The sequence below is a fragment of the Streptomyces sp. NPDC087844 genome (assembly GCF_044742785.1).
GTDB lineage: Bacteria > Actinomycetota > Actinomycetes > Streptomycetales > Streptomycetaceae > Streptomyces.
Genome location: NZ_JBIUVD010000033.1, coordinates 1 through 57671, shown reverse-complemented (window position 1 = coordinate 57671; position 57671 = coordinate 1). Strand labels below are relative to the sequence as shown.

General features: G+C 68.7%; 47 protein-coding genes, 1 tRNA gene and 3 pseudogenes (1 of these 51 running past the window's edge). 22 read left to right on the top strand and 29 right to left on the bottom strand.

What is annotated here, in order from left to right:
* Positions 1-507, top strand: partial view of a penicillin-binding transpeptidase domain-containing protein gene (locus tag ACIOKD_RS39345; RefSeq protein WP_402093098.1) — the 3' portion only. Its footprint begins 1200 nt before the window's first position; only the last 507 of its 1707 coding nucleotides appear in the window; its start codon lies off the left edge, out of view; its stop codon occupies positions 505-507.
* Positions 508-589: 82 nt separating this feature from the next.
* On the opposite strand, the gene ACIOKD_RS39340 is transcribed toward ACIOKD_RS39345, so the two are convergent.
* Entirely contained in the window at positions 590-937 is a 348-nt protein-coding gene (locus ACIOKD_RS39340; RefSeq protein ID WP_402093096.1) for an SsgA family sporulation/cell division regulator, read from the bottom strand.
* A 105-nt stretch (positions 938-1042) separates the two neighbouring features.
* Between ACIOKD_RS39340 and ACIOKD_RS39335 the strand changes: the two are divergent.
* The 4 genes and pseudogenes from ACIOKD_RS39335 to ACIOKD_RS39320 all read left to right on the top strand — a co-directional run bounded on the left by ACIOKD_RS39335 (position 1043) and on the right by ACIOKD_RS39320 (position 5060).
* A pseudogene (locus ACIOKD_RS39335) lies at positions 1043-2279 on the top strand (energy-coupling factor ABC transporter permease).
* Between the two features lies 1 nt (position 2280).
* On the top strand, positions 2281-3042 hold the full coding sequence (gene cbiQ / locus ACIOKD_RS39330) for a cobalt ECF transporter T component CbiQ (protein ID WP_402093095.1): 762 nt from the start codon (positions 2281-2283) through the stop codon (positions 3040-3042).
* Positions 3030-3839, top strand: coding sequence for an energy-coupling factor ABC transporter ATP-binding protein (locus ACIOKD_RS39325; RefSeq protein WP_402093094.1), 810 nt, complete (start codon positions 3030-3032; stop codon positions 3837-3839). The genes cbiQ and ACIOKD_RS39325 overlap by 13 nt, the downstream gene beginning before the upstream one ends.
* Before the next feature lie 54 nt (positions 3840-3893).
* On the top strand, positions 3894-5060 hold the full coding sequence (locus tag ACIOKD_RS39320) for a serine hydrolase domain-containing protein (protein ID WP_402093124.1): 1167 nt from the start codon (positions 3894-3896) through the stop codon (positions 5058-5060).
* A 16-nt stretch (positions 5061-5076) separates the two neighbouring features.
* Here ACIOKD_RS39320 and ACIOKD_RS39315 read toward each other — a convergent pair.
* The 3 genes and pseudogenes from ACIOKD_RS39315 to ACIOKD_RS39305 form a co-directional block, all read right to left on the bottom strand.
* Positions 5077-5190 (bottom strand): annotated as a pseudogene (locus ACIOKD_RS39315) (DUF397 domain-containing protein); the annotation flags it as partial.
* A 381-nt stretch (positions 5191-5571) separates the two neighbouring features.
* Positions 5572-6585 (bottom strand): helix-turn-helix domain-containing protein, encoded by a 1014-nt coding sequence (locus tag ACIOKD_RS39310; protein ID WP_402093092.1) that lies wholly within the window; start codon positions 6583-6585, stop codon positions 5572-5574.
* Between the two features lie 215 nt (positions 6586-6800).
* Positions 6801-6923 (bottom strand): annotated as a pseudogene (locus ACIOKD_RS39305) (EamA family transporter); the annotation flags it as partial.
* Positions 6924-6949: 26 nt separating this feature from the next.
* Here ACIOKD_RS39305 and ACIOKD_RS39300 point away from each other — a divergent pair.
* Positions 6950-8398: a recombinase family protein gene (locus ACIOKD_RS39300; protein ID WP_402093091.1), complete on the top strand. Its 1449-nt coding sequence runs from the start codon at positions 6950-6952 to the stop codon at positions 8396-8398.
* Between the two features lie 73 nt (positions 8399-8471).
* Positions 8472-9014, top strand: coding sequence for a hypothetical protein (locus ACIOKD_RS39295; RefSeq protein WP_402093089.1), 543 nt, complete (start codon positions 8472-8474; stop codon positions 9012-9014).
* Positions 9015-9181: 167 nt separating this feature from the next.
* Here the strand turns inward: ACIOKD_RS39295 and ACIOKD_RS39290 are convergent, their stop codons facing one another.
* The 4 genes from ACIOKD_RS39290 to ACIOKD_RS39275 form a co-directional block, all read right to left on the bottom strand.
* Entirely contained in the window at positions 9182-10531 is a 1350-nt protein-coding gene (locus ACIOKD_RS39290) for a replication initiator (protein ID WP_402093122.1), read from the bottom strand.
* A 315-nt stretch (positions 10532-10846) separates the two neighbouring features.
* Positions 10847-11044, bottom strand: a complete 198-nt coding sequence (locus ACIOKD_RS39285) for a hypothetical protein (protein WP_402093087.1) — start codon at positions 11042-11044, stop codon at positions 10847-10849.
* On the bottom strand, positions 11041-12345 hold the full coding sequence (locus ACIOKD_RS39280) for an FtsK/SpoIIIE domain-containing protein (RefSeq protein WP_402093086.1): 1305 nt from the start codon (positions 12343-12345) through the stop codon (positions 11041-11043). Before ACIOKD_RS39280 ends, ACIOKD_RS39285 begins: the two co-directional genes overlap by 4 nt.
* Positions 12345-12686, bottom strand: coding sequence for a hypothetical protein (locus ACIOKD_RS39275; RefSeq protein ID WP_402093085.1), 342 nt, complete (start codon positions 12684-12686; stop codon positions 12345-12347). Before ACIOKD_RS39275 ends, ACIOKD_RS39280 begins: the two co-directional genes overlap by 1 nt.
* Before the next feature lie 163 nt (positions 12687-12849).
* Between ACIOKD_RS39275 and ACIOKD_RS39270 the strand changes: the two genes are divergently transcribed.
* Positions 12850-13629: a GntR family transcriptional regulator gene (locus ACIOKD_RS39270; RefSeq protein WP_402093084.1), complete on the top strand. Its 780-nt coding sequence runs from the start codon at positions 12850-12852 to the stop codon at positions 13627-13629.
* 410 nt (positions 13630-14039) lie between these two features.
* Here the strand turns inward: ACIOKD_RS39270 and ACIOKD_RS39265 are convergent, their stop codons facing one another.
* Positions 14040-14336, bottom strand: a complete 297-nt coding sequence (locus ACIOKD_RS39265; RefSeq protein WP_402093120.1) for a hypothetical protein — start codon at positions 14334-14336, stop codon at positions 14040-14042.
* Between the two features lie 328 nt (positions 14337-14664).
* Complete coding sequence (locus ACIOKD_RS39260) at positions 14665-15222, bottom strand: ATP-binding protein (RefSeq protein ID WP_402093083.1); 558 nt, start codon at positions 15220-15222, stop codon at positions 14665-14667.
* A gap of 212 nt (positions 15223-15434) precedes the next feature.
* Between ACIOKD_RS39260 and ACIOKD_RS39255 the strand changes: the two genes are divergently transcribed.
* Positions 15435-16808 (top strand): sporulation protein, encoded by a 1374-nt coding sequence (locus ACIOKD_RS39255; RefSeq protein WP_402093082.1) that lies wholly within the window; start codon positions 15435-15437, stop codon positions 16806-16808.
* Positions 16809-16811: 3 nt separating this feature from the next.
* Here the strand turns inward: ACIOKD_RS39255 and ACIOKD_RS39250 are convergent, their stop codons facing one another.
* Positions 16812-17726: a phosphotransferase enzyme family protein gene (locus tag ACIOKD_RS39250; protein WP_402093081.1), complete on the bottom strand. Its 915-nt coding sequence runs from the start codon at positions 17724-17726 to the stop codon at positions 16812-16814.
* A gap of 217 nt (positions 17727-17943) precedes the next feature.
* Between ACIOKD_RS39250 and ACIOKD_RS39245 the strand changes: the two genes are divergently transcribed.
* Positions 17944-18786: a hypothetical protein gene (locus tag ACIOKD_RS39245; protein ID WP_402093080.1), complete on the top strand. Its 843-nt coding sequence runs from the start codon at positions 17944-17946 to the stop codon at positions 18784-18786.
* A 2-nt stretch (positions 18787-18788) separates the two neighbouring features.
* Positions 18789-22277, top strand: a complete 3489-nt coding sequence (locus tag ACIOKD_RS39240) for a hypothetical protein (RefSeq protein ID WP_402093079.1) — start codon at positions 18789-18791, stop codon at positions 22275-22277.
* A gap of 297 nt (positions 22278-22574) precedes the next feature.
* Here the strand turns inward: ACIOKD_RS39240 and ACIOKD_RS39235 are convergent, their stop codons facing one another.
* The 3 genes from ACIOKD_RS39235 to ACIOKD_RS39225 form a co-directional block, all read right to left on the bottom strand.
* Positions 22575-23390, bottom strand: coding sequence for an EamA family transporter (locus ACIOKD_RS39235; protein WP_402093078.1), 816 nt, complete (start codon positions 23388-23390; stop codon positions 22575-22577).
* Entirely contained in the window at positions 23387-23947 is a 561-nt protein-coding gene (locus ACIOKD_RS39230) for a YbaK/EbsC family protein (protein ID WP_402093076.1), read from the bottom strand. The genes ACIOKD_RS39235 and ACIOKD_RS39230 overlap by 4 nt, the downstream gene beginning before the upstream one ends.
* Positions 23948-24066: 119 nt before the next feature.
* Positions 24067-24657, bottom strand: a complete 591-nt coding sequence (locus tag ACIOKD_RS39225; RefSeq protein ID WP_402093074.1) for a TetR/AcrR family transcriptional regulator — start codon at positions 24655-24657, stop codon at positions 24067-24069.
* Between the two features lie 287 nt (positions 24658-24944).
* Here ACIOKD_RS39225 and ACIOKD_RS39220 point away from each other — a divergent pair, with 287 nt between their 5' ends.
* Positions 24945-28313, top strand: a complete 3369-nt coding sequence (locus ACIOKD_RS39220; protein WP_402093119.1) for a S41 family peptidase — start codon at positions 24945-24947, stop codon at positions 28311-28313.
* 241 nt (positions 28314-28554) lie between these two features.
* Here the strand turns inward: ACIOKD_RS39220 and ACIOKD_RS39215 are convergent, their stop codons facing one another.
* The 4 genes from ACIOKD_RS39215 to ACIOKD_RS39200 all read right to left on the bottom strand — a co-directional run bounded on the left by ACIOKD_RS39215 (position 28555) and on the right by ACIOKD_RS39200 (position 32296).
* The gene (locus ACIOKD_RS39215; protein WP_402093072.1) at positions 28555-28782 is read right to left on the bottom strand and encodes a hypothetical protein; all 228 of its coding nucleotides are present in this window, start codon (positions 28780-28782) and stop codon (positions 28555-28557) included.
* 81 nt (positions 28783-28863) lie between these two features.
* A complete protein-coding gene (locus tag ACIOKD_RS39210) occupies positions 28864-29754 on the bottom strand; it encodes an SDR family oxidoreductase (RefSeq protein ID WP_402093071.1) in 891 nt (296 codons plus the stop codon).
* Positions 29751-30677 (bottom strand): alpha/beta fold hydrolase, encoded by a 927-nt coding sequence (locus ACIOKD_RS39205; RefSeq protein WP_402093070.1) that lies wholly within the window; start codon positions 30675-30677, stop codon positions 29751-29753. Before ACIOKD_RS39205 ends, ACIOKD_RS39210 begins: the two co-directional genes overlap by 4 nt.
* On the bottom strand, positions 30674-32296 hold the full coding sequence (locus ACIOKD_RS39200; RefSeq protein WP_402093069.1) for a flavin-containing monooxygenase: 1623 nt from the start codon (positions 32294-32296) through the stop codon (positions 30674-30676). Before ACIOKD_RS39200 ends, ACIOKD_RS39205 begins: the two co-directional genes overlap by 4 nt.
* 188 nt (positions 32297-32484) lie before the next feature.
* Between ACIOKD_RS39200 and ACIOKD_RS39195 the strand changes: the two genes are divergently transcribed.
* Positions 32485-33129: a MerR family transcriptional regulator gene (locus tag ACIOKD_RS39195; RefSeq protein ID WP_402093118.1), complete on the top strand. Its 645-nt coding sequence runs from the start codon at positions 32485-32487 to the stop codon at positions 33127-33129.
* 295 nt (positions 33130-33424) lie between these two features.
* Here ACIOKD_RS39195 and ACIOKD_RS39190 read toward each other — a convergent pair whose 3' ends face one another.
* Entirely contained in the window at positions 33425-36697 is a 3273-nt protein-coding gene (locus tag ACIOKD_RS39190) for an AfsR/SARP family transcriptional regulator (RefSeq protein WP_402093068.1), read from the bottom strand.
* Between the two features lie 295 nt (positions 36698-36992).
* Here ACIOKD_RS39190 and ACIOKD_RS39185 point away from each other — a divergent pair, with 295 nt between their 5' ends.
* Complete coding sequence (locus tag ACIOKD_RS39185; RefSeq protein WP_402093067.1) at positions 36993-38261, top strand: hypothetical protein; 1269 nt, start codon at positions 36993-36995, stop codon at positions 38259-38261.
* A complete protein-coding gene (locus ACIOKD_RS39180) occupies positions 38258-38989 on the top strand; it encodes a hypothetical protein (protein WP_402093065.1) in 732 nt (243 codons plus the stop codon). The genes ACIOKD_RS39185 and ACIOKD_RS39180 overlap by 4 nt, the downstream gene beginning before the upstream one ends.
* Here ACIOKD_RS39180 and ACIOKD_RS39175 read toward each other — a convergent pair.
* Together ACIOKD_RS39175 and ACIOKD_RS39170 are read right to left on the bottom strand one after the other, a co-directional pair.
* Positions 38890-41277, bottom strand: a complete 2388-nt coding sequence (locus ACIOKD_RS39175; protein ID WP_402093064.1) for a tetratricopeptide repeat protein — start codon at positions 41275-41277, stop codon at positions 38890-38892. The two genes, ACIOKD_RS39180 and ACIOKD_RS39175, sit on opposite strands and share 100 nt — an antisense overlap.
* A gap of 97 nt (positions 41278-41374) precedes the next feature.
* Positions 41375-42250 (bottom strand): exodeoxyribonuclease III, encoded by an 876-nt coding sequence (locus ACIOKD_RS39170; protein WP_402093063.1) that lies wholly within the window; start codon positions 42248-42250, stop codon positions 41375-41377.
* Between the two features lie 80 nt (positions 42251-42330).
* Between ACIOKD_RS39170 and ACIOKD_RS39165 the strand changes: the two genes are divergently transcribed.
* A complete protein-coding gene (locus ACIOKD_RS39165) occupies positions 42331-42807 on the top strand; it encodes a GNAT family N-acetyltransferase (RefSeq protein WP_402093061.1) in 477 nt (158 codons plus the stop codon).
* Positions 42808-42819: 12 nt separating this feature from the next.
* Positions 42820-43128, top strand: coding sequence for a hypothetical protein (locus ACIOKD_RS39160; protein WP_402093060.1), 309 nt, complete (start codon positions 42820-42822; stop codon positions 43126-43128).
* A gap of 87 nt (positions 43129-43215) precedes the next feature.
* Here ACIOKD_RS39160 and ACIOKD_RS39155 read toward each other — a convergent pair.
* From ACIOKD_RS39155 to galU, 7 genes are all read right to left on the bottom strand, one after another.
* Positions 43216-43289 (bottom strand) — tRNA-Ala (locus ACIOKD_RS39155).
* Positions 43290-43397: 108 nt separating this feature from the next.
* Positions 43398-44813, bottom strand: coding sequence for a gephyrin-like molybdotransferase receptor GlpR (gene glpR / locus ACIOKD_RS39150; protein ID WP_402093059.1), 1416 nt, complete (start codon positions 44811-44813; stop codon positions 43398-43400).
* A gap of 178 nt (positions 44814-44991) precedes the next feature.
* Entirely contained in the window at positions 44992-45621 is a 630-nt protein-coding gene (locus ACIOKD_RS39145; protein ID WP_402093057.1) for a GNAT family N-acetyltransferase, read from the bottom strand.
* A 26-nt stretch (positions 45622-45647) separates the two neighbouring features.
* Positions 45648-46253 carry a molybdenum cofactor biosynthesis protein B gene (locus tag ACIOKD_RS39140; RefSeq protein ID WP_402093056.1) on the bottom strand — a complete coding sequence of 202 codons (606 nt, stop codon included), beginning with the start codon at positions 46251-46253 and terminating at the stop codon, positions 45648-45650.
* Entirely contained in the window at positions 46250-46729 is a 480-nt protein-coding gene (moaC, locus tag ACIOKD_RS39135) for a cyclic pyranopterin monophosphate synthase MoaC (RefSeq protein WP_189774961.1), read from the bottom strand. Before moaC ends, ACIOKD_RS39140 begins: the two co-directional genes overlap by 4 nt.
* A 73-nt stretch (positions 46730-46802) precedes the next feature.
* Positions 46803-48125, bottom strand: a complete 1323-nt coding sequence (glp, locus tag ACIOKD_RS39130; RefSeq protein WP_402093055.1) for a gephyrin-like molybdotransferase Glp — start codon at positions 48123-48125, stop codon at positions 46803-46805.
* A gap of 4 nt (positions 48126-48129) precedes the next feature.
* On the bottom strand, positions 48130-49032 hold the full coding sequence (galU, locus tag ACIOKD_RS39125) for a UTP--glucose-1-phosphate uridylyltransferase GalU (protein ID WP_402093054.1): 903 nt from the start codon (positions 49030-49032) through the stop codon (positions 48130-48132).
* Between the two features lie 94 nt (positions 49033-49126).
* Here galU and ACIOKD_RS39120 point away from each other — a divergent pair, with 94 nt between their 5' ends.
* On the top strand, positions 49127-49750 hold the full coding sequence (locus ACIOKD_RS39120; RefSeq protein WP_402093053.1) for a 5-formyltetrahydrofolate cyclo-ligase: 624 nt from the start codon (positions 49127-49129) through the stop codon (positions 49748-49750).
* 83 nt (positions 49751-49833) lie between these two features.
* Here ACIOKD_RS39120 and ACIOKD_RS39115 read toward each other — a convergent pair whose 3' ends face one another.
* Complete coding sequence (locus ACIOKD_RS39115) at positions 49834-52644, bottom strand: penicillin acylase family protein (protein WP_402093050.1); 2811 nt, start codon at positions 52642-52644, stop codon at positions 49834-49836.
* Between the two features lie 285 nt (positions 52645-52929).
* Between ACIOKD_RS39115 and ACIOKD_RS39110 the strand changes: the two genes are divergently transcribed.
* The 4 genes from ACIOKD_RS39110 to ACIOKD_RS39095 all read left to right on the top strand — a co-directional run bounded on the left by ACIOKD_RS39110 (position 52930) and on the right by ACIOKD_RS39095 (position 57428).
* Positions 52930-54417: a potassium/proton antiporter gene (locus ACIOKD_RS39110; protein WP_402093049.1), complete on the top strand. Its 1488-nt coding sequence runs from the start codon at positions 52930-52932 to the stop codon at positions 54415-54417.
* A 348-nt stretch (positions 54418-54765) separates the two neighbouring features.
* Complete coding sequence (locus ACIOKD_RS39105) at positions 54766-56070, top strand: MFS transporter (RefSeq protein ID WP_402093116.1); 1305 nt, start codon at positions 54766-54768, stop codon at positions 56068-56070.
* Positions 56071-56140: 70 nt separating this feature from the next.
* Positions 56141-56488 (top strand): FmdB family zinc ribbon protein, encoded by a 348-nt coding sequence (locus ACIOKD_RS39100; protein ID WP_402093048.1) that lies wholly within the window; start codon positions 56141-56143, stop codon positions 56486-56488.
* 97 nt (positions 56489-56585) lie between these two features.
* Entirely contained in the window at positions 56586-57428 is an 843-nt protein-coding gene (locus tag ACIOKD_RS39095) for an S-methyl-5'-thioadenosine phosphorylase (RefSeq protein ID WP_402093047.1), read from the top strand.
* Positions 57429-57671 lie beyond the last annotated feature (243 nt).

Below are 57671 nucleotides of genomic sequence, written 5' to 3'. Positions count from 1 at the left end.
GCCCAGCAGGTGTTCGGCCTCGGTATGGACAACTGGGCGATCGGGGTGCCGACCTTCGACGGCTCGGTGCCGGTGCAGTCGCAGGCCCAGAAGGCGGCCTCGCTGATCGGGCAGGGCGGGGTGCGGATGAACCCGCTGAACATGGCGTCGGTCGTCGCCACGGCCAAGACGGGCACGTTCCGCCAGCCCTATCTGGTGCCTGTGACGGTCGACGACCGGACGCTCGCGAAGGGATCCCGCTCGCTGTCGGCCGACACCCAGGCCCAGCTCAAGGAACTCCTCCAGTACACGGCCGCGGCAGGTACGGCGGCCGAGGCCATGGCCGGGCTCGGCCCCGACTTCGGGGCCAAGACCGGTTCCGCGGAGGTCGACAACCAGAAGAAGCCCAATGGCTGGTTCACGGCCTGGAAGGGCGATCTGGCCGCCGCGGGCGTGGTCCAGCAGGGCGGCCACGGCGGCGAGACGGCCGGTCCTATCGTGGCGGCGCTGCTGAAGGCGGGCAGCTGACCCGGACCGGACCGGAACAGGCCGGATCAGGCCAGACCGGCCGCGGCTGCACACGGCCGCGGCTCCAGTGCCGCAACAGGCACTAGCTCTGGCTGGACACCGGTGTGGCCATATACGTCCGGCGCAGGAAGCGGATCAGGGTCTTCGTCTCGAACTGCACGACCGCCACTCCTCTCGCCGAGTGGAACTCCATGACGGCCTGGACCCGGCCGCAGGGCCAGATGCGTACGTCCCCGGCGGCGGCCGGCGCCCGTAGCCCCTGTTCGAGCAGGTCGCGGGCGAAAACCCACTCGTGGTGGCCGGGCAGCATGATGTGCACCTGTTGAGGGTCGGCCTCGGGGTCGTATCGAAGGGCCACCGGCACGGCGGGCGGATCCTGCGCCTCGTCCGTCACGATGTGGGCGCGCGCGTACTGCTCAACGGCGGACATCGATCGCTCCCTCTTTGAACTGATCCTTCTCTAATGTCGCATATTTTCCGATATGCGCTCCTAGATGAGCCGTAGTCGTATTCGAGGTCACCTCGCTCTTGCAAGCTGTTCGCATTAAGCCACTATCATCGAACGGTTATCACCAGTCGGCCTGCCCCCGGAAGCGGAGCCCTCCATGCACGTGCCCGACGGATTCATCAACGCGCCCGTCTCCGCCGCCGCCGGAGTCGTGGCCGCCACGGCTGTCGCGGTGAGCCTGCGCGGCGCCCGCCGTGAGCTCGCGGGCGCCTCCCGGTCGAGCGAAGACGTCAGCGGGGGAGAACGCACGGCCCCGCTCGCGGGGCTGGTCGCCGCGTTCATCTTCGCCGTGCAGATGCTGAACTTCCCGGTCGCGGCCGGGACCAGCGGACATCTGCTCGGAGGCGCGCTCGCCGCGATACTCGTGGGCCCCTTCACCGGGGTCCTCTGCGTGTCGGTCGTGCTCCTCATGCAGGGCATCCTCTTCGCGGACGGCGGCCTCACCGCGCTGGGCGTGAACATCACGAACATGGCGGTGGTCACCACGGTCGTGGCCTACGCCGTCTTCCGCGGCCTCGTAAAACTCCTGCCCAGGAAGCGTCGGTCCATTACCGTCTCGGCGTTCGTCGCCGCTGTGATCTCCGTCCCCGCCGCCGCCGTGGCCTTCACCCTCATCTACGCGATCGGGGGCACCACGGACGTCCCGATCGGGCAGGTCTTCACCGCCATGGTCGGCGTCCACGTCCTCATCGGCATCGGTGAGGCCGCGATCACCGCACTCACGGTCGGCGCCGTCATCGCCGTACGCCCGGACCTTGTGTACGGGGCCCGCGGCCTGACCGCGCCCCTGAAACTGCGGGTCAACGGCGAACTGGTCGACACGCCCGGCACGACTCCGGCCGCCGAGCCCGTCCCGGTCTCCCTGGCCGCCTCGCGGTCCCACCGCAAGGTGTGGCTGGCCGGGCTCGCCACCTCCCTCGTCCTGGCCGGCTTCGTCAGCTTCTACGCCTCGGCGAGCCCCGACGGCCTGGAGAAGGTGGCCTCCGACAAGGGCATCGACGCCAAGGCCGAGGACCACGCCGCCGCCGACTCGCCGCTCGCCGACTACGGCGTCGAGGGCCTCACCGACAGCCGGCTCTCCGGCGGGCTCGCGGGCGTGATCGGCGTGGGCGTCACGATCGTCGCGGGCACGGGCGTCTTCTGGGCCGTACGCAGGCGCCGTACGCCCGAGACCTCACCCTCGTCACCCTCGTCGACGCAGCCCCCGTCCTCGCAGCCCCCGTCCTCGCAACCTCCCTCCTCGCAGCTCGGCGAGTCCGTCTGACATGGGGGCAGGCCACGCGCACAAGCTCTACCGGCACGGACACTCGCCCGTGCACGGACTGCCGCCGCACACCAAGCTCGCCGCCGCCTTCGCCTTCGTACTGGTCGTCGTCTCGACCCCGCGCGAGGCGATGTGGGCCTTCGGGCTGTACGCGCTGCTGCTGGCCGGCGTGGCGTACGCGGCCCGCGTCCCCGCCGGCTTCGTACTGAAGCGGCTGCTGATCGAGGTGCCGTTCGTGGCCTTCGCCGTGCTGATGCCGTTCGTGGCGCAGGGCGAGCGGGTGGACGTGCTCGGTCTGTCCCTGAGCGTGAACGGGCTGTGGGGCGCCTGGAACGTGCTGGCCAAGGGCACCCTCGGCGTCGCCGCGTCCGTACTGCTCGCCTCGACGACCGAGCTGCGCGAACTCCTCCTGGGCCTCCAGCGGCTCCGGCTGCCGCCCCTTCTCGTACAGATCGCGTCCTTCATGATCCGGTACGGGGACATCATCGCGGCCGAGATGCGGCGGATGAGAATCGCACGGGAGTCGCGCGGCTTCGAGGCCCGTGGCGTCCGCTCCTGGGGCGTCCTCGCCAAGTCCGCCGGCGCACTGTTCATCCGCTCCTACGAGCGCGGGGAGCGGGTGCACCTCGCCATGGTCAGCCGGGGGTACACCGGTTCGATGCCGGTCATCGACGAGGTGACCGCCTCGCGCGCGCAGTGGTCGTACGCCTTCGCCCTGCCGTGCGCCGCACTCGTCGTATGTCTGCTGGGATGGACCCTGTGACCTCCTCCTCTTCTTCTCCGCCGCCGCCGCCGTCCGTTCCGCTGCCCCTGGCCCCCTCGCTTGAGGTGGCCGGGCTGGCCTTCGCCTACCCCGACGGGCATCAGGCGCTCTTCGGCGTGGACTTCGCCGTCGGCCGGGGTGAGCGGGTGGCCCTGCTCGGTCCGAACGGCGCCGGCAAGACGACCCTCGTGCTCCACCTCAACGGCATCCTGACCGGCGGCGCCGGGACGGTCACGGTCGCCGGGCTGCCCGTCGGCAAGAAGCACATGGCGGAGATCCGGCGGAAGGTCGGCATCGTCTTCCAGGACCCGGACGACCAGCTCTTCATGCCGAGCGTGCGCGAGGACGTGGCCTTCGGGCCCGCCTCCGCCGGCCTGAAGGGACCCGAGCTGGAGGCACGGGTGCGCACCGCGCTGGAGCGGGTCGGCATGGCGGCCTTCGCCGACCGCCCGCCGCACCACCTCTCCTTCGGCCAGCGGCGCCGGGTGGCCGTCGCGACCGTGCTGGCGATGGAACCGGAGATCCTCGTCCTCGACGAGCCGTCGTCCAACCTCGACCCCGCCTCACGGCGTGAACTCGCCGACATCCTGCGCTCGTTGGACGTGACCGTGCTGATGGTCACGCACGACCTCCCCTACGCCCTCGAACTGTGCCCCCGCGCCCTGATCCTCAGCGACGGCGTGATCGCGGCGGACGGCAGGACCGGCGAGCTGCTCTCGGACGACGAGCTGATGCGGAAGCACCGCCTGGAACTGCCGTTCGGCTTCGATCCCCGCTCGGTGACAATGGGGGCGTGACGCGCGCGGCGCGGCCTGAGCGGCGAGTGGTACGTGGTGAGGGGTACGGACGTGGTGAAGGTGCACGGCACGGTGGCCGAGGGCTTCGAGCCGGTCAGGGCGGCGTTCGTACGGAACTTCGAGACGCTCGGGGACCGGGGCGCGGCGGTGACGGTGTACCGCGACGGCCGGAAGGTCGTCGACCTGTGGGCGGGCACGAAGGACATCGACGGTACGGAGCCGTGGGCGCGCGGTACCGCGCAGATCGTGCGGTCGGCGACGAAGGGGGTCGCCGCGGCGGCCCTGCTGCTCCTGCACCAGCGCGGGCAGCTCGACCTGGACGCTCCGGTGGGCGAGTACTGGCCGGAGTTCAAGGCGGCGGGCAAGGAGCGGGTGCTGGTCCGGCACGTGCTCTCGCACGGGGCCGGGCTGCCGGTCCTGGACACCCCGCTGACCCCTCTGGAGTCGCTGAACCCGCTGCGGGGCGCCGAGGCGGTCGCCCGTCAGGCCCCGGTGTGGGAACCCGGCGCGGACCACGGCTACCACGCGCTGACGTACGGCTGGCTGACCGGTGAGCTGCTGCGGCGCGTCACGGGCGCCGGCATCGGCGACTGGATCGCGCGGGAGATCGCGGGGCCGGTGGGCGCGGGCCTGTGGGTCGGGCTGCCGGAGCGTGAGGCGTCCCGGGTCGGCCGGGTGGGCCGCGTCGAGACGCCGGCCGACGACGGGGGCCTGCGGGCGCGTCCGAAGCGCTCGGTGGTGGAGGCCTACGACGACCCGGCCTCGCTCACCCGGCGGGCCTTCGCCGCGATCACCCCGTTCCCGGACCAGAACGACCCCGCGTACCGGGCGGCCGTGCTCCCCGCGACGAACGGCATCGCGACGGCGGACGGGCTGGCCCGTTTCTACGCGTCCCTGATCGGCGAAGTGGACGGCGGTGTCCGCCTGTTCACCCCGGCGACGCTGGCCGCGGCCCGCACGGAGGAGTCGGCGGGCCCGGACCGCGTCCTGGTCATCAACACCCGCTTCGGCCTCGGTTACATGCTCCACGGCTCGGCGTCCCCGTTCCTGGCCCCCGGTTCCTTCGGCCACCCGGGCCGAGGCGGCTCCCTGGGCTTCGCCGACCCGGAGTCGGGCATCGCGTTCGGCTACGTGACGAACGGCTTCCGGAAGACGGTGACGGCGGATCCGCGGGCGCAAGGGTTGGTGCGGGCGGTGCGGGGGGCGGTGCGGGCGTCGTAGGCAACCTCGTCGGCGTCTTCGAGTCGCGGATGAAGGTGTGCGTAGGAAAGGTCGTGACCTCGACGCAGTCGTCTCCCTCGCCTCCGCCGGAGTAGGACCACCGCCAAGGCCGTACGGCATACGGTGCCACCGCAATCCCTCTGCCAGGTTCAGAACTCGGTCGAGAAGTCGGTCGAGGACTCGGTCGAGGACGTGCTCGATGACCTGCTTGAGGGAGGGAGAGGGCTCGCACTGGTCAGGGCCTGTGCCGACGAGTGGGGGCCGACAGCCGCTCCACAGCAACGGCGGCAGCGGGGAGTACGTGTGGTGCGAGCAGGCCGCCGCCGTCCGAGCCGCAACCCGCCCCTCGGCGCGCCTCGCGACCGGCGTGCCGGAGGCGACCAGGACACCCCCGCGATCCTGGCACGCCTCCGGCCCAGCCATCCCGAAGCCCCCCTCGGGCCCGCTCGTATCGCGGTGATCACAAGGATGCTCGGCGCGCGCCCGTCTGTCGTTGGCCGTCGGTCCGCAGCTACTTGGCCGAGCGTCCACAGCCCTGTGCGTCCGTGCCGGGGCCGGCGGTCGACAGTGCCCGTCTGCGGAACTCGCCCGGCGGGAGGCCGTAGGCGGTGCGGAAGGCGCGCGTGAACTCCGGGGCGCGGGGGAAGCCCCAGCGGGCCGCGACGGCGTGGACCGGTGTCCCTCTCAGGGCCGGGTCGGTGAGATCCCGGCGGGCTTTCGCCAGTCGCCGGTCGCGGACGTACGCCGCCACGGAGACGTTCTCGGCCTGGAAGAGTCGGTAGAGGTAGCTGCGCGAGATGTGGTGCGCGGCGGCGATGCGGGCCGGGGTCAGGTCCGGGTCCGCCAGATGCCGGTTGACGAACGCCTGCACGCTCAGGACCAGCGTCCGGTCGTGCGTCTCGGGCGGCAGCCGCAGGTCGTCGTCCACGGCGTGCGCGAAGACCGCGGTGACCAGATCGGCGACGACCGTGCCGAGACGGGGCGCGTCCGAGGGCCGGTACGGGTTGGTGTCCGCCGCCAGTTGGACGAGGAACTGGGCGAGCAGCGCACCCGTCCCCTCGCGACCCGATATCCGGCGCCCGATCGCCTGGTCGGCGTGGCCCGTCGGCAGAGCCACCAGCGTCCTCGGTATCTCGACCCCGACGATGGTGACCGGGTCGGGGCCGGTGGTTATCTCGTACGACCGCGAGGAGCAGTTGATGTGGAAGTCGCGTATCCCGTACGCGGCCTGCTGTCTGCCCCAGGCGGCTTCGCCCTCGCCCCGCAGCAGGAGGGAGAGGTGGAAGGCCTCGGGGTCGGACTGGCGGACGAGTTTCGGGGTGCGGCGGAAGACGAGGTGGTCGAAGGTCGCCGGCCACACCGTCACGTCCCCGAGCCCGATCACGCGCTGGTGCCCGCGGTAGTCGGCGGCGCGGTCGCTGGCCAGTTCCATGGGGGCGTGCGTGTGGCCCAACTGCTGTGTCCACGCCTCGAACCGGTCGGCCACCGGCAGATCCAGGGTCCGCAGGACCGATTCGTGCAGCACGCAGGTAGTGAACCACATGGGTTCCGCTGCCACGGGGGCGAGCCTTTGACGGCGCCTCTGCCCCGGGCGACGGTCGAGCGTCGGCTGCGGGCCCGGTGGGGCTGGTCGCGCAGTTCCCCGCGCCCCTTGAAGGACCGCCGGTCGCACCCCCCGTCGACTGCCGACCCAGTGGATGCTGAGCGCGCAGTTCCCCGCGCCCCTTAAGGGGGTGGGGCCTAGCCCCCGTGCAGCATCAGGCCTATGCCCAGTACCAGCAGCCCCGCCGCCGCGATCCTCGGCGCCCCGAACCGTTCCTTGAAGAAGACGGCTCCGATGGCCGCGCCGACGATGATGGATGTCATACCGGGCTCGTACCGTATTGGGTATGAGCCGACCCAAGTTAGGCAAGGCCACCATCACACCGGGCGAGCCCGCAGCGATCTACTGCCGTATCTCCCACACCCGGGACGAGGATCAAACCGGGGTGGACCGGCAGGAACGCATCTGCCGGGACGTCGCCGAACGGCTGCAACTCCGCGTCGAGTCGACCCACATCTACGTGGACAACAACCGCTCGGCATGGCAGCGCAACCGCAAGCGGCCAGGGTGGGAGGAGATGCTGAAGGCGATGTCGGACGACGAGATCCGGCACGTCATCGTCTACCACCCCGACCGTCTCATGCGGCAGCCCAAGGATCTCGAAGAGCTGCTCTCCATAGCCGACGACAAGCGCATCCTGCTGCACGGCGAGGCGAACCGACGCGATCTGTCGGACCCCGACGACCGTTTCATCCTCCGCATCGAGGTGGCCCACGCGTGCCGCTCCTCCGACGACTCGTCACGCCGGCTCAAGGACGCCCTCAAGGACAAGGCCCGCGAGGGCGCCCCGCACGTGGGCAACCGGCCGTACGGCTACACCCGCGACGGCCGCGCGATCGTCGAGGAGGAAGCGGAGATCGTCCGAGAGGTCTACCGCAGGTATCTGGACGGCGAGTCGCCGAACCACCTGGCTCAAGATCTCGTCGCACGCGCCATCCCCACGTCCAAGGGCAAGGCCTGGAACCCCGAGAACGTCCGCCATCTCCTGTCGTCCCACTTCGTCGCCGGTCTGCGCTTCCACCTGGGCGAGGAAGTGGCAGCAGGGACATGGCCCGCCATCATCGACCGAGGGCAGTGGGACGAGGTTCAGCGACTCAGGGAGTACCGCGCCCAGGCACACCAGGACACGAAGAAGCGTCCGATTCGGAACTACATACTGCGTGGGATCGCCACCTGCGCCTGCGGAGCACGCATGGGTGGAACGAACGGCAGCCGGTACGCCTTCTACCGGTGCAACCGCGCTGACAACACCGACCAGCAGAAGTGCAACCGTGCCGTCTCGGCCGGGCCGCTCGAAGCGTTCGTCCGGGATGTGGCCATCAAGGTTCTGACCAAGCTGGACACCACCGGCTACGCGCCCGCCACGACCACACGTCCCGAGACCGACGTCATCGCGGACGAGAAGGACCGCGAGAAGTTGCGCGAGCTCAAGGAACTGTGGCTCAGCGATGACGACTTCACGACCGCCGACTTCCAGGGCATGCGCGGGCCCATCGTGAAGCGGATGAAGGAGCGCCAGCGGAGGACCGTCAAACGGCCGGTCGCCGTGCTGGAGGGAATCGCCGGCCCGGACGCCGAGGCGAACTGGCAGCGTCTGGAAGCGGCGGAGGACTACGCGCGTATGAACGCGATCTATCGGTTTCTGTTCGCCGCCGTGATCATTGGCCCACCGACGCGCAAGGGCCCGGGGTTCGACACCAGCCGGGTGGAGGTCGAGCCGAATCCGCTGGACTGAGCCCCTTGCCGGTCTCCTCGATGCACTGGCCACAGGACTTCCGCAATAAGTTGGCCGTTGCCATGATCTAGCTATGACTGGTGACAGCTCAGCCGCATATCAGGAGCGCTACGGCTGGGATCTCAAGACCACGGGGCTCGTGGCGCTCTGCGCCGTATTCACCGCTGCCCTGTTGCTCCCGGACATTCCGCTGTTCGCGCGAATACTGGGTCTGCCCTTGTTCGGCGGGGGCGGGTTGCTCTTGGCGTACTCGGCACTGAGCCGGAAGGTTGCGTTCCGAGTGGACGAGACGGGTGTACTCCTCGGCGGAAGCCCAGCCCGTTACAAGGCCACCACTGCCCACGTGCCCTGGGGAGACGTTGAGGGTTTCGTACTGTGGCGACAGGCCACGGGCAGCGCTTCCTTGCCCTACGTCGGAGTCACTCGGCGGAAAGGCTCTCCGGCCCTGCCCGGCGACGGCCCGAAAGCCCGCGCGATCGTGAAACATCTTGTTCCGGTCTCCGCCGACACAGTCATGGCCTCGCGCGTGGTGACGGGATGGCGTCTCGACAAAGATCAACTGGTCGCCGCTGTCGGTCACTTCGCGCCCACCATCCCTGTGCAGGACAGTCTCTAGGCATCTCGGCGGGGCACGCGTTGGTCCCTGCGGCCCACTTCAGGAATCTCTTGGTCCAGTGCCGAGGAGTCGCGCGAGTCGTGCAGCACTCTTCGGTCCAATTCGCGCGGGGAACTTGGCCGCTTGCCGCTCCACGGCCCGAGTCCACTGTTCGTTGCGGCGCCTCGTCATCTGACCCCGATCTCGTCTCGGGAGACCTCACGGTTCGTGGCGATGTCTTCGGCGAGTCCAGCGGCCAAGAGGGCACCACCGGGGCTGTGGCCGGAGCCGGCGTAGCGCCAATTCCGTTCTGAAATCGTGGCGGGGATGTCTGCGTGGCCCACGTGGCGAGCGCGTTCGGCACGCAGCACCGCGTATGTCGTGGAGTAGGCGCGGGACTTGGTCAGGATGTGGCCGCGGTAACCGAGGGTGTGTGCCCATAGGCGAAGATGCAGAGGCTCGTACTCGGGCAGACCACCGAGGCGCCAGCAGACGCGCATGACGTTGCGAACGTGGTCAGTGACCGGAGCCGTAGCGATATCGCCCCAGTTGGTCAGCCTGTGGTCGGTGCCGGCGCCGGTCTCGTTCGCTCCCTTGGTGACGTACTTGGCGACGTACGCGGCTACGGCGTCGTCATCCGGTCCGAGACCGTCGGCACGCAGCGGTCGAACATCGACCTGGGCACCCCACCGCAGAGCGAGTTCCCCGACGGCCGGGCTGTAGGGAGTGCGGACCACGACCCGACGTGCGGAGGCACGCACTGCGTCGCTCAGTCGGGCGACTGTGCCCCAGACCGGGGGCTCATCGGTAGGCCCGTCCGGGCCGTCGAGCCGGACGACAGCGTGTAAGTGGACGGCCCCGCGCTTCTGGTACTCCGCGACACGGGCGAAGGACAACCGGGCGTGGTCGGCGAAGCGGGACTGCACGAGGCCCGCGGAGGAGGCGAGGTGCCGACGGACGCCGATCACGAAGCGATCCCACAGCGTGCCCGCGTGCGCGTGCCAGAGCGCGTGAGCCGTGTAGTCGTAGCAGTCGGAGCAGAGAGGTTGGCCGACTTGGGATGCGTCCGTGTCATGGACCGCGCCGCAACCGAGGGAACCGCCGTGCTCGCAGCTGCTCCGATCCCGCCGGGGGTGACAGCGGTCGCCTCCGGCACGGTGGACCGGGCCGAAGGACGGTGCGGTCAGCGTGACGAAGAGTCGGGGTCGATGACGGACCGCGTCGGGGACGTTCTTGCCGCCGATCAGGCCCGCGCGGACGAGGTGGAACGTGTCGCCTGCGTGGAGACGGGAGCATGGAGCACAGACGGTTGCGCGTCTGTTGCGGCAGCGGACGGAGAGCCGCTCCCCCGGTTCGTCGCGGGTGTCGTAGTGGCTCAGGATCTCGCCGGTCGTCTCGTCCAGAGCCGTGGTCGAGCCGGACAGGTAGATGGGGTGGGCGCAGCCGCCAATGGCGGTGATCTGCTCCAACCAGCGTGCGAACTGGGGGTCTTGAGCGATGCGGATGGCGTCGCGGTCTGTTTCGGGGAGCTGACGCAGGCGCGCCGCGCGGTCGAGGGCGGCGCGCCTGTCAGCCGAGGTCGAGGTGTTCTCGGGTGTGATGGTGGTGGCCTTCCGGGGTGGGCCGCCGAAGCGGCACGGGTGGTGGGTGGCGCGTGGTCGGTCATGGGGATCACTCCTTCAGTGGCCAGGTGGTCGGGTGGTCGGGTGTGGTGCGGGGGTTCAGCGGATGGTTCCGGTGCCCCGGCAGACGCGGCAGCGGCGCAGTCGTCCGGTCCAGGTTCGGCGGGCCCCGTCGCCCTTGCAGTAGGGGCACCTCACGCGCGGCATGGGCATGGCGTAGTTCCCTTCCGGTCAGGTGTGGGAGAAGCCGGTGATGAACCAGGTGACGAGTCCGTGGACGGTGAAGATCACGGGGGTCTGGCCGAGGTAGACGCCGAAGAGGCCGACGCAGACCGCTTCCCAGGCGCGTACGTCGCGGGAGCGGACGAGGAGGACGGTGATGATCCCGAAGATCACCGCGAACGTGAACGCTGTTCCTTCGCTGATCACTTGTCGTCTCCTTCCAGGGCCGCGAGGGCGCGGCGGATGGCGGGCAGGTCCGGGGTGAGGCCTGAGTGCCGCTGGGTGATCGCCATGGCCTCTTCGATCGGTGTCAGGTGCGAGCGGCCACGGCTCCAGCCGCCGTCGGGTCCGGTGCATACGGCCACGCCCCGTTCGTGGGCGGTGATCGACTGGGCGACGGTCACGGCGTCTTTGTTGAGGTCGCCCAGGGTCATTTCTGCCGTGCCGGGGTCGTTGACGCGGTGGCAGATCCGGCCGCCGAGCTGGGCCCGCAGCGCGGTGACGCCGGGGCCGAGGTCGGAGCCGACGCGTTGGCCGGCGACGACCAGGTGCAGGCCGAGCGCGGCACCGAGCTGGGCCAGGCGCAGGAGCAGGACGGAGCACTGTTCGGCTTCCGCTCTGCTCTCGCGGGTGCCGTCCGACAGGTACAGTTCCGCGATCTCGTCGACGATCACGACGACGGGGACGGGCCGCAGGTGGTCGGGGAGCTCCCAGATGGAGCGTGCTACCGCCGCGCGGCACTCGTTCATGCGGTCCTGCATGTCGACGACAAGCGCGCCCAGAACCGCGACTGCTTCCCGTCGGCACGTGGCGAGTGCGCTCAGCCGGTTGGCGAACAGGCCCAGTTCCATGCCGCCCTTGCAGTCGATGCCGATCAGGGCGACGGGTTGCGGGGCGAGTTGGGTGATGAGCCGGGCCAGCAGGGTGGACTTGCCGGAACGGGTGGCCCCGGCGATGAGCCAGTGCGGGATGAGCCGCAGATCCATCACCCACGCCCCACCGCTCTCCAGCGCGCCGATGAATGCGGACAGCAGTGCGGCGGGGGCCGTGGCCAGACCGGGCCGCAGGAGCGGATCGGTGGCCGTTGCCGTCAGGAGCACGAGCCCGCGTTCCGGCGAGGTGACCCGTACCGCGTGCACCTTCCACGCGTGCACGAAGGCATCAGCCGCCCTCAGGTACGTGGCCGGGGTCTGACCCGCGTGCAGGCGCACCACCACGGTCAGGCCCAGGCGGGTAGCGCGCGGGAAGGAGATCCGCGGAGCCACCGGCCGTAGCGGATCGCCTTTGACCACCAAGTCCCCGAGCAGCCCGCGCGGCGGGCGACGGGAGACGGAGAGGTCATTGAGCAGGGCGACCTTGCGCCAGGTGAACAGCACCCGGCACGTGGTGGCCGGGTATCCGGTGAGGTACCAGTGCCAGGCCGGACGGTGCCGCCGCAGCCGGTCGCCGACGACGAGCACCCACGCCAGTACGGCGAGGCCGAGGGCGAGCGCGATCGAACCGTTCATCACGCACCACCGGCCTTTAAGACGGTGCCGTGCACGGGCGTGATGGCGTCCGCACGGAAGCTGATCCCATGCCGGTCGCCCATCGCCCAGGCGAACGCCATCAGTCCGGTAACCCTGAGGATCTGTCCTTCCTCGATGCCTTTCGGTTCACCGCTCACCGCGATCTCGATCACGGAGATACGCCGCCGGTCCTGTCGCACGGTGACAGCCACGGTGTAGATCGTCTGGCCGTCGCGGTCCTTCTTCACCTCCTGTGTGTCGGGGTTGCTGATCTTCGCTTCGGGCGCGATGGCGCACCGCAGTACGCCGAGCCGCGCCGTGTCCACGGGAATGGACTGCATTGCATGGCCTCCTTGGCCAGTCGGGACGCCTGACATATTCAGACGTCACTTGTCCTTACGAGTGACGACTATGGAGTGCTGTACGGCGAAGGCGCAACTACTTATGCTGACGAGTGATGTCGCGCGTGCGACCTGTCTATGACTTCAACCCGAAGGTGCTGAGATGACGGAGATCCAACGCCCCGGAGCCCTGTACCAACAGGTCGCCGCCGCCATCCGGGAGGCGATTCTGTCGGGCGAGTTCACCCCCGACTCCCTGTTGCCGTCCGAGGCTCAGCTCATGGCCCGCTACCAGGTCTCGCGTCCCACCGTCCGCAACGCCGTGGCCGCCCTGCGCGCGGAAGGGCTCATCGATGTCCGCCACGGCAAAGGCAGCTTCGTACGCTCCGACGGCCAACCCGCGCTCACCATCGAGCGCCGCATCAGCCGCACGTCCGACGGCCAGTTCGTCATGCCCAACGGCGACGTCTGGGCCGAAGCCGAGCAACCGAGCACCTACCGCACGCGCACGACCAAGACCACGGGCCGCTTCCTCGCATTGGCCGAGGAGGAAGCGCTGTTCGGATGCGACCGCCTGCTCACCGACCCCGAGACCGGCACCCGCGCAATGCACCGCACGCTGATCCCCTTCGAGGTCACCGAAGGCACCCTGTCGCTCGCGGAGGAGCCGGGCAAGTCGCCGGCCGAGATCTACCGCACCCTCACCCAGGACGGGCACAAGCTGTGGTGGTCGGAGACAGTCCGCGCCCACATGCCGCTGCCCGATGAGCGGACCACGCTCCAACTCCCGGACGCGACGCCGATCCTGCACCTGTCCCGTGTCACGCACGGTACCGACGACCGCCCGCTGATCCTCGAAGAGCTCCGCGTCGGTGCGGACCGTGCCGAAGTCGCCTACCGGATCACCGCCGACAAGCAGACCACTCGACGGCGCCAGGCGTGATCGGCAGCGGCCATCGGTCGAAACTGTCTTCACTTCCTCAAGGGCGCGCCTGCGGCGCGCCGGGCAGCCCGGCCGCCCCGGCCGGGCATGCGGCGTGTCCGCCGGTCCCGTCCGGTCGCCCGACTGCCCACACCGCAGCACGCCAGAGGTAGAGAGGCGCCGACTTGCCGGGCCGGGCAGGGGCCCGCGTGGCCGGGGGTCGACGGCCTCCGAGACTTTAGGCAGCTCCCATGGGGCGAGCCTCGAAGACCAGGGGGCCCATCGGGCACACCAGCGGGCAGGTCCAGTACCTGCCCGATCCGCCGGGCGAGCGTAAGGCCCCCTGGTCACTCGCCCCATGGCAGCTACCGCCCAAAGTCTCTGCGGCCGACGACGTGCCCACGCACGGCGCTCATCTGGGAAGACGCGCATCATGCTGCACCGCCGTCGCCGTTTACAAGTGTCTCCAGGAGACCGGCGAGTCTCTCCACGGCATCCGGTCGGCCGGCGACCCGTACGACCGAGTGACCGTCCCCGTTCGTCGAGGCCACTGCGCGGACGTCCGACAGCTCGAAGCTGGAACTTAGGAGCGCCCGATTCAGCCGGTCGGCAGCCTCCCGCGCATCACGCCAGCCTGCCAAGTAGTCGACGCCCGGCACCCACGAGCCGCAGTCCGCGCCCTCAACGTCGAGCTCATCGCTCAGCCAGTCCTCACCCGCTCCGGTCATCTTGCCCACCTCTGCCTTGATCTAGGTAATGGATCGTCAATTTCCTTTGGCCCAGGGCAGAACGCAGAGCAACGGCCCCGGTACCATCAGGCACCGGGGACCGCTGTCCCCTTCCGGACCACCCCAGTTGCTGCCAGGCGCGGGGGTGGTCCGGTCTCGGTATGAGGTTGTGAAGCGCGGCCCTCTGAACCGGGTGGGGAACCCGGCGGATCGGAGGACAGAGAACCGCGCTCCTTTGGCCGGAGGGGTCAGACTCCGGCCGGTGTCCGGGCCGCCGCCCACTCCCGATCGCGAGGGAGCTGGACGAACGGTGACGGCCCGGAGTTCATCAATCGGGTCCGATGGTGGCTTCGTGGTCGAGGTCGAAGCGGCACCAGACCGTCTTGCCGCCCCGGTCTTCCGGTGTCCACCACACCGCCACCGCGAGACGCTGGACGATCAGCAACCCGCGGCCCCGGTCGGGCAACACCGCTTCGGAGAGCTCCCCCATCAATCCGGGAGAGAACGCCTCGCCAACTGGAAGCACGGGAGGCGTCGAGTCCTCGTCGGCCACACCGACGAACAGCCACTTCGGCCACAGTTTGAACGTCACGTCGATGCGTCGTGCCCCACCGGGCTCCGCCAGATGGCGATCGGGAACCGCGTGGTTCACGACGTTTCCGACCAGCTCCGAGACAGCCAGCTGAACATCGTCCACGATGTCTTTGACGCCGGCGCCTCGCAGGAACGCGCCCGTCAATCGACGCGCGACGCGCACGGTGTCGGGAAACTCGGCGAAGAGCGTCAGCGCCAGGAAGCGGCCGGTGGAGAACGGATCCGGCACCACGTACCAGTGAGCGAACGCATCCACCTCGCTCATCAAGTGCTCAGCTTTTCTGGCGTCCATCCGGTCCCCTTCCGAAGGCCCCAACGGCCCTACGGCACCGCTTGCTGTTGGCAAGCCAGTACACGACGCGGAGGGCGAAGCCGGGAGCGTTCACCAGGGGGTTCACGTGAACACCGGCAGAGCCAATGGGGGTTCACCGATGAACCCCCTCAGAACGAGACTGCTGTGACAGGATGGATACTCGCCGTCATTCTCGGGCTGGGCAGGGGAGCATGAGCCGAGAGCCGAACGCGCAGTTAGCCGCCGTCATGGACGAAGCGAAGGTCTCAAACAAGGGCCTCGCAAGGCGGATGCGAGACGCCGCCACGCAACGCGGCACAGGGCTGGGAACAACGCACGTATCCGTCCAGCGATGGCGCAACGGCGGAGGCATCACCCCGCAAGCAGCGGCGATCATGGCGGACGTACTCGGCATCAAACTGGGACGCCGCATCACACCCGGCGATCTCGGATTCTTCGACCACGCCCAGCCGACACCCCCACAGTCAATCGGCTACCCCAGCACGGTCCCCGACGTACTCACCCTGCTGGACGGACTCGCCGAAGAACGCCCCGAGACGACGTCCCCCGACCGACTGACCATTGCAGACGCCGACCTCAACTCCGCAGTTCTGTCATGGATGATCGCCCGCCCCGACGGCGTCCAGGCCGACAGACTCACTCACCAACGAGTCGGCATGCGCGACGTGCGCGCGATCCGGGACGCGGGCAGCATGTTCATGCAGCTCGACTTCAAGTACGGCGGAGGCCACGGCCACAAGGCACTGCGCCACTACTTCCGCCACGAAGTCCTGCCCCTGCTGGACGCCAGCTACAGCGAGAAGGTCGGCAACGCACTGTTCGGCGCCGCCGCCGAGGTCTCCCAATTGCTCGCGTGGACGGCGTACGACACCGGCAACCACCGACTTGCCCACCGCTACCTGACCTCCACGCTGCGCCTGTCGCAGGTCATTGACGACCGCATGTTCGGCGCCCGCATCCTCGGCAACCTCAGCCACCAGGCGAACTATCTCGGCAACCACGCTCAAGCCATCCAGCTCTCACGGGCCGCCGTCGAGGGCGCGAAAGGTCGAGCCACACCACGTGCCATGGCCTTGAACGCAGCCATGGAGGCCCGCGCACTGTCCAACGCGGGCGATCCAATCGGGGCCGGCCGGGCCATGAACGAAGCAGAACGCCACTTCGAACGCGCCGACACAGGCGAAGATCCGGGGTGGCTCGGATACTTCGACTCCGCGGAACTCACAGGCGAAATCTGCCACTGCTTCCGTGACCTCAAGATGCGCCGAGAGTCGGTCGAGGCCGCACAACGCGCGGTCGACGAAACCGACCCGAAGTACGCCCGCACCCTGGGTTTCTGCCGCATGGTGCTCGCCCAAAGCCACCTCCTGAACGGCGAACTGGAAGCCGCCGTGACCACCGCCAGCTTGGCCGTGGACGGTGGCGACAGCCTCCAGTCCTCCCGCTTCCTGCGCTACGTGACCGACTTCCAGGCCGAGGTGAGCACCCACACGACGAACCCGACGGTGGCCGCCTTCAACGACCAGGTGCACGACGCACTCGCCCGCCTTGAAGACGACGAGTAGGAACTACCAGGGCCGCCAGTCCCGCGGCCCATCATCGTTACGCAGCCCAGCGATACGCCGGCGGTATTCAGCCGCCGTCTTCTCGTCTTCCTGCACGTTCTGCATCAGCCACGTCGTCATCCCGAACTCTTGCAAGCCACGCAGCGTCTCGTACCCAGGCCAGTCGTACAGGTCCCGCCCGTACGCGGCCACGAAGTCGGCGTACTGCGCGTCGGTCTGCCATCCAAGGCTGTGATGCTCCACGGCCGTGACCATCAGATCCCACTCAGGATGATCGAAGCAGAAGTTCTCGAAGTCGATCAGGATGACCTGTCCTTGATCGTCGACCATGAGGTTCTGCACGTGAGCATCACCGTGCACAGGCCCCTTGGGCGTCTCGAACCGCAGCTCCGCGTACTTGCCTTGGAGCTCCCGCCACCGCTTCCGCAGGAAGGCCTTGTCATCGTCCGGAATCACGGCGAGATTCATCCGCAGCTCTTGCTTGCCGAAGGGCTCGAACGCGGGCAGCTCCAGCCCGGCCGGCACGGTCAGGGAGTGCAGGTCACGCAGGACGCCCCCCAGCTCCCCGTAGGTCGCTTTCCGATCACCCTCAACGATCAGATGCCAGAACGTCACCGGATGACCGTCGATAAGAAGCGGCTGCTCAAGATCCTCAACGATGCGAGCGGCGGGAAACCCTTCCCCCGTCAGCCACCGCGAGACGGCCACTTCAACGCGCGCCTTCGGTAACCACTCTTCCCCTCGGGCCACGCGCACGATCACCGGCGCAGAAGCCAGCCGGAACAACGCGTTCTCCCCGAGACGGATCAACTCCGCACCTCTGTCGTCAAGCCCCGCAGCCCGGCACGCAGCAACCATCACCCGCGTAGCCCCCGCCGACGTGAACCCCTCTTCCGCCCGAGTAGCGTCAACCGCCATGCCCGTACCAGCTCCCCTAGTCGCGCGCGATCAACCAGCGCGCCTACGGGTGACCAACCCGGCGCACGCCAGACATGCTGTTGACGGTACCGACGCTCACAGGCTGCGGGCGACCCCGCCCCGAGGCTGTGGAGGTGGGTGAGTTGAGGGCCAGAGTGCAAGACATGAGAGAGCAGGATGCGGCATCATCTACCTGAATGGGAGGGAAGATCAACCTATGCGTGCTTCGGTATTGGGCATCCACGGAATTGGCCAACACAAGAAGACAGCTTCAGCGCTCGAAGAATCCTGGCTTTTGGCGGCGCAACGCAGTATGACACTCGCAGGCGGGCCCAATTCACTAACGAGCCTAAGCGTAGCTTTCTATGGAAACCTATTTAACCCAAGTGATGGTCGGCTCGGACACACACAGGAGGAAGTGGCCCCACTATCACCTTCTGAAGAGCAGTTCATCGAAGAGGTTCTGGATTCCGGCACTTTGCAGGGAGTAGATGAGGACGAATCCTCAGCTAGGGAACTGGGACTTCCTGCAGTCCCAGGAAAAATCGGGCGCCTTTTGGTCCGCATCGACCGGAGATTTGGAAGGAATGCTGGAAAGTACCTGCTATATATCCTTAGACAAGTCCATCGCTATCTGTCCGATGAAGACCTTTCGAAGGCTATACGCGATGTCGTAGCCGACTCAATGAAGTCCAATACTAGGTTCGTTCTGGCCCACTCGCTGGGGAGCGTAATTGCCTACGATATGCTACAGCGTGGAGAGCTCTTCCCTGCCGCAAGCATAGAGGAAAACCGCCAATGCATCGTAACTTTCGGTTCCCCGCTTTCATGGCCCACGGTACTAAGGATGCTGGGTCACGGCACTGAAATCCTCAACACCAACGGCCTTTGGCATAACATCTATGATTCAGCTGACGCAGTAACAGGAGGGCAAGGGTTGCAAGTGGATAATGTTCAAAACGTGCGCGTGAGAAACGGTTTGAAGGATCCACATGCAGCTGTTCAATATCTTCGACAGCCAGTCATGGGCTCGCTCCTAACTTCGCACGCTGGGCTCTGACAGTGCTGAACGGTCAGATTCCCGTTCAAGGCCCTCTGCGTCGACGTCTGGTGTGTATCGCTGTTCGCGATTATTGCGACGAAACGCAAAGTTTCAAGGATGCAATTGATAACCAGGTCAAATCCATTGAAGGGTGGTTCGCAAGTGAATCCATCGATCCCGAAAGTAGATTCGAGGTGCATAAACCGATCACCCTAGAAGCCAAGAAAGATATACGTTCATTCGTCGAAACAGAAGGCCTCTACGAGTGCCAGCCCGAGGACGTACTTGTTGTATATGTTACCGGCCATGGAAAACGAGGAATAGCAAACCGGCATTTCCTCCTTCTACCTAAATCCGATGAGTCAAAGATGCTTTCCACGGCTTTCCCCACCGCTGAACTGGTAGGGGCTATCCTGGACTCTGAAGCCGAACATGTCCTGATTATTGTTGACTCCTGCTACGCAGGCACACTAGACATAGAACTAGCATCACACCTGCAAGATCTGTCGAGCGATCGTCGCGGTTTGGAAACCCTGGCAGTTGTAACAAGCGGAGACTTTACCGATAAGCCAAGGGTAGGGGAATTCACCGAAGTTATTCAGCTAGCCTTAAAGCGCATCTCTGATGAGGCAAGCGGCTTCGCCACCCAAAATATTTCCTTTCAGGAATTGGAGTACATACTCCGCGATATCGCGTCGGAGCGCAGGGATCTAATCGCTGTAAATTGGGTTTGGCCTCGAAGTCGAAACGATAAACCCACACCTTGTTTGCCTAACTTGGGATATTGGTCACGTCGTGTCTCTGCTCGCGAATCTTCTACATCACCAAAAAAACGGATTGACACACAGCGCACAGCTCCGAGTTATTGGGTTTCCCGCGCATCCGGCAGTACCGGCGATGATGACTCAAATTGGTACTTCACGGGCCGAGAAGGACTCATCGAGCGTGCAAAAAAATTCCTCAATTCAGGAGAAGGAATTTGCGTCGTTACTGGCGAAGCTGGCTCCGGAAAGTCTGCCATCCTTGCTCAACTTGTAGTTCACGGTAACCGTTACGTAAGTAGCGAAGCCGGCAGGCTCTTTTCTGTCAACTCAGCGCCCCGTTACCCTGAAATTGATGTAGCCGTGCTGGCAAGGAATAAGACATCGGCAATAGCCACGGCAGAGATTCGTGATGCCTTGCGATCCATTATTGGAGTCGATCATAAACCGACTCCAACAACGCTTGAGGATTATGTCAGATACGCTGAAGAGCACCTAAATCGTCCAGTTACCATCGCGATCGATGGAGTAGACGAAGCAGTAGATCCAGAAAGTCTGGTTACCGATCTATTGGTTCCTTTGGTGCGTCGTAGTAACGGTGAAAAACAGAACGTCCGAGTACTCCTGGGCGTAAGAAGCCCTAGGTGGAGGGGATCCTCGGATGGAGAAGTGCAGGACAAGAATGCAGTCGAAGATCTGATTCTAGCAATTAATCTGCCGCCAGAGAGGCCACTTAATGCGCTCGAAGCAGACGATACCGTCATTTCCATTGCAGTCAACGAAGACACAATCATTAGTTGGGACGAAATTCCCGTCCTAGCTCTTCGCACTGATGGGGAGGAAAGTCTTTCAGATATTCAAAGTTACGTGCTTCGCTTACTAATGGAGGTGGAAGACGGGGTGTCCCCTTACAAAGGAAATCGGTCCGCTTCTTACGAGGTAGCGACAGCTATCGCACAGAAAGTTGCGCCATCTTTTCTTAATGCGCGGCTTGCCGCCGATAGGGCTCGGAAGCGTCTCACTATTCAAGACGTACAGGACGAGGAATGGCTCGCCACGCTTCAGGACGGCACGGTATCTCTCTTGTATTCAGACATAGAGGAGGTTGCCGAGAACGCCAATATCCCCTCTACGGATTTGTTGGCAGCTATGCAAGCACTGGCTTTCTCGTGTGGTGATGGATTGCCCTGGTCTGACGTTTGGCCAGCAGTGTATAAGGCGATCCACCCAAACGCATCGAACGAAGCTGACCAAGCACTCCGAACGCTACGTTCAAGTCGCCTCTCAGGATACCTAGCGACTGACATTTCAGATGAGCGAATCGTTTATCGTCCTACTCATGAAAGAGTCACCGAAGAACTAAGGGAGGCAACGTACCCGTGGCCCTTCAATGAGAGCGAGAATCAGAGCTATAAGCATAGAGAAGCCATTATTCAAGAAATAATTACGGCCGCCCTGGGGGATCTCGTGCGAAAACATCTCCCATACGCTCCCCATCCCTACATTAGACGTTATCTCGTTGAACATGCAGCTCGGGGTGACGTTTTGGATGATACGCATGTCCCCATCGCTTTCCTTGAATGGGAAACCAGCCACTCCATTGGGTCTCACTTGGCAGGTCAAAATCCGACACCAAAGAACCGCTCCCTATGGGCATGGTCTCGAATAGAAAAGCATCTTTCCGGAATAGACGTCGTGTCAAAGAGAGGAAGCCACGCTTTCCATCTGGCCGCTCTTGGCGGCTCTCCACCTCCACTAGCTGGCTGGATCCATCCGGAATGGGCCTATTGGCGGTCAGCGGAAACGGCGAAAAGCGAAGGGAAAAGCTCCACTAGCTGGCCCAGTCTTGCAACCGTTAAGGACCTTGTCTTCGTTGACTCTCAATCGTGGCCCGGCACTGTGGAAGTGCGTGATTCCAATAGCGGCAATCTGCACACAAGGCTTTCGACTGGCCCCGTCGCGGATATGTGTGCCTTCAATACAGGAACCAAGGAATACCTTGCGACGTATCCATTCTATGGGGCTGGATCTTTAGCGGAGCGGTGCGTGGAGATCTGGGATCCGGCCTCGGACAGGAGATTGCGTCGTATGCCTTGCGGCAGAATACGGCAGCTGCAATCTATAAGTAGTGACTCTCCCAAGATCGCCGCAATCTGTGAAGAATTTGGCGGGGAGGTAGCCATATGGGAGCCGGATTCAGGCGAACTTCTTCATCGATGCCAAGGCGTGATAGCAGGTTCGTTCTGCGACCTCGGAAGGTTCGAGGATCAAGGTCATCTTCTTGCTATTTCTGACCCCCCTTCGAAGAATGCGTCGATACACATCTGGAATGTAGATAAGGGGATACTGGTAAAAACTTTCGCTACCGGGCCGATTGGCGTCATGGCGAGGGTCTCTGACAGCACAGGGAGGACGATGCTTGCCACAATGGCGAACCCTTACGGGTCTAGCAAAATCACTTTTTGGGATCTAGATAATGGGAGCTGTTATTGGGAGTTGGATGTCGGTGCAGTGCGCACGATAGCAACTGTGCCTTCCGGGGCTGGTCGAGAGTTTTTGGTTACTGTCGGCGTAGATTCGATGCTTTCGCTCTTCGATTTCTGGTCCGGTCAGGTGATGGAAAAGCTTGTTACGGTGGCGCCAGTCAAGAAGATATTGCCATTCTTTGCGAGTGCCAAATCGAAGCCGCGGATTCTAGTATCAGGTACCGCTGGATTCGCTACTCTCTCCTTGGGGCGGGATGTTTAGTTCCACGTCACTGATAGGGAACGAGGGAGGCGGCTATCTTATGTGCAGGGAGGAGTCGTCGGATACATCGAAACCCACAGCAGCGTCCGCCGCATGCAGACCATGGACGGACTCCAGTTGCCGAAGCAGGGGGTGGGTTTAGACACTCAGCTGCGAAACGCTGTGAGCAATTTGGGCTTGGTGACGTCGGCGAGCTGTCCGAAGCATAGATTTTCCCGCAGTGTGAGACCCACTAGACGTTCCAGGCGAACCCGAGCCTTCCCTCCCGCCCATCCTGGCCCGGTGATAACACCCGCGTCAGCAGCTAAGCGCACTGCTGTAGTCGGACGACCATGTGCCCAGCCCTTGACCAGTGAAGCTATTACCGCATGAGCAAGACTTGACCGACGACTCGCGCAGGGCCGCGACCGGGGCCAGTTCCGCTCGGGTCTGGGCCCACAGGACCAGGCCGTACGCGGCGACGGACATTGCGGCGCCGAGGAGGCCCACCACAGCGAACGGACGTAGTACGGCGAGGAGTCGGCCGCGCCAGCGGTACAGCGCGTACGCCGGGACCACCACGCCCTCCACCGCCATCAGCCAGGCGATGTAGGCGAGGGATGAGCCCGAGGCGCGTACGCCCAGGCCGTCCACGACCGTGTACGCCGCGATGGTCAGGCCGGTCGCGAGCGCCGCGACGATCGCCGCCCAGTTCGGCCGGCTCCCGCGCAGGCCCCACAGTGCGACTCCGGTCAGTCCCGCGCACGACACGGCGATGCCCGCGGCAGCCCAGCCGTCGGGCACCTCGTGCGCGAAGAGGGCCGCGAGCAGGGCGACCACCAGAGGCGCGGTGCCGCGCGCGATGGGGTACGCCTGGCCGAAGTCGCCCAGCCGGAAGGACCGCATCAGCAATACGTAGTACGCGACGTGGATGACCGCCGAGGCGAGCAGATAAGGCCAGGCCTCCGGCTCGGGGAACGGCACGAACGGCACCATGGCCAGGCCGATGAGCGCTCCCCCGCCCGCTATCAGCGTGAACCCCACCAGCTTGTCGGTGATCTGGTGGGCTATCGCGTTCCAGCCGGCATGTGTGACCGCCGCGACCAGGACGGCCGCGGTGACCAGCGGGGTCACGCGGAGTGCTCCCGAACGTCCACCAGGGTGCCGCCTGCGTGGTCGATGAGCGTCCTCGGAGCCATCGGGAAGACGGTGTACGGCGTGCCCGCCGCGGCCCACACGAGGTCGTGGCCCAGCAGCGAACGGTCGGCCAGGACACGCGTCTTGCTGCGGTGCCCGAAGGGAGGCACGCCGCCGATCGCGTACCCGGTCGTCTCCCGTACGAGATCCGCCCTGGCCCGGGTGACCTTCTCGGCGCCCAGCGCGTGCTGGACGAGTTCGAGGTCCACGCGGGACGAGCCGTCCATGAGGACCAGGACCGGGACGCCGTCCGCCGCGAAGATCAAGGACTTGCAGATCTCGCTGAGTTCGCAGCCGAGGGCCGCGGCGGCCTCGGCGGCGGTGCGGGTCGCCTCCGGGAAGCGGCGAATTCGCGGAAGCAGGTCGTCGAGACCCAACTGCCGCACGGCCTCGGCGAAACGGGGATGGGCTCCGTACTCTTCAGTGCCGTCGATGTCGTCAGTGCCGTCAATGTTGTCAGTGCCGTCAGTGCCGTCAGTGGCGCTCGTCGTCATACACGGCACGCTAGCGGTGCGTGTACGAGGCAGGCGAACGAGCTGCTCGACACGGGCCGCGGGACCGGCCGGCGAAGGGGAAGCCGGTCACCACCGCCTGCCCCCCAGAAGAAGCAGGGTCAGGCGACGAGGGCGGGGATGACCACCGCGTCCATGTACGCGGAGAGGAAGGCCTGCGTCGGTGGCTCGTTGTCGATCATCGTCCGGGCTGCGAAGGAGCCGATGATCATGTGCAGCAGATAGCCGATCGCGGGGTTGTCGGCACGGACCTCGCCGCGGTCGACGGCACGCTGCACCACTTGGCGCATCTCTTGCAGTTCCGGTTCGACCAGCCATTCCCGCAGGGCGGCCAGCAGATCGGGGTTCGAGTGGACCGCCGTACTCAGGGCGCGCATGAGGGAGGAGTTCTGCTCCATCTCGCAGTCGTCCTGGCGGGTGATCATCGCGTGAAGGTCGCCCCGCAGGGAACCGGTGTCCACGCTGGCGATGCCGACCGGTTTGTGATGCCGGACCGACCTGGCCACCAGTTCGGCCTTGCCGCCCCACTGGCGGTAGAGGGTGGCTTTGCTCGACCGGGTGCGGGCCGCCACGGCGTCCATGGTAAGGGAGTCGTAACCGACCTCCCGGAGCAGGTCGAGCACGGCCTCGTACAGTTCGGCCTCGCGCTCGGGCGTGAGCCGGCTGCGACGCGTCGTTGCTGTCTCAGCCATTCCATTCACCGCTTCCGCTCGAACGAAACCGTCTCGTACTCCTTTGAAGATACCCTGCGCGTCAACGAAACGAAACCGTTTCGTACGTGTGGTGGGTCACGCGCTTACCGCGACCACGAGTTGCCGGGTCCCGCCCACCGGAAAAGCATGGGTGGGTGAGCGACGCGAACGAGAACGGGTACGGGTACGGGAACGGGAACGGGAACGGGAACCAGAACGGGAACGAGCACGAGCACGAGTACGCGGCCGGGGCCGGGGCCGGGGTCGTCAGCGGCTCCCCCTCCTACCTGCGGTTCCCGCATCTCAGCGGGGACCGGCTCTGCTTCGTGGCCGAGGACGACCTCTGGTTGGCCCCCCTCGACGGGCCCGGCCGCGCCTGGCGGGTGACCGTCGACCGGACCAAGGTGAGCCACCCGCGCTTCTCGCCCGACGGGCGGCACCTCGCCTACACGACCTGGCGCAGTCTCGTGCCGGAGATCCAGCTGGCCCCGGTCGAGGGCGGCCCGGCCCGGCGGCTCACCTACTGGGGCAACGCCGACACCCGGGTCTGCGGCTGGTCTCCCCCCGGCACGGAGGGCGACTGCGACATCCTTGCCGTCGCCTCTCACGGCGAGCCCTTCTCCTACTTCACCTGGGCCTACAGCGTGCCGGTCGGCGGCGGCCCCGGCCGCAAACTCCCCTGGGGCCCGGTCTCCGACATCGCCGTCGCGGACTTCGACGGCGAACGCAGGACGCTGCTCCTCACCGGTACGCCCCCGCACGAGCCCGCCGCCTGGAAGCGCTACCGCGGCGGCGCCACCGGGCGGCTCTGGCTGCACGGGCAGCGCGTCCTCGCCGACCTCGACGGGCATCTGGACTCGCCGATGTTCGTCGGCGACCGGATCGCCTTCCTCTCCGACCACGAGGGCGTCGGCAACCTGTACTCGTGCCTGCACGACGGTTCCGGCCTGCGGCGCCACACCGACCACGACGCCTTCTACGCCCGGCACGCGTCGAGCGACGGAACCCGGGTCGTCTACCAGTGCGCGGGCGATGTGTGGATCGTCGACGATCTGGCCGCGGACGCCCGGCCCCGCCGCCTCGACGTCCGGCTCGGTGGGCCGCGCGCGGGACGCCGCCCCTACCAGGTGCCGGCCGCCCAGCACGTCGACGGGATCTCCGTGGACGAGACGGGCCGGGCCGGCGCGGTCGTCGTCCGCGGCAGCCTGTACTGGCTCACGCACCGCGACGGCCCGGCCCGCACCATCGCCGACACCCCGGGCGTCCGCGTCCGGCTGCCGGAGATGCTCGGTTCCGGCGGGCAGGTGGCGTACGTGACCGACGCGGAGGGCGAGGACGCCGTCGAGATCGCGTATCTGCCCCGCGCGACGGGCACACGCGAGCCCCGCCGGCTGGCCGCCGGGAAACTGGGCCGCGTCCAGGAGCTCGTCTCCGACCCCGGCGGCGAACGGCTCGCGATCGCCTCGCACGACGGCCGACTGCTGCTGATCACCGTGGACGAGGAGGGCGGGACGGGCGGGACTGGCGAGGCAGACGGGACGGGCAAGACAGACGGGGCGGGCGAAGCAGCCGGTTCGGCCGAGGAGGATGAGGCGGACGGAACCGGTGCGGTCACGGAACTCGTCCGGTCCGTCAACGGGCCCGTGCGCGACCTCGCCTTCTCCCCCGACGGAACCTGGCTGACCTGGTCGCATCCAGGAATCGGCCGCACGCTCCGCCAGATCAAGCTGGCGCGGGTCGGGGGGCCGGGAGCCCGCACGGTCGTCGATGTCACCAACGGCCGCTTCGAGGACGAGAACCCGGTCTTCACCCGCGACGGCCGCTTCCTCGCCTTCCTCTCCTGGCGCGGCTTCGACCCGGTGTACGACGTCCACACCGGCGACCTCTCCTTCCCGCTGGGCTGCCGCCCGTACCTCGTACCGCTGTCCTCGGCGACCCCGTCCCCGTTCGCACTCACCCCCGAGGGCCGCCCGGCGGCCGGCGGCCTGGACGACGAGGGAGGCGGGGGTGGCGGCGGGGACGGGGGTGCGGTGGCCGGCACGGTGACCGTCGAGACCGAGGGCCTGGAGAGCCGGGTGACGCCGTTCCCGGTCACGGCCTCCAAGTACTCGGCGCTGTACCCGGTCGCGGGCGGCGGACTCGTCTGGCTGCGCTGGCCGATCTCGGGGGCGCTGGGCGAGACGTTCGCGAACCCGGACGACACCAGCGGCCGGCCGACCCTGGAGTACTTCAACCTCTCCAAGGCGAAGAAGTCCGAACTGGTCGAGCACCTCGACTGGTTCGCGCCCAGCGGCGACGGCAGCCGGCTCGTCGTGGTCGACGAGGGGGAGCTGCGGGCCGTCCCGTCCACCGAGCCGGGCGACAGCGACACGACCGTCTGGATCGACCTGCGCCGCATCCTGCACGAGGCCGACCCGGCCGCGGAATGGCGCCAGGCGTACGCCGAGGCGGGCCGTCTCATCCACGCGTACTTCTGGGAACCCGGCATGTGCGGCATCGACTGGCAGGGCGTGCTCGACCAGTACCGTCCGCTGGTCGAACGGGTCGCGTCCCCCGACGAGTTCGCGGACCTGCTCCGCGAGGTACTGGGCGAACTGGGCACCTCGCACGCGTACGTGGTCGCCGCGCGGCGCAACGAAGGGCCGCCGCACTATCAGCGGCCCCAAGGGCTGCTGGGCGCCAACTTCGTGTGCAGGGACGGCAACTGGGTCGTCAAGCGCATCCTGTCCGGTGACTCCTCCGACTCCAAGGCGCGTTCCCCGCTGGCCGGTACGGGCATCCGCGAGGGCGCGCGGCTGACGCATGTGGACGGCCGGCCGGTGGACCCGGTCACCGGTCCGTTCCCGCTGCTCGCGGGGGCGGGCGGTACGACGGTGGAGCTGACGTTCACTCCGGCGGAGGGCTCGGGGGGCGCAGGGTGTTCGCGCCGGGTGGCGGTGGTCCCCCTCGTCGACGAGCGCCCGTTGCGCTACCAGGACTGGGTGGCCAAACGCCGGGAAGTGGTACGCGAGTTGAGCGGTGGCCGGTGCGGTTACCTGCACATCCCCGACATGGGCGGCTCGGGCTGGGCCCAGTTCAACCGCGACCTGCGGATGGAGGTGTCGCGGCCCGCCCTCATCGTCGACGTACGCGGCAACGCGGGCGGCCACATCAGCGAGCTGGTCATCGAGAAACTCACCCGTACGATCATGGGCTGGGACCTGACCCGTAACGCGCGGCCGGTGTCGTACACGTCCAACGCCCCGCGCGGGCCCGTGGTGGCCCTGGCCGACGAGATGACCTCCTCGGACGGGGACATGATCACGGCGGCCTTCAAACTGCTGAAACTGGGGCCGGTGGTGGGGCAGCGCACGTGGGGCGGGGTGGTCGGGATGACCGGGCGCCATGAGCTGGGTGACGGGTCGGTCATCACTGTTCCGATGAACGCGGCGTGGTTCGACGCGTACGGGTGGGCCGTGGAGAACCATGGGGTCGCTCCGGACCTGGAGGTCCCGCGTACGCCGCTGGACTGGGCGGAGGGGCGGCATGCCCAGCTGGACGACGCGGTCCGGCTGGCCCTGGACCTGCTGGCCCTCCACCCGGCGGCCACACCACCCCTCTACACCGCCCTCCCCGACAGATCCCGCCCCCCTCTGCCACCCCGACGGACCCACTGACCGTTCCACTACCACCCAACAACGCACCGCAGCCGCCCGCGCCCCTCAAGGGGCGCGGGGAACGGCGCAATCTTTTCGCTTTTAGGGGCGCGGGGAACTGCGCGACCGACCACGACGCACCCGCGGACGACGTAAAAACGTGGGGCGCCCCAGAGAAGAGGGCACCCCACGTCAATTCCGGCCAAGACCGCCGAAGGCCGAACAGAGCGTCAGCTCAGACAAGTCGGACGTCTGAGACGTCTCAGACGTCGAACTCGCCGAGCCGCTCCCGCGCACCTTCGGGCGAACGCCGCTCCGGACGCTCACGGTCGGGCCGCTCGCGGTCCGGACGCTCACGCTCGGCGGGCCGCTCACGCTCGGGCATCTGCTGCCCACGCTCGCCCGCCTGGTCACGACGCTCGCCGAGCTTCTGCTTGGCGTTGCGCTGAAGCTCTTCGGTCCTGTCCTGGAACTGGTCCTTCATGGCCATGAGGTTCACTCCCGTTTTTGGGTGAGGGGATCGGGCCTCGACCAGCGTGACACGCCCGGACATCCCGCGCATTTCGGTCAGTCACGGTCGGTGACCCACCGTGTTCCGACCCGTCTCGTCAGCCTCCCCACCCGCACCGACGAGCCCCGTCCCGACACTCCCCAGCCGCGGTGCGAACCGCCGCATCTCCCGCTGCCCGACCGTCCCGATGAGCGCGGGAAGGTATCCCCGTACCCCCTGCATCCCCCGCAGCCACCACTGCCCGTACACGTGGCTGGACCTCCGCTCGATCCCGGCCACGATCCGGTCGACGGCCGGCCCCAGCGGGTACGTCTTGTTGGCGGGCCACGGCAGCCGCTGGCGCAACTCCCGCATGACATCGTCCTGGTCGGCCCCGCGCACCATGTCGGTGTCGGTCCAGGAGAGGTACCCGACCCCGACGCGTACGCCCTTGTAGCCGACCTCGGCCCGCAGGCTGTGCGCGAACGCCTCGACGCCCGACTTGGACGCGCAGTACGCGCTCATCATCGGCGCGGGGGTGATCGCGGCGAGCGAGGCGACCTGGAGCAGATAGCCGCGGCTCTCCATGAGGACGGGCAGGAAGGCCCGGGCGGTGACGGCCGACCCGATGAGGTTCACCTCGATGACCCGCCGCCAGGCGACCGGGTCGGAGTCGACGAACGGGCCGCCGTTGGCGACACCGGCGTTGGCGACGACGATGTCGACCTTCCCGAACCGCGCCTTCACCTCCCGCGCGACCTCCGCCATCGCCTCGTGGTCGGTGACGTCGGCGTGCCAGTACCCGCTCTCGCCGTGCAGCCGCTCGGAGACACCCTTCAGTTCCTCGGGCTCCAGACCGACGAGCGCGACGGTGGCGCCGCGGGCCGAGAGCTTGCGGGCGAGGAGTTCCCCGACGCCCCGCGCGGCCCCCGTCACGACGGCGACCTGTCCTTGCAGACCGACCTTGCTCATGCGCCCTCCTTGATCACTGCGTAGGTGGCGACGAGTGCCCGTATCCGGGTGGTGACCAGGTCGGGCGCCTCGATGGGGGTCATGTGCCCGATGCCGGGCAGCTCGGTGGAGCCGACGCAGTGAGGCAGCGCGGCGACCAGGGAGCGCGCGTGCACGGCGGGCGTCAGCCGGTCCGCCGTACCGACGACGACCTCGGTGGGGACGCGCAACTCCCGTACCGCGTGGTCGAGATCGAGCAGATCGAGCACCTTCGACCAGGAGTACCGCACCTGCCGGGGACACGCGTGCACGATCCGCGCGCACGCCTCGACCATGGCCGGCGCCGAACCGGGCCCCATCGTCCCGTACTTGAGGATCCGCCGGGCGAGCGGTGTGACCGGTCCGAGCGGTGCCCGCGACCCGAGGATCTGTTTCGTCAGCCAGGTACGCGGCCGGCCGGCCCGCATCGGCAGGAGGAGCGACTCGGCGACCAGCCGTGCACTGCCCGTGCTGCACAGGAGTACGGCGGCGGCGTGCTCCCGGAACCCGGCCCGTTCGGACGCGGCGATCAGTGTCATGCCGCCCATGGAGTGCCCGACGAGAATCGCCTTCTCACCCGGCGCGAGGGTGGCGGCGAGCACCGCCTCCAGGTCGTCGGCGAGCCCGTCCGTGCTGCACGCGGGACTCGCGGGGCTGCGCCCGTGTCCCCGCTGGTCGTAGACGATCACCCGGTGGTCGGCGGCGAGTTCCCGTATCTGCGCCGCCCAGAAGGCGGTCGAGCACGTCCAGCCGTGCGCGAGCACCACCGCGGGGGCGGCCGGGTCGTCCACGGCTCCGTGCACCTCGACGTGCAGCCTTGCCCCGTCGGCGGAGACCGCCGTCAGCTCGCGCGCGGGGACGGGCGGCGCGTAGGGACCGGATATCTCGCGCGTCGGTCGGCTCATGCTTCTGCCTCGGCCTTCTTCTTGGAACGACGGGCGGAGGGCGCGACCGATGCCGGTTCCTGGGCCGCCGCCGTCACGGATTCGGGGGTGGGCGCCGGTGTCGGTGACGGCGCCGGTGGGCGGATCAGGTCGTACTCGGCGAGGTCCACGCGCCTGGTCGCGCCGCGGAACTCCGTGGTGGTGCCCGGCCAGACGGTCGTGTTGACGCCGTTCTCGTCGAGGTACCAGCTGGTGCAGCCGCCGGTGGACCAGACCGTGCGTTCCATGCGCTTCTGGACGCGGTCGTTCCAGGCGTCGACCGCACCGGGTCGCGCGTCGAGGGCGGCCCGGCCGCCGAGCACGGGGGGTCCGGGGGGGCTCCCCCCGGAAAGTACAGTCAACTGCCGTACGTAGTCAGCCAGGTAGTTCAGCTGGGACTCGATCATCAGGATCATGCTGGAGTTCCCGAGGCCCGTGTTGGGCCCGATGATCGTCATCCAGTTGGGGAACCCGGCGGCGGTCGCGCCCCGCAGCGACCTCATGCCGGACGCCGACCACGTCTCGGCGAGCGTCCTGCCGTCCGCGCCGACGACCCGGTCGGCGATGGGCATGTCGGTGACGTGGAACCCCGTACCGAAGACGATCGCGTCGACCTCGGCCTCGCTGCCGTCGGCGGCGACGACGGTGGAGCCGCGGATCTCGCGCAGTCCGCTGGCGACCACGTCCACATTGGGCTTCGCGAGGGCCGGGTAGTACGTGCTGGACAGGAGGATGCGCTTGCAGCCGATGCGGTAGGACGGGGTCAGCTTGGCCCTGAGTTCCGGGTCCTTGATGGCGCGGAACATGTTCCGTTTGGCGATCTGCTCGACCAGGCCCAGCTCGTCGGGACGCTTGGTGAACGCCTGGACCTGCAACTCCCGGATGCCCCACAGGAGCCCGCGCCGCAGCCGGGCCGTGACGGGCAGCGTCCGGTGCAGCAGGCGCTCGGCGCCGCTGACGGCCCGGTCCATGCGCGGCATCACCCAGGGCGGGGTGCGCTGGAAGAGGGTGAGCTTCGCGACCTCGGGCTGGATCGCCGGCACGATCTGGATGGCCGAGGCCCCGGTGCCGATCATCGCGACCCGCTTGCCGCGCAGGTCGTAGTCGTGGTCCCAGCGGGCCGAGTGGAAGACCTTGCCGGGGAAGGTGTCGAGCCCGGGGACGTCCGGCACCTTGGGGTCGGAGAGCGGGCCGGTGGCGGACACGACGAGGTCGGCGGTGAGGGTCCCGCTGCTGGTCTCGATCACCCAGCGCAGTCGCTCGCCGTCCCACGTCATCAGCTTCACCTCGGTGTCGAGGCGCAGATGGGGCCGCAGCCCGAAGACATCGGCGACGTGCTCCAGATAGGCACGGATGTGTGCCTGCCCGGAGAAGGTGCGCGGCCAGTCGGGGTTGGGCGCGAAGGAGAACGAGTAGAGGTGAGACGGGACGTCACAGGCGCAGCCGGGATAGCTGTTGTCCCGCCAGGTCCCGCCCACGCTGCCGGCCCGCTCCAGGACGACGAAGTCGGTGACGCCCTCGCGGCGCAACCGCACGGCGGCTCCCAGCCCTCCGAAACCGGAGCCGATCACCGCCACCCGTACATGTTCGTGCTCGGTCATCCCGATGCCTCCATGCCGCGTCCATGCCGCATATGACCGCGCCAGTGAACACTGGCGCAATGGGAGGGTAGAACAGCTCCGTACTCATGGGTAGGGGTTGCGCGCACGACGTTTACATCAGCGGCTCCGCCGCGGGTACCGGCGGTACGACATAGGGTGCCGATGTGGCGGACAAGCGGGAGTACCGAATGGAGGAGCTGGCCCAGAAGGCCGGCATCACCGTGCGCACCCTGCGCTTCTACCGGGAGCGGAAGCTGATACCGCCCCCGCGCCGCGAAGGCCGCATCGCCTGGTACGACGAGGACCACCTCGCCCGGCTGCGTACGATCGCCGCCCTCCTGGAGCGCGGCCACACCCTCAACGGCATCGCGGAGCTGGCCGAGGCGTTCGACCACGGCCGCGACGTGGGTGAACTGCTGGGGCTCGGCGCACCCACCGAGGAGATCCCGGTCCGCCTCTCCCCCGAGGAACTGGCCGACGTCTTCGCGGGCCAGGCCACCCCGGAGAACCTCGCCGCGTCCCTGGACCTCGGCTACCTCGCCACCGACGGCACGGACATCGTCCACATCAGCCGCCGGCTCCTGGAGACCTCGGCGGCGCTCGTCCACGAGGGCATCCCGCTCGCGGACATCCTCTCCGCCGCCCACCGCGTACGCGAACACGCCGACGCCCTGGCGGAGTTGTTCACCGACCTGGTCCTCACCGCCGACCGCACCCCGGAAGACCTCCGGCGCCTGCGCCCCCTGGCGAAGAGCGTGGTGGAGGCGGAGCTCTCGATGGCACTGGACCGACGGCTGGGGTCGCTTGAGCGCGGGCGCCATCCGAACGCCTGATCGGGCGGAATTCGCTTTACAACACCCGACGCCAGCCGAGTGGGTCTTTTACCAAAGTTCACCCCCGTTGGGGCTCGATTGGGCTAATTTCTTCGAAAGGGCTACGCTTCCGCCGTCCTCGAACTGACGGACCCAGCTCAAGCAACCGTTCGCATTGGGAGTTCCGTGATCAAGCGTTCGCTTTTCATCGTCGGTGCCGTAATCCTCGTCTCCGCCTGCTCAATGGCGACAGCGACGGCAGACTGCATCTGGTGACAGGTGGCCTCCACCACCAGCTCCCCTCCCGCCAGGACGTTCAGGAGACCGTAGCGCCCTGGTCGGCGAACAGTCGCCGCAGCCCCTCCGCCTCGGCCACCGCTCCGAGCCTTCGATAAATCGTCAGCGCGCGCTCGACATGAGCGCGCGCCGACTCGATGTTCCCCATGCGGAGACAGGTGCGGCACATTCCCGCCAGGGCCTGCGCCGAGCACAGGGAATAGCTGTATTTATCGGCAATCTCCTGTGCGAGCAGATAGGTTTCCAGCGCGGTGTCCAATCTCCCCATCGCGTACTGCGTATCCGCAATCCCGATGAGACTCCGCTGCCTCTCATAAGAATTGCCAATTCGTCGCGCGGCCTCCTCCGCCGCACCGAAATGCGACAGGGCGTCCTCCGTCCGTCCCGACCCCGCGCAGGTCTCGCCGAGCCGGATCAGAGCCGTGATCTCCCCTATGACGTCACCGCTGGCCCGGTGGCTGGCGAGAGCCCGGCGGAAACAGCCGAGAGCCCGGCCCGACTGGCCCGTCGCGTGATACACGGCGCCGAGATTGGTGTCGATGATGGCGAGATCCTTCTTCCCGCCGACTCGGCGCATGAGCACCAACGCCTGCTCGTAATACCCCCTCGCCTCCTCATGCCGCCCCACGGCCAGCCGGATGTCCCCCAGGTTGTTCCAAGCGGTCGCCTCCCCGTGGAGATCACCCAGGTCGCGATGGATGGCGAGCATCGTCTCGAAGCGGTCACCCGCCTCCGCGTACTCCGCCCGGTGCACCAACGCCGTGCCCTGCACATTGAGGGTCTCGGCCACCCCGTGCCGGTCGCCCACCAGCAGATAGAGCTCCAGGGCCCGTTCGAGTTCCGCCAGACACGCCTCACCGTGGCCCGCCCCGAGATGGGCGCGGCCGATCTCGAAGTGGGCGTCGGCGCGGCCGTGGGTGTCCCGCAGTTCCCCGAAGAGCAGGAGCCCCTCGGCGGCGGCGGCCAGCGCGGCACTGTGGTTCTCCCGGGCCAGCACACTCGCCCGCTCCACCAGCATCTGCGCGAGAGCGGCCCGGTCACCACCGGAGCGCAGCGCGGCGAGCGCCGCCCCGTGCAGCTCGGCGGTGATGTCGTGGGTGCCCCAGAGTTTGAGGGAATGCGCGAGCACGTGCGGGAACTGGGCGGCGAAGTCCGGGAACCCGGCGGCGGCCGTCCGCGCCACGGCCAGCAGGTTGCCCCGTTCCACGGTGAGCCACACCGAGGCCCCGTCGGTGTCGGAGGCCGTGCCGGGCTCGGGAATGTCCGCCGGCACGAGCCCGGCTCCCAGGGCCCGTCGGTGTCGGCGCGGATACGCGACCCGGTCCGCCCGGTCGGCGGCCGTGAGGTAGTACGCCATCAGGCGCCGCAAAGCCTCCCGCCGGTCCGGTTCCGGATCCTCCAGGCGCCCGAGCCGGCTGCCGAACGCCCGTGTCAGGTCATGGAGTCGGCAGCGGTCCCGGACCGGCTCGTCGAGCAGATGACGGTCCAGCAGGACTTCCACCGCGCGACGGATCACGTCCGGATCGTCCCCCGACAGCGCGATCGCCGCTTCCAGGGTGATGTCCGGGCCCGGGTGCAACGCCAGCCGCCGGAACAGCCGTTGGGCCGGAGCGTCGAGATCGGTGTACGACAGCCGCAGGGCGGCGGCCACGCGTTCGTCGAACTCGTCCAGCCGATCACCCGCGTGCGCCAGCCGGTCGGCCACGTACTCCAGATCCCAGGTGTCCCGGTGCCGGAACCGGCTCGCGAGGAGCTGGACGGTCAGCGGGTGGTTGCCGCACAGCTCCACGACGCGGCGTAACGCGGAGGTGTCGGAGACCCTCGCCGCGCCCGCGATACGGGCGAAGAGCGAGGACGCCTCGGACACGGACAGCACGTCCAGCGGAAGGGAGGTGGCGCCGTCGAGGCCGGCGAGCCGGTTGCGGCTGGCCACTATCGCGTGGCATTCCGGCGCACCGGGCAACAGCGGCCGCACCTGCTCGGCGCTGCGCGCGTTGTCGAGGACGACGAGCACCCGGTGGTGGGTGGTCCACTCCCGCCAGCGCGCGATCCGCTCGTCGAGCGTGGCCGGCAGCGGATCGGCCACACCGACGGTGTGCAGCAGGAACGCGAGGGCGTCGGCTGGTTCGTACGGCGGCTGGTCGCTGTAGCCGCGCAGGTCCACGTAGAACTGGCCCGCGGGGTAGCGCGACCGCATGCGGTGGGCGGCATGGATGATCAGCGCGGACTTACCCACACCGGGCATACCGTGCACGACGGTGAGGGGCAGCGCCGTGCCGTTCTCCTCGGGGGCGGGTTCGGAGAGCAGGATGTCCAGCTCGTTCCTGCGGCCGGTGAAGTCCCTGGTGTCACGGGGGAGACTGCTGCCCACGTGCCCCGCGAGGCCGCCCGCACGCGCGGCGCCACCGGTCGGTCCTGGTGTGCCTCCCTCACCGGCGGCCTCCGCAGCCCCGGCAGCTCCGACAGCTCCGACAGCGCGTGAGGAAGCGTCTCGCACCGTACGGAACGAGCCGGTTTCCGGCCCCGGTTCCCGCAGGGCCGGGTCCTGCCGCAGGATGCGTTGCTGCAGGTCCCTCAGGTCCGCCCCGGGGTCGATGCCCAGCTCGTCGCCGAGACGGCCGCGGGTCTCCCGGTACTGGGCCAGCGCCTCGCCGTCGCGGCCCGAGCGGTAGAGGGCCAGCATCAGCGCGGCGACGGCCTGTTGGGCGAGGGGGTTGAGGGAGACAAGTTCGTGGAGCTCGCCGACGAGGTCGGCGTGGCGGCCCAACCGCAGCTCCAGGCGGATGCGTTCCTCCCGTACCCGCCGGTGGTCCTCGGTCAGCCGGGCCCGCGCCGAGGCGGCCCAGGCACCGGTGAACTCCGCGAACGGCTCCCCGCGCCAGAGCGCCTGAGCGGCGTGCAGCAGACCGACCGCGTACTCCGTGTCACCCTGTTCCGCCGCCACCCGGGCCTGCGCGCGAAGCCGTTCGAGCCGAACGAGGTCCACGTCCTCCTCGTGCCCGACGCGCAGCCGGTAGCGGCGCGGCGCCGCCCGCTCGACCAGCGCGTCGTCACCGACGGCACGGTGGAGCCTGGTGCGCAGCCGTGAGAGATAGGTGTGCAGGACTTCGACCGGAGCCGCGGGCAGCTCGTCGTCGTCCCAGACCCGCTCGACGAGCGTGTCCACGGAGACCGGATCTCCCCGGGCATAGAGCAGCACCCCGAGGACGCACCGCTGCTTCAGCGAGCCGAGCGCGTACTGACGTCCCTGGTGCCACAGTTCGAGAGGCCCCAGTGCAAGGAGGTCCACCATCTCCCCCAGATGGTTGAGCCGCTTCCTGCCCCTCACTGTCGGGGCGCTGCCCGAACGGCCGGAGGGAGCGGAGCGGGGCGCACAGACGCGCGGGGGGCGCATGCAGGGGCCGCGCACTCTCCTCGGGTGATCCGCAGGCTCTCCCCCTCTCCCGTACGGGGACTGCAAGGTTTCTGCAAGCCCGCTGTCCAGCTTCCCGGGCAGACACGGAACGTGGATCCGCACGCCCACGAGGGGCCGGCTCCACTCCAACTCAACGAGCTGACAACGGTGTTGGCATGACGGGGGAGTACGCATGAGTAGGACGATGCCGGACGCCGACCGGCGTCTGGCGGTGCCCTTGCGCCTGGACGTGGAGCGCTGGGCCACCTTCCGGATACGCAAGAGGGTGCTCGCCGTGGTGCACACGGTGACCTCCGCGCGACGACTGCTGGAAGCGGTGCGGTTGCTCGAAGGCGACCCGCGGATCCAAGTGGTGTTCACGACGGCCGCGGATGTCTTCAACCATGGCGTGGACGCCTTCCTGGAGGACACCCGGGCGCTGGTCGTGCCCTGGAGCCAGGCGGTGCACACCCGGTTCGACCTCGCGCTGGCCGCGAGTTACGGCTCTCTGCACGAGCTGCAGGTCCCGGTGATCGTGCTCCCGCACGGCGCCTCGTACAACAAACGGGTCTCCACACCCGGTGCCCACCGCCGGCGGGCCATGGTGGAGCGCGAGGTGTACGGACTGGGCCGGCAGTGGCTGGTCAGGGACGGCGTGGTCGTCCCCTCGGCCATCGTGCTGGCACACGAGGACGACCGCGAACGGCTCGGCCGCGAGTGCCCCGAGGCGCTGCCCGTGACCGAGGTCATCGGAGATCCGTGCTACGACCGGGTGGTGGTGAGCCTGCCCTCGCGCGCCCTGTACCGGGAGGCCCTGCGGACCGGGCCGCGTCAGGAACTGGTGCTCGTCTGCTCCACCTGGGGGCCCGACTCACTCCTGGGACAGCAGTGGGACCTGCTGGAGCGGCTGGCCGCCGAGCTTCCCCGGGACGAGTTCCGCATCGTGGTCATGCTGCACTCCAACGTCTGGAACGCGCACAGCGAGTGGCACATCCGCAGCGCCTTCGCCCGGCTGAACCGGTCCGGCGTCGACCTGGTCGGCCAGCACGCGGAGTGGTGCGGGGCCGTCGTCGCCGCCGACTACATCGTGAGCGACCACGGTTCCGTGTCGCTCTACGGCGCGATGACCGGTGCGCGGATCCTGACGGCCGGCTCCCCGGACACGGAGCTGGACCCCCGCTCGCCGATGGCCGCACTGCGGTCACTGGCACCCCGGATCCGTCCGGACCGGCCACTGCGCAGGCAACTGCGACAGAGCTCGACCGCGTACCGCTCGGAGCTGTACACGCGGATCGCGGCCCGGCTCAGCTCGGAGCCCGGCCGGTTCGCGCCCCGGATGCGCGCGCTGTTGTACCGCCGGCTCCGCCTGCGCCCACCGGTCGCGGCGCCCACCACGGAACGGGCGCGGCTGCCGGTCGTCGTGCGCTGCGACGAGCCGGGAGCAGGGAGCACAGGCTCATGAATGATCTCGCCGCTCCCTTCACCGCTCCCTTCACCGCTTCCTTCACCGACTTCTTCACCGACTTCTTCGTCGCCTCCCGCGGCGCTTCCCGCACTGCTTCCCACGTCGCTCGCTGTGCCGCCTCCATCGACGAGCGGCTGCGGGCGCCCTCGGTCCACGACGTCGAGGTCACGCTGACGCTGCCGGGTCGCGACCGGCCGTTCGTGGACCGGCATCTGCGGGTCGCCCTGCCCGCCCCGGGCCCGTGGCCGCCGTTGGCGGACGTCCTGCTCGCACGGGGCGCACCGGACGCGGCGGCCGACACGCCTGCCGCCTGCCACCCCGGCGCCGCGGTGGTCGCGGTGCACCACGGAACCCGCGTGTGCCGGCTGCGGCTCGGGCCGTACGACTCCGGCACCGCCCGCGCACCGCTCACCGTGACGCTCACCGCACGCCATGCCGCCCTGCACCCCTGGCCCGTCTGGGCCTCGCTCGCGCACGCCTGGCTGGTCGCCCATGCGGAAACGCCCTGGCCAGGCGCTGCCCGAGCCGGCGCCCGCCAACGCTGGGCTCCCCTCTCAGACGCTGCTCAGCCACTGGTTCCTGAGCCGCTGGTTCCGGAGCCACTGGTTCCTGAACCGGAGGTTGCTCAGCCGCTGGTTCCTGAGCCGGAGGCCTCGCCCTCGTCGAGCCTCCGCAGCCGCTCCCGCACGCCGTCGGCCGGTCCCGGCCGGTTCACGCCGACGTAGAGATCGAGCGCTTCCCGGTAGTGCCCCTGGGCGAGTTCGCGCTGTCCGCGCAGTTCGGCGACCTCGCCCAGGGCATCCAGCGCACGGGCCGTCTCGTAGTGGGCCGCGGCCTCACGCAGCACGGACAGCGCGTCGAGGAGCCAGCGCTCCGCCTCGTCGGGCAGGCCGTCGCCGAGGCGGATCCTGCCCAGCAGGGTGGCCGCACGCGCGGCGTTGTAGGAGTCGCCGGCCGTCAGCAACGCCGTACGTGCCTCTACGGCGTCCTCGGCCGCCCGGGCAAGCCGGCCTCTGCCGAACTCGACGTCGGCCGCGTTGAGCCGGGCGAGCCCGCCGGCCCGGAGGTCACCGCATCTGCGCAGTTCCACGGCGGCCCGCTCGAACAGCTCGGCCGCCTCGTCCGGTCGGCCCGCCCGCTGATGGGCCAGCCCGCGGTAGTTCGTCGTACGCGCGTATCCCAGCTCGTCCCCGGCGGCCGCGAAGAGCCGCGCCGCCTCCTCGAACATCTCCAGGGCGCGGGCGGTGTCTCCCCTGCCCAGCTCGCACTGTCCGCCGGAGGTGAGCATCCGGCACTCGGCCGGCCCGTCCCCCGACTCCCGTGCCGCGGCGAGCCCTTCGGCGTGCGAGGCGTGCCATGCGTCGTAGTGCTTGCGCCGCAGGAAGAAGGGGCCCAGGGCGTCGGCGAGCTGCCAGCTGATGTCCTGCTCTCCCACCGTCCTGGCCCGCCGTATCACCGCCATCAGGTTGGGCAGCTCCCGCTCCGGCCAGTCCAGCGCCGCTCTGATGCCGTCGCCGAAGTCCTCGGTGATCACCGGGCCGGGCCCGTAGGAGCGCTCCCGTAAGGGATGTTGAGGATCGACAACCCGCTCGGCCCGCGTCGCGGTGGCCAGGTAGTGGTCGGCGATACGACGGAACACCGCCGCCCGCTCCGCGGCGGTCTCGTCCTCCGCGGCCTTTCCCATGGCATGCAGCCGTACGAGATCGTGGAAGCGGTAGCGGTCCTCGCCGATGTCGACGAGCAGATTGGCGTCGTGCAGGACGTCTAGCAGTTCGCCGGGGCCGGGCCTCTCGCCGGACCCAGGCCCCTCGCCGGCTCCGGGACCCGCACCGGCACCCGCACCGGTGCCGGACCCCTCGCCGTCACAGGCCCCCTCGTCGCCACATGAAGCTCTCTCGTCACATAAATCTCCGTGACCAGATGAATCTCCGTGACCACATGCATCTCCATGGTCACAGAAGCCCCCGCGGTCACAGAAGTCCCCGCGGGCATCGGAACCCCATAGGACACCGGCGCCCCCGCCGGCAGACCCCAGCACCGCGCCCGCGACCGCTCCCCCGAACTCCATTCCCGGATGCACACCGAGCAGCCGGTAGAGCCGGGCGGCTTCCCGGGGCAGCCCCTGGTAGGAGAGGTCGAGAGCAGCGCGCACACCGTGGTCACCGTCGATCGCCAGCGCGTCCAGCCGTCCCCGCTCCGCGGTCAGGGCCCGGACCATCGTGGTGATCCGGCGCCGCGGCCGCGCCGCGAGCCGCGCCCCGGCGACCCGCACGGCCAGCGGCAACCCGGCGCAGAGCCCGACGAGGGCGCGGGCGTCGTCCGGCTGGGTGGCCACGCGGTCGTCGGCGAGGGTGACCGCGAGCAGTTCGACCGCGTCTTCGGGGGAGAGCGGTTCCAGATGCACCTGGTAGCCGCCTTCGAGAGCCAGCCCCGACATCCGCCGGCGGCTGGTCACCAGCGTGACGTTGGACCCGCCAGGCAGCAGCGGCCGTACCTGCGCCGCCGTCGCCGCGTCGTCGAGCAGCACCACGATCCGACGGTCGGCGGTGTGCGAGCGGTACATCGCGGCCCGGTCGGCGACGCCGTCCGGCACCTGCTGCGGCGGCACACCGAGCCCGCGCAGGAAGCTGCCCAGCACGTGGGCCGGTTCGACGGGGCCGGCCGGCGCCTGCGCGCCGAGGTCCGCGTACAGCTGACCCCCGGGGAAGTCCGGGCGCAACCGGTGCAGCCAGGCCAGGGCCAGCGCGGTCTTGCCGACTCCGCCGAGGCCGCTCACGGTGGCGAGGGCGGGGTGGTCCCGCTGCGCGGCGAGAGCCCGGTGGTGTTCCAGCCGCTCCACCTCCGCGGTGCGGTCGGTGAGGCGAACGGCCGGCGGAAGCTGCCACGGCAGCTGCGGTGCCGCCGTCTCACCGGTGCGGATGTGGAGGCCACCGTGCACGACGGCGGCCTGCACGCTGGCACCGTGGACGACGCCGCTCAGTTCGTTGTGGACACCCCGCTCCTGCCCCCGCACGCGTCCCCCTATGACCGACCGGTAAGTACCGTCCTACGGGGAGGAGCATTTCCGCGCGCGCGTGTCCGCACACGCCTGAGAACCGGCGTCCCGAGGACTACTCGTACACGACGGTCACCGGGGCGTGGTCCGACCAGCGCTCGCCGTGCGTGGCCGCCCGCTCCACGAACCCCTTGACGGCCCGGGCCGCGAGTGCGGGCGTGGCGACCTGGTAGTCGATCCGCCATCCCGAGTCGTTCTCGAAGGCCCGCCCGCGGTAGGACCACCACGAGTACGGCCCGTCCACGTCGGGGTGCAGCGCGCGTACGACATCCACGTACCCGAGCCCGGCCCCGACCCCGTCACCGACCCCGTTACCGACCCCGTTACCGCCAATACCGTCGCCCCCGTCGTCCCCGTCCACCGTCACGTCGAAGACCCGGCCCAGCCACTCCCGCTCCTCCGGCAGGAACCCGGAGCTCTTCTGGTTGGCCCGCCAGTTCTTGAGGTCGGCCGGCTGGTGGGCGATGTTCCAGTCGCCGCACACGACGACCTCGCGCCCCTCGGCGGCGGCCCGCACCCGCAGCCCCTTCAGGTAGCTGAGGAACTCGTCCATGAACCGGATCTTCTCGTCCTGCCGCTCGGTCCCGACCTCACCGGAGGGCAGGTACAGGCTCGCGACGGTGACGCCGGGCAGGTCCGCCTCGACATAGCGACCGCTGCCGTCGAACTCGGCCGACCCGAAGCCGACCTGGACGCGATCGGGCTCACGGCGTGTGTAGAGGGAGACGCCGGCCCGCCCCTTCGCGGCGGCGGGCGCGTGCACGACATGCCATCCGTCGGGCTGCCGTACACCCTCCGGCAACTGCTCGGGCTCGGCCCGTACCTCTTGGAGGCACAGCACATCGGCGGACGTCTCCGCCAGCCACTCCACGAAGCCCTTCTTGGCGGCGGCCCGGAGTCCGTTTACATTCACAGAGGTCACAGTGAGCACCCGGGCACGATACCGGCACACTGGACGAGCACAACGCACCCCTCCATCAGCCACTACTGCATAGAAGTACGATACTCAGCATGGATATACGCCGGGTCGCCTTCGACCACCCCGACGCCGTCAAGCTCAACGACGAGGTGCAGGGTGAGTACGCCGTGCGCTACGGGGACGAGGGCGATGTCACCCCGCTCGACCCGACGATGTTCGAGCCGCCGCTCGGCCTCTACCTGATCGCGTACGACGCCCGGGACCGGCCCGTGGCCACCGGCGGCTGGCGCACCCAGGACGAGAACGACGAGGGCTACTCGGACGGCGACGCCGAACTGAAGCGCATGTTCGTGATCGAGGAGGCTCGCGGCAACGGCCTCGCCCGCCGCATCCTGGGGGCGCTGGAGGCGGACGCGCGGGCGGCGGGCCGCACCCGCATGGTCCTGGAGACCGGCAACAGGCAGCCCGAGGCCATCGCCCTGTACGCGTCCAGCGGCTACGAGCCCTGCGTCAAGTTCGGCCACTACCGCTTCCACGAGGACAGCCGCTGCTTCGCGAAGCTTCTGTGAGGACGTCACGGGATGTCGCAGGTAATGGGTGAGCACACCGCCGACCCGTGCCCCCGGTGCACCGTGGAGGCGGTCCGCCCGGGCAGCCCGATGTCCGTCGGGGGACGCGATGTGGTCGCCCACACCTGCGACCACTGTGCGCACACGTGGTCCCGGCCGGTGGAGACCGACGTGGACGTCTACGACATCGTGAGAGTGGTCCTCCCGCACGCCACGCTCTACGGCACCGTCCGGCAGGTCCGGACCGACCGCATCCAGGTACGCGGCTCGGGCGGCGGGTGGCTGCGGTGGGTGGAGCGCTGGAGGGTCATCATCTACTGACATCCACCGGTGCGAGCCATCGCCCTGGGCCGCCGCGCAACACCGAAGAACCCCCGCCGGATCTCCGGCGGGGGTTCTGAGCTGCGGTGGACCTGTGGGGATTTGAACCCCAGACCCCCTCGATGCGAACGAGGTGCGCTACCAGACTGCGCCACAGGCCCTTGCAACGAGTGAAACTCTAGCATCCCGGTCCGGGTGCTTGGAAATCCGTTCCCGGTGGCTCTCCCGCTGGTCAGGGGCAGGGCCTCCGGTGGAGTTCTGAGGTGTCGTCACTCGTTGGCGGCGCGTGGCCGGTCGCCGTCCTCGTACTGGTCGAAGAGGGGCGTGCGGCCCCGTTCGCGGGCCCGGCGGGCCGAGGCCGCGCGGCGGGCGTCCGCGGCGCTGCCCGAGTTGTCGTCCCCGTCCTCCCCGTCGTCCCCGCCCTCCCCTTCGGGCTCGCCCAGCTCCTCCTGCGCCTCGGCCGCCTCGGCCGCCTCGGCCGATTCCGCCGCCGTGCGGTCCGCGTTCGGCCCGGCCGTGCTGGACCGGGCCGAGCTCCACGCGTCGGGCGCGCCCAGGTCGACGTCGGACGTCGCACGCGGGGCGACCGGCGCCGTCACGTATGTCGGCAGGGGCACCGGGACGGGGTCCCAGCTCTCGCCGCGCGCGGGCCCGTTGCGTCGCTCGCGCTGCTGGTCGACCCACTCCGCGTGATCGGTCTGCTCGACGAGGGCACGGCGGTCCGCCGCGAGCGCCGACATGCCGGGGGACGTGTCGGGCTCGGGTCCGTCCTCCGGCTCGTCGGCGGCGCCCGGGTCGGCCGGGGGCCGCCGGCGCGGCTGCCGCTCGCGCAGCCGCTGCGCCGCGGCCTCGGCATGCCTGCGGTCCATCACGTAGGTGAAGCGCCGACGCTCCTGGGAGCGCAGATACGCGATGTAGATGCTCAGCATCACAGCGGGCACCCCGGGCGCCCACAGGAACGCGAGTCCGCCGACGGCCGCGACGATCGCACCGAGCGTGAAGGCGACGAAGAGCATGACGGTCGTACGCCGTCGGCGCGCGAGCACCTTCGAACGCCGGGCGCGGGCTGCGGCCTCCGCCGCGGCGGCCCGTCGCGCGGGGGACGACGCGGTCGTTCCGTTCGACGCGTGTGCCGCCTGTGACGTCTTCGAGCCGGTCGGCGAGGGCTTGGCGCCCTGGTGGGGCACCGGCCGGCCGCCCGTCGCGCGACCCTGCTTCGGCGCCGGACGGGCCGCGGGCCGGGAGGGGGACCGGGCGCCGGACCGGGGGGCCGTCGCGGCAGCCTGCCGTGCCGCCTGCCTCGCTTCTTGTTCCGACGCCTGCCTCGACGCCTGTCTGGAAGCCTGCTGCGCCTGCTGTACCTCGGAGCGCGCGTCCCGCGCCTCGTCGACGTTCGCCCGTACTTCACGGCGCGTCGGAGGCATGGCGAAGGCCCGGACGTCCACCGAGTCGGTGACGCCGTCCGGGTCGGCGCGGTGCTCCCCCTCTTCGGCGGAGCGCGCCTGCAGGTCCTTGGCGTATCGGCGCTCCATGCCCGCTCGTCCGGACAGAAGCCGGATGGCGGTGCTGAAGCGTTCCGTCGGACGGGCCTCATTCAGCTCGTCCTGCCTACGGAGCCACATCGGCACCAAGTAGGCGGCCCAGGCCCCGACAATGACTGCGTAGATGAGGCCGCTGCTGCTCACGCCTCACACGGTAGAGGGGTTTGCATGAGGCCATCTGCCAATTGAGCCGGTGTGTCGCACGATCTGGCTGATATTTCGAGCTTTTTTTGTGACCGATGCGATCAGCAGGCTGCCGAGAGCACGCAATAAATGCCCGAGGATGGTGGATCACCGATCATTTTTCGAACACCTATTTCATTTACGCGCTGTTCCGGGGTGTGTCCCGAGGTGCGTTTTCGGACGCGTTCCTCGTGCGTGTCCGGCGCCAGCGGGTCAGCAGCCCTTCGGGGATCTCCTCGGCGGTGAGGGCGAAGACGAGATGGTCGCGCCAGGCTCCGTCGATGTGGAGATAACGCGGACGGAGACCTTCGTCACGGAATCCGAGTTTCTCGACGACCCGTCGGCTCGGCCCGTTCTCGGGCCGAATGCAGACCTCGACGCGGTGCAGACCAACGGTTCGGAAGCAGTGGTCGGACACGAGGGCCACAGCCGTCGGCATCACTCCGCGTCCGGCGACCGCCTCGTCCACCCAGTAGCCGATATGGCCCGAACACATGGAGCCCCAGGTGATTCCGGCGACCGTCAGCTGTCCGACGAGCTGCCCCTGGTACTCGATGACGAACGGCAGCATCCGCCCCGCGTTCGCCTCGGCACGCAGATGCCGGACCATCTGCCGGTACGTCGGCCGGTGGGCGATCGGCCCGCTGGGCGTGGGCGGCGGAATGGTCGCCTCCCAGGGGCGCAGCCAGTCGCGGTTGCGCCGGTTGACGTCACGCCAGGCTCGCTGGTCGCGCAGCTTTATGGGCCTGAGGACCACATCGCCGTGCACCAGCTCGACCGGCCAGGATGGGCTGTTCAGCTCGCACCCCCACTGCCGCCGGGTCTGGGGTGGTCGCCGCCGCGGAGCTGGTCGACGGCATGCAGCAGAAGGGGTTCGAGGACGGCCAGACCGTCCCTTACTCCGCCGGTGGAACCCGGCAGGTTCACGATCAGCGTCCCCTCCGCGACCCCGGCGAGGCCCCGGGAGAGCGCCGCCGTGGGCACCTTCTCCCTGCCGAACGCCCTGATGGCCTCGGGAATGCCCGGCACCTCGTACTCGATCACCTTCCGCGTGGCCTCCGGTGTGCGGTCGGTGGGCGAGATGCCCGTGCCGCCGGTGGTCACGACGACGCTGTATCCGGCGCGGACGCCCGTCCGCAGCGCGTGCTCCACGGGGTCCCCGTCGGGAACCGCCCACGGGCCGTCGACGGCGAAGCCGAACTTCGCGAGTCCCTCCGCGATCAGGGGCCCGCCCCTGTCCTCGTAGACACCCGCCGCCGCGCGGTTCGAGGCCGTCACGACGAGCGCGCTGTACGGGGCGGTCAGCGCGGCGCCGGTCGGCGGGCCGGCCGGCGCCGCCGAGGTCGTCTGAGGGGGCCGGGAGGTCTGGGAGGTCTGGGGGGTCTGGGGGTCGCCCGTCATGGCCGGCTCCAGTCGCCCGACTTGCCGCCCGTCTTCTCCTCCACGCGCACGTCCGTGATGACCGCCCCCTTGTCTACCGCCTTGACCATGTCGATCACGGTGAGAGCCGCCACGGTGACCGCGGTGAGGGCCTCCATCTCGACGCCCGTGCGGTCGGTGGTCTTCACGGTGGCCAGGATCTCGACGGCGTCGTCCGCGACCGACAGGTCGAGCTTGACACCCGACACCGACAACGGGTGGCAGAGCGGGATCAGATCCGGGGTGCGCTTGGCGCCCATGATGCCCGCGATGCGCGCGGTGGCGAGAGCGTCGCCCTTGGGCACCCCCTCGCCGCGCAGCAGCTCGATCACGCGGGGCGAGACCAGGACGCGCCCGCTCGCGCGGGCGGTGCGGGCCGTCACGTCCTTCTCGGACACGTCGACCATGCGGGCGGCACCCGCCTCGTCGATGTGGGTCAGTCTGTCCTGCGTACTCATGCCGTACTCATGCTGTGGCGGCGCTCCCGGTCGTGCCTGTCGTGCGCGACACGGTACCCCCAACCCGGAGCTCTCAGCCCAGGAGGACCACGTCGACCTCGGTGCCGGGCTCCACGGACTCGACCGCCTCCGGGACGACGATCAGCGCGTCGGCGTGCGCGAGGGCCGCGATCAGGTGGGATCCGGCGCCGCCGACGGGCGTCACTTCCCCGTCCGCGTACCGACCGCGCAGGAATTGACGGCGGCCGGCGGGCGAGGTGAGCGACTTCTCCGTACGGAGCGTCGCCCTGGTGGTGGGCCGGTGGACGTCGTCCAGGCCCGCCAGGGTGCGGATCGCGGGACGCACGAACAGCTCGAAGGACACGTACGAGGAGACGGGGTTGCCCGGGAGGGCGAGCAGCGGGGTGTGGTCGGGGCCGATGGTGCCGAAGCCCTGGGGCTTGCCGGGCTGCATGGCGATCTTGCGGAAGTCGATGCCGCCGCCCGCCTCGTCCTCGTCGCCGACCGAGGAGAGCGCCTCCTTGACGACGTCGTACGCGCCGACGCTGACGCCGCCCGTGGTGACCACGAGGTCGGCGCGGATGAGCTGGTCCTCGATGGTGGCGCGGAGGGTCTCGGCGTCGTCGGCGACGGCACCGACCCGGTAGGCGATCGCTCCGGCGTCCCGGGCCGCTGCGCACAGCGCGAAGCTGTTGGAGTCGTAGATCTGGCCGCTCTCCAACTCGCTGTCGGGCTGGACCAGTTCACTGCCGGTGGACATGACCACCACGCGTGGGCGGGGGCGGACGCGGACGGTCCCCCGGCCGATCGCGGCGAGCAGGCCGATCTGCGGGGGGCCGAGGACGGTGCCCGCGGACAGGGCACGGTCGCCCGCGTTCACGTCGCTGCCCTTCGCTCGCACATGCGCGCGTGCTCCCGCCGGGCGGTGGACGTGCACCTGTCCCGAGGCGCCCTCGGGGGAGGTGCTGCGGGCCCGCATCCCGGAGACGGGGCCCTCGCCGAGGCCGCCGTCGGTCCACTCCACGGGGACGACCGCCTCGGCGCCGGGCGGCAGCTCGGCGCCCGTCATGATGCGGGCGGTCTGGCCGGGACCCACGTGGAGCAGTTCGGACCGGCCCGCCGCCACGTCGCCGACGACCGTGAGCACCGCCGGGTACTCCTCGCTGGCGCCCGCGACATCGGCGACCCTGACCGCGTACCCGTCCATCGAGCTGTTGTCGAAGGGCGGCAGGGACACCGGCACCATGACGTCCTCGACCAGGACACAGCCCTGGGCGTCGAGGAGTTGCAGCTGGATGGGGTCCAGGGGCCGCACGGTCGCGAGGATGTCCTCCAGGTGCTCGGTCACCGACCAGAGGTGGTCCTGGCCGGTGGCACGGGTCGCGGCGGTGCTCAAATTGCTACATCTCCTCGGTGACGTAACTGCGAAGCCAGGTCCGGAAGTCCGGGCCCAGGTCTTCACGTTCGCACGCGAGTCGGACAATGGCACGCAGGTAGTCCCCGCGGTCACCGGTGTCATAGCGGCGGCCCTTGAAGACGACGCCGTGCACGGGGCCGCCGATCTTCTCGTCGTCCGCGAGCTGCTGGAGGGCGTCGGTGAGCTGGATCTCGCCGCCGCGGCCGGGCTCGGTCGTGCGGAGTATGTCGAAGACGTGCGGGTCGAGGACGTAGCGGCCGATGATCGCGTAGTTGCTGGGGGCGTCCGCCGGGTCGGGCTTCTCGACGAGGCCGGTCACCCTGACGACGTCGCTGTCCTCGGTGACCTCGACCGCGGCGCAGCCGTAGAGGTGGATCTGCTCGGGCTCGACCTCCATGAGCGCGATGACGCTGCCGCCGTACTGCCCGTGGACGTCGACCATGCGCTTGAGCAGCGGGTCGCGCGGGTCGATCAGGTCGTCGCCGAGGAGCACCGCGAAGGGCTCGTGGCCGACGTGCGGGGCGGCGCACAGCACGGCGTGGCCGAGGCCCTTGGGGTCGCCCTGGCGGACGTAGTGCATGGTGGCGAGGTCGCTCGACTCCTGCACCTTGGCGAGCCGGCCGGCGTCACCCTTCTTCTGAAGGGCCGACTCCAGCTCGTAGTTGCGGTCGAAGTGGTCCTCAAGGGGGCGCTTGTTGCGGCCCGTGATCATGAGGACGTCATCGAGGCCGGCGGATGCGGCCTCCTCGACCACGTACTGGATCGCCGGCTTGTCCACGACCGGCAGCATCTCTTTGGGAGTGGCCTTGGTGGCCGGCAGGAACCGGGTGCCGAGACCTGCTGCGGGGATGACAGCCTTGCTGATCCTCGGGTGCGACTGAGTCATGCCCGACACCATATCCGGTGCCTTTGTAGTGAATCTGTGGCTCCGGTTAATTCGCTCTCATATGAGCGCATTATGAAGGGTACGGAACAAGTCTATGAGTCACCTGAGGTCTGAAGAGGACTCTGGCAAGCGTTCGTTGCGGCGCGGGATCCTCATGGTGAGGAACAGGTTGACGGCCGATGACGTGCGGGAAACGGAAGCCGCACTCGCGGTCCGCGCACTGGAGCTGCCCGAACTGGCGCGGGCGCGCACGGTGGCGGCGTACGTCTCCGTGGGGAGCGAACCGGGCACCCGTGCACTCCTCGACGCACTCCACGCGCGCGGTGTGCAGGTCCTGCTCCCCGCGCTCCTCGCGGACAACGACCTCGACTGGGGCACCTACGCCGGGCCGGACTCGCTCGTATCCGTCCGGCACGGGGGCAGGATGACCCTGTTGGAGCCTTCGGGCCGGCGCCTGGGTCCGGAGGGCGTGCTCGGCGCCGACGCCGTACTGCTGCCGGGGCTGGCCGTGGACGGGCGCGGGATGCGGCTCGGCCGTGGCGGCGGGTCGTACGACCGGGTGCTCGCGCGACTGGAGCGGGCGGGCGCTGATCCGGCCCTGGTGGTGCTGCTGCACGACTGCGAAGTGGTGGGCCACGTACCCGAGGAGCCGCACGACCGGCCGGTGCACGCGGCGGTGACCCCGTCGGGAGTTCACCGGTTCCGCCGCGTCCCGTAGGGCGCCGGATACGCGAAACAACGTGAAAGGGCCCTCCACGCGTGCGTGGAGGGCCCTTTCGGAGAAGCCTGCGCAGATGCCTGTCAGGGTTGCAGCACCAGGGTGTCCGACGTGGCCTTGTCGACGGCCCGTTCCGTGGAGACCCACGGGAGCAGTTCGCCCTTGACCCACTTGCTCGTCTGGTCGATGTAGTGGGCGCTGTACGCGTGGCCGGAGGCCCCGGTCAGGTTGATCCACTTGGACTTGTCGAAGTTGTCGAGGTTGACCACCATGCGCATCGACGGCACCCAGACCACCGAGTAACCGCCCGCCGCGTTCCAGCCGGTGGCGTTCACCGCCGCCTCGCCGCCGCCCATGTTGTACGGGCCGCGGTTGAGCATGTACTGCAGGAAGCCGGGACCTTCGGTGCCCAGGGTCTGGTTCTTCAGGTACAGCCGGTGCAGCCGGCCCCAGCTCCAGGTGTCCAGGTCCTTGCCGAGCTTGGCGGTCAGCTCCCAGCGGGCGTCCGCGAGGGCCCGCCCGAAGAGCTCGTCACGGGTGTCGACAGCCTTGTCGTTACGCGTCTTCGGCGTCGACCACCAGTCGTTGTCCTCGTCGTCGAGGATCTTGCGCACCACCTCGAACCAGCGGTCACCGCCGTCCGGCTGTGCGCTGTCCGCGTCGCGCTGGCCGCACTCGCGCACCTTGTCGTCCTCGTCGTCGACCGGTCCGGTGGAGTCGGTCGGTTCGACGTACAGGCACTGGCCCTTGACCCGGAGTTCCTTGGGGAGCTTGTTGCCGAAGGCGAGCTTGAGGATGTTGCGCCAGGTCGCGTTGAAGTACGCGGCGGCGGCCGAGTCGGCGTCCTGGGTGTAGTTCCAGCCCTCCAGGAGCTTCTGCGCCTCACGGACGTCCTTGTCGGGCACGTCGATCTTGAGCAGCTTGGGCACCAGCAGTTTGGCGATCTCACTGCTGTTGTCGAGCTGCATCTGGCGCATGTCGTCCGTGGAGACCTTGCCGCCGTTCTTGATCTTCGACGCGATGAGGTCGGCGATCCGCTGGCTGCGGGTGCCGTAACCCCAGTCCGTGGTGAGCGTGTACGGGTACTTGTCCTTGTCGACCACGGCCTGGTTGGCGGTCACGATGTAGCCGCGTTCCGGGTTGTACTCGTAGGGCAGTTCGTCCTGGTCGATGTAGCCGGTCCAGCGGTACTCGGAGTCCCAGCCCGGTGAGGGGAGCGAGCCGTCGCCCTCGCCGCGGATCGGGATCCGGCCCGGCAGCTGGTAGCCGATGTTGTCCTCGCGGTCCGCGTAGACGAGGTTCTGCGAGGGGACGTCGAAGAGGGTGGCGGCCTTGCGGAAGGACGTCCAGTCGGTGGCCCTGTTCAGAGCGAAGACGGCGTCCATCGAGGTGCCCGGATCCAGCGCGGTCCACCGCAGGGCGATGCCGTATCCGTCGCCGCGGTCGGGGGCGGCGCTGTCGACACCGGCCTTCTTGCCGACTTTCACGAGCTCGTCGTCACGGTCGGACAGCAGCGGTCCGTTGTTGGTCTGCCGGACGGTGATGGTCTTGCTCGTACCGCCCGCGACGTCGATCTTCTCCTTGCGGGTGGTGAAGGGCAGCACCTTGTCGTCGTACTCGTAGCCCTCCCCGGTGAGCTTCTCCAGGTAGAGGTCGGTGACGTCGGCGCCGGAGTTCGTCATGCCCCAGGCGATCTCCTGGTTGTGGCCGATGACCACACCGGGCATGCCCGCGAAGGTGTACCCGGAGACGTCGTACCGGCACTTCTCGGAGATGCCGTTGCAGTGCAGGCCCATCTGGTACCAGACCGACGGGAGCGAGGGCGACAGGTGCGGGTCGTTGGCCAGCAGGGGCTTCCCGCTGATGGTGTGGGCGCCGCCGACGACCCAGGAGTTGGATCCGATGCCGTTGCCGTTCACGCCGACGGCCTCGGGGACGTCGTCCAGCACGCTGTAGAGGCCCGACAGCTGGCTCTCCAGCCCCGCGGGAGCCTCGGCGCCGTTCGTGAGCCCGCTGCCCGCCGCGGACTGCGTACCGCCGCTGCCTGTGCCTGTACCCGTGCCGGTACCCGTACCCGTACCTGTACCTGTACCGGAGTCGGTGCTGCTCTGCGAGTACTGGCCGGTGACGGTGTCGTACTGGCCCTCCTGCACGATCGGCTTGTTCCGGTCGTACGGGTACTGCGGGTACAGGTCGGCGATCTGCTTGGGGCCGAGCCGGCTGGTCATCAGGGAGCGGTCGACCTCGTCCTGCATGTTGCCGCGCAGGTCCCAGGCCATCGCCTTGAGCCAGGCCACGGAGTCGACCGGGGTCCACTCCTTGGGCGTGTAGTCGTTCGTGAAGCCGAGAGCCGCGTACTCCAGGGAGATGTCCGCGCCGTCCTTGCCCTTCAGGTAGGCGTTGACCCCCTTGGCGTACGCCTGGAGATACTTCTTCGTCCCGGCCGACAGCTTGCTCTTGTACTCCTTCTCCGCCACCCGTTCCCAGCCGAGCGTGCGCAGGAACTCGTCGTTGTCGACCTGGCTCTCGCCGAACATCTCGGAGAGCTTGCCGGCCGTCATGTGGCGGCGGACGTCCATCTCGTAGAACCGGTCCTGCGCCTGGACGTAGCCCTGCGCCATGAACAGGTCCTCGTCGGTCGAGGCGTAGACCTGCGGGATGCCGTAGCCGTCCCGCTTGACGTCCACGGGCCCCGACAGGCCGTCGAGGGTGATGGAACCCTTGGTCTGCGGGAAGGAGGCGCGGACGGTGCTGATGCTCCAGAACGCTCCGTAGGCGACACCGCCGACAATGGCCAGAACCAGGACGATCAGGACCAGACGGGCTCTGCGCCCCTTCTTCCTGCCGGACTTGCCGGGCTTCTGACCGGAAGATGCGGTGGTGTTGGGGGGCATCGCTGTCCTTGCTGTCCTCACGCGAGCGGCAGACGGGCTTGTCCATTTGACTGAACGCTGGAGCAACCATAGGCGCAGGGCCAACCCCGGCTTGACGCGGTGTCGGGAACCCGTGCGGACGAAACTTCGATCTTGCCCTGACAAGTGTCAAGAAAGCGTCAAGAGTTAGGTAAGGTAACGAAGTAGTTGCGCTGATAAAACCGATCAAACCGAGCCACTCGGAACAGCAGGATCGGAACGACGAGAAGGGAACAGCCGCTGACTGTCCACCACCTCAACCAGCTCATGCTCGTCTGCTCGCTCGTGCTGCTCGTCGCAGTGGCAGCGGTTCGGATCTCCTCGCGCAGCGGGCTCCCCAGCCTGCTCGTCTATCTGGGCATCGGCGTCGCCATGGGCCAGGACGGCATCGGCGACGTCCACTTCGACAACGCCGAACTGACCCAGGTCATCGGATACGCGGCCTTGGTCGTGATCCTCGCCGAGGGCGGTCTCGGCACGAAGTGGAAGGAGGTCGGGCCGGGACTCCCGGCCGCCTCCTCGCTGGCGATCGTCGGTGTCTCGGTGAGCGTCGGCGTCACGGCGACGGCGGCCCACTACCTGATCGGGCTGGAGTGGCGGCAGGCGCTCATCATCGGCGCGGTGGTGTCCTCCACGGACGCGGCGGCTGTTTTCTCGGTGCTCCGGAAGGTGCCCCTCCCCTCGCGCGTGACGGGCATCCTGGAGGCCGAGTCGGGGTTCAACGACGCCCCGGTCGTCATCCTCGTCGTCGCGTTCTCCACCGCCGGTCCGGTGGATCACTGGTACCACCTGATCGGCGAGATAGCGCTGGAGCTGACCATCGGAGCGGCCATCGGGCTCGCGGTGGGCTTCCTGGGGGCGTACGGGCTGCGGCATGTGGCGCTTCCCGCCTCCGGTCTCTATCCGATCGCGGTCATGGCGATCGCGGTCACCGCGTACGCGGCCGGGGCGCTGGCCCACGGCAGCGGCTTCCTCGCCGTGTATCTGGCGTCGATGGTGCTCGGCAACGCGAAGCTGCCGCACTGGCCCGCCACCCGCGGCTTCGCCGACGGGCTCGGCTGGATCGCGCAGATCGGCATGTTCGTGCTGCTGGGCCTGCTCGTCACACCGCACGAGATGGGCGACGACATCTGGCCTGCGCTCGTCATCGGCCTGGTGCTGACCATGGGGGCGCGGCCACTGAGTGTCGTGGTGGCCCTGCTGCCGTTCCGCATGCCCTGGCAGGAACAGGCCCTGATGTCCTGGGCCGGCCTGCGCGGCGCCGTACCCATCATCCTGGCGACGATCCCGATGGTGAGCGGCATCGAGGAGAGCCGTCGCATCTTCAACATCGTCTTCGTCCTTGTCGTCGTCTACACCCTCGTCCAGGGGCCGACGCTCCCCTGGCTGGCCCGGAAACTGGGTCTGTCCAAGTCCGACTCGGAGACCGCCGACCTGGGGATCGAGTCGGCGCCGCTGGAGCGGCTTCGCGGACATCTGCTGTCCGTCGCCATTCCGGACGGGTCGAAGATGCACGGCGTCGAGATCAACGAGCTGCGGCTGCCCGCGGGGGCCGCGGTCACCCTGGTCGTCCGCGGTGGAGAATCGTTCGTTCCCCTGCCCACGACCGTGCTGCGGCGCGGCGACGAACTGCTCGTCGTGGCGACGGACCCCGTCCGCGACGCCGCCGAGCGACGGCTGCGCGCGGTCGGCCAGGGCGGCAAGCTGGCGGACTGGCTGGGGACCGGTGGGGAGCGGGCTGAGGGGTGGGGTTGAGGGTGCCTCTCGCCGACCAGGCCGGAAAACCCAGGCGCTGGGTGCGAAGGTGCTTGTTTTCACAGGTCTGGCTTGAATGAGCCCTGTATCATCAAGGCACACCTGATCGAACCAACTCTGCCTGACGCAGTGCTGGCGCGACCGTATGGCGGCCGCGGTGCCCCTCTCAGTGGGCGGCCCGGTATCTACCGCAGTTCCGCGCAAGAGGACAGCTCTCGGCGCCCCGCGCCCCGCCACAGGGGCCGCGCTACCAGGCGGCAGAAAGGCACGGCCGTGGCATCCACGGTCACCCAGGAGACCGGCGGGACGCCGGATCCCACCGGAACTCCGGCCTCCACCGGAACTCCGATCTCCACCGGAACTCCGGTCTCCGCCCGCCCGGGATACGGGCGGCTGCTGCGCACACGCGGCGCCTGGACGTTCCTGCTCCCCGGCTTCGCCGCGCGCCAGCCGTTCGCCATGCTGACCATCTCCATCGTGCTGCTCGTGCAGCACACCACCGGGTCGTACGGCACCGCCGGCGCCGTCGCCGCCGTGACCGGTGTCGCCATGGCCCTGTTCTCGCCGTTCACCGGCCGTCTCGCCGACCGGCACGGCCAGCGGGCCGTACTGCTCCCCGGTGTCGTCGTCCACTCCCTGGCGGGCCTCTCCCTGACCGCGCTGGCCCTCGCGGACGCGCCTCTGTGGGCCCTGTTCGCCGCCGCTGTGCCGACCGGCGCCTCGGTGCCCCAGGTGGGGCCCATGGTGCGGGCCCGCTGGGGCGCCAAGCTCCAGGGCTCGCCCCTCATGACGACCGCGGCGGCCTTCGAATCCGTCACGGACGAGCTGACCTTCGTGTTCGGACCGCTCCTGGCGACCGCCCTGTGCACGACCGTGGACCCGGCCGCGGGGCTGCTCACCGAGGCCGCGCTGACATTGGTGGGTGGCTTGCTGTTCGCCGCTCAGCGGGCCACTCAGCCGCCTGTGGGGGTCGAGGCCGGCGCTGTCGGCGGTTCGGGGGCCGGTGACGGCGGGCACGCACGCGTCAGGGCCGTTTCCGCGCTCGCCGTCCCCGGTGTGCGGGTGCTGGTCGTGGCCTTCCTCGGCATCGGTGCCGTCTTCGGCGGCATGCAGGTCTCGCTGGCCGCGTTCAGCGAGTCGATCGGAGAGCCCGGCCTGAACGGCGTCCTGTACGGGACGTTCGCGGCGGGCAACATGCTCTCCGGCATCGTCTGCGGCGCGATCGTCTGGAAGGCGGCCCCGCGCCACCGCCTCCTCATCGGGTACGCGGCCCTGGCGCTGACCGCCTCCGGACTGTGGGCGGCCCAGTCGGTGATCGTCCTCGCCGGCACCGGTCTCGTGGTCGGCATGTGCATCGCGCCCGCACTGATCACCGGCTACACGCTGGTCGAGGGGCTGGTCCCGGTGGGCGCCCGCACGGAGGCCTTCACCTGGCTGACCGGCGCGGTCGCACTCGGCCAGGCGGCCGCCGTCATGATTGCCGGACAGCTGGAGGACCGCCTCTGGGACGGGGCCGGTTTCCTGGTCCCGATGGGCGGCACGCTGCTCGCTCTGGCGATCCTGGTGGGCCTGCGTTCACGGCTCGCTCCGCCCGCCGTGAGCCGTACCGTCGCACGTGGCGTGGGTCACCGCGTGCCGGTGACAGTGGACTGATCCCGAGGAATACGTCAGTATGGACCGTCGTTAGCACTCACTGAGTGAGAGTGCCAGGAGGAAGACAACAGTGCCGACCTACCAGTACCAGTGCACCGAGTGCGGCGAAGGCCTTGAGGCGGTGCAGAAGTTCACCGATGACGCCCTGACCGAGTGCCCCAACTGCAGTGGCCGCCTGAAGAAGGTGTACTCCGCAGTAGGCATCGTCTTCAAGGGCTCCGGTTTCTATCGCAACGACAGCCGCGGCTCGTCGTCGAGCACCAGCCCGGCGACGGCGAAGTCCTCGGGCTCGTCGTCCGACTCGAAGCCGTCCAGTTCGTCGGACTCCAAGTCTTCGTCTTCGTCTTCATCGGACTCGAAGTCGTCGTCATCGAAGTCGTCGTCCACGAGTTCGTCCTCCGGCAGCAACGCCGCCTGACGCTTTCTCGCGCCTCATGTCTTGACGGACCCTGTCGTCGCGCCTCACGCGCACGGCAGGGTCTTCGGCGTTCCCCGGCCCCGTTAGGGTGCCGTTCATGGCGAACACGGAGAACGTCGAGATCGGCGTCATCGGCGGGTCGGGTTTCTATTCGTTCCTCGACGACGTGACCGAGATACAGGTGGACACCCCCTACGGGCCGCCCAGCGACTCGCTCTTCCTCGGCGAGATCGCCGGGCGACGGGTCGCTTTCCTCCCTCGTCATGGACGCGGGCATCATCTGCCGCCGCATCGCATCAACTACCGGGCCAACCTGTGGGCGCTGCGTTCCGTCGGCGCGCGGCAGGTACTGGGGCCGTGTGCCGTGGGCGGGCTGCGCCCCGAGTACGGGCCCGGGACGCTGCTCGTGCCGGACCAGTTCGTGGACCGTACGCAGTCCCGGGCGCAGTCGTTCTTCGACGGAATTCCGTTGGCCGGTGGTGGCACGCCGAACGTGGTGCACGTGTCGCTGGCCGACCCGTACTGCCCCGTCGGACGCGAGGTCGCGCTCGCGGCGGCGCGTGGGCGCGAGTGGGAGGCGGTGGACGGCGGAACGCTCGTCGTGATCGAGGGGCCGCGGTTCTCGACCCGTGCGGAGTCTCTCTGGTACCGGGCACAGGGGTGGTCCGTGGTGGGCATGACCGGGCATCCGGAGGCGGCGCTCGCTCGTGAACTGGAGCTCTGCTACACGTCGATGACGTTGGTCACCGATCTTGATGCGGGGGCCGCTGCGGGGGAGGGTGTTTCGCACGACGAGGTGCTGAAGGTGTTCGCTGCGAATGTGGGGCGGTTGCGGGGCGTTCTGTTCGACGCGGTCGCCGGGCTGCCGGCGGGGGGTTCGCGGGATTGCCTGTGTGCTTCGGCGTTGGGTGGGATGGATCCGGGGATTGCGTTGCCATAGGGGGTGCGAGGGCGGGTGCGGGGGCCGGGGGCCGGGGGTGCGGAAGCGGGGGGGGGGGGGGGGGGGGGGGGGGGGGGGGGCGGGGGGCGGGGGGTGCGGAAGCGGGCCGTGCCGGTACGTCGAGTCCGCCGCCCCCGGGTGTACTGCTCTACGTTTCTGAGGGCGCCGCTTCCTGGAGGAGCCCTACGCGGCGGACTTTCGACGTACCGGCACGGCCCGCTCCCTGGTCTCGTCGCCGGGTGC

What these genes read in the sequence shown, in the direction of transcription:
- ACIOKD_RS39165 (WP_402093061.1), top strand. Translation starts at nt 42,331, where the DNA reads ATGGATATACGCCGGGTCGCCTTCGACCACCCCGACGCCGTCAAGCTC.
- ACIOKD_RS39160 (WP_402093060.1), top strand. Translation starts at nt 42,820, where the DNA reads ATGTCGCAGGTAATGGGTGAGCACACCGCCGACCCGTGCCCCCGGTGC.
- ACIOKD_RS39340 (WP_402093096.1), bottom strand. Translation starts at nt 937, where the DNA reads ATGTCCGCCGTTGAGCAGTACGCGCGCGCCCACATCGTGACGGACGAG.
- ACIOKD_RS39195 (WP_402093118.1), top strand. Translation starts at nt 32,485, where the DNA reads ATGGAGGAGCTGGCCCAGAAGGCCGGCATCACCGTGCGCACCCTGCGC.
- ACIOKD_RS39250 (WP_402093081.1), bottom strand. Translation starts at nt 17,726, where the DNA reads ATGGCGGTTGACGCTACTCGGGCGGAAGAGGGGTTCACGTCGGCGGGG.
- galU (WP_402093054.1), bottom strand. Translation starts at nt 49,032, where the DNA reads ATGACTCAGTCGCACCCGAGGATCAGCAAGGCTGTCATCCCCGCAGCA.
- ACIOKD_RS39230 (WP_402093076.1), bottom strand. Translation starts at nt 23,947, where the DNA reads ATGACGACGAGCGCCACTGACGGCACTGACGGCACTGACAACATTGAC.
- ACIOKD_RS39095 (WP_402093047.1), top strand. Translation starts at nt 56,586, where the DNA reads ATGGCGAACACGGAGAACGTCGAGATCGGCGTCATCGGCGGGTCGGGT.
- ACIOKD_RS39280 (WP_402093086.1), bottom strand. Translation starts at nt 12,345, where the DNA reads ATGAACGGTTCGATCGCGCTCGCCCTCGGCCTCGCCGTACTGGCGTGG.
- ACIOKD_RS39140 (WP_402093056.1), bottom strand. Translation starts at nt 46,253, where the DNA reads ATGACGGGCGACCCCCAGACCCCCCAGACCTCCCAGACCTCCCGGCCC.
- ACIOKD_RS39185 (WP_402093067.1), top strand. Translation starts at nt 36,993, where the DNA reads ATGAGTAGGACGATGCCGGACGCCGACCGGCGTCTGGCGGTGCCCTTG.
- ACIOKD_RS39300 (WP_402093091.1), top strand. Translation starts at nt 6,950, where the DNA reads ATGAGCCGACCCAAGTTAGGCAAGGCCACCATCACACCGGGCGAGCCC.
- ACIOKD_RS39215 (WP_402093072.1), bottom strand. Translation starts at nt 28,782, where the DNA reads ATGGCCATGAAGGACCAGTTCCAGGACAGGACCGAAGAGCTTCAGCGC.
- ACIOKD_RS39190 (WP_402093068.1), bottom strand. Translation starts at nt 36,697, where the DNA reads ATGGTGGACCTCCTTGCACTGGGGCCTCTCGAACTGTGGCACCAGGGA.
- ACIOKD_RS39295 (WP_402093089.1), top strand. Translation starts at nt 8,472, where the DNA reads ATGACTGGTGACAGCTCAGCCGCATATCAGGAGCGCTACGGCTGGGAT.
- ACIOKD_RS39110 (WP_402093049.1), top strand. Translation starts at nt 52,930, where the DNA reads ATGCTCGTCTGCTCGCTCGTGCTGCTCGTCGCAGTGGCAGCGGTTCGG.
- ACIOKD_RS39265 (WP_402093120.1), bottom strand. Translation starts at nt 14,336, where the DNA reads ATGACCGGAGCGGGTGAGGACTGGCTGAGCGATGAGCTCGACGTTGAG.
- ACIOKD_RS39275 (WP_402093085.1), bottom strand. Translation starts at nt 12,686, where the DNA reads ATGCAGTCCATTCCCGTGGACACGGCGCGGCTCGGCGTACTGCGGTGC.
- ACIOKD_RS39120 (WP_402093053.1), top strand. Translation starts at nt 49,127, where the DNA reads ATGAGTCACCTGAGGTCTGAAGAGGACTCTGGCAAGCGTTCGTTGCGG.
- ACIOKD_RS39200 (WP_402093069.1), bottom strand. Translation starts at nt 32,296, where the DNA reads ATGACCGAGCACGAACATGTACGGGTGGCGGTGATCGGCTCCGGTTTC.
- ACIOKD_RS39210 (WP_402093071.1), bottom strand. Translation starts at nt 29,754, where the DNA reads ATGAGCAAGGTCGGTCTGCAAGGACAGGTCGCCGTCGTGACGGGGGCC.
- ACIOKD_RS39225 (WP_402093074.1), bottom strand. Translation starts at nt 24,657, where the DNA reads ATGGCTGAGACAGCAACGACGCGTCGCAGCCGGCTCACGCCCGAGCGC.
- ACIOKD_RS39325 (WP_402093094.1), top strand. Translation starts at nt 3,030, where the DNA reads ATGGACCCTGTGACCTCCTCCTCTTCTTCTCCGCCGCCGCCGCCGTCC.
- ACIOKD_RS39180 (WP_402093065.1), top strand. Translation starts at nt 38,258, where the DNA reads ATGAATGATCTCGCCGCTCCCTTCACCGCTCCCTTCACCGCTTCCTTC.
- moaC (WP_189774961.1), bottom strand. Translation starts at nt 46,729, where the DNA reads ATGAGTACGCAGGACAGACTGACCCACATCGACGAGGCGGGTGCCGCC.
- ACIOKD_RS39245 (WP_402093080.1), top strand. Translation starts at nt 17,944, where the DNA reads ATGCGTGCTTCGGTATTGGGCATCCACGGAATTGGCCAACACAAGAAG.
- ACIOKD_RS39255 (WP_402093082.1), top strand. Translation starts at nt 15,435, where the DNA reads ATGAGCCGAGAGCCGAACGCGCAGTTAGCCGCCGTCATGGACGAAGCG.
- ACIOKD_RS39270 (WP_402093084.1), top strand. Translation starts at nt 12,850, where the DNA reads ATGACGGAGATCCAACGCCCCGGAGCCCTGTACCAACAGGTCGCCGCC.
- cbiQ (WP_402093095.1), top strand. Translation starts at nt 2,281, where the DNA reads ATGGGGGCAGGCCACGCGCACAAGCTCTACCGGCACGGACACTCGCCC.
- ACIOKD_RS39260 (WP_402093083.1), bottom strand. Translation starts at nt 15,222, where the DNA reads ATGGACGCCAGAAAAGCTGAGCACTTGATGAGCGAGGTGGATGCGTTC.
- ACIOKD_RS39115 (WP_402093050.1), bottom strand. Translation starts at nt 52,644, where the DNA reads ATGCCCCCCAACACCACCGCATCTTCCGGTCAGAAGCCCGGCAAGTCC.
- ACIOKD_RS39205 (WP_402093070.1), bottom strand. Translation starts at nt 30,677, where the DNA reads ATGAGCCGACCGACGCGCGAGATATCCGGTCCCTACGCGCCGCCCGTC.